General features: G+C 54.0%; 51 protein-coding genes and 1 tRNA gene (1 of these 52 only partly in view). 28 read left to right on the top strand and 24 right to left on the bottom strand.

The window, feature by feature from the left end; genetic code table 11:
* Window positions 1–1061: 1061 nt before the first annotated feature.
* The 4 genes from SWE17_RS04365 to SWE17_RS04350 all read left to right on the top strand — a co-directional run bounded on the left by SWE17_RS04365 (window position 1062) and on the right by SWE17_RS04350 (window position 5324).
* Window positions 1062–2006: a chromate resistance protein ChrB domain-containing protein gene (locus tag SWE17_RS04365; protein ID WP_322991891.1), complete on the top strand. Its 945-nt coding sequence runs from the start codon at window positions 1062–1064 to the stop codon at window positions 2004–2006.
* The gene (gene chrA / locus SWE17_RS04360; protein ID WP_100120383.1) at window positions 2003–3382 is read left to right on the top strand and encodes a chromate efflux transporter; all 1380 of its coding nucleotides are present in this window, start codon (window positions 2003–2005) and stop codon (window positions 3380–3382) included. Before SWE17_RS04365 ends, chrA begins: the two co-directional genes overlap by 4 nt.
* Window positions 3383–3422: 40 nt before the next feature.
* Entirely contained in the window at window positions 3423–4361 is a 939-nt protein-coding gene (locus tag SWE17_RS04355) for an MBL fold metallo-hydrolase (RefSeq protein ID WP_100120384.1), read from the top strand.
* 111 nt (window positions 4362–4472) lie between these two features.
* On the top strand, window positions 4473–5324 hold the full coding sequence (locus SWE17_RS04350) for an energy transducer TonB (protein WP_322991935.1): 852 nt from the start codon (window positions 4473–4475) through the stop codon (window positions 5322–5324).
* Window positions 5325–5579: 255 nt separating this feature from the next.
* Here the strand turns inward: SWE17_RS04350 and SWE17_RS04345 are convergent, their stop codons facing one another.
* Together SWE17_RS04345 and SWE17_RS04340 are read right to left on the bottom strand one after the other, a co-directional pair.
* Window positions 5580–5936 carry a DUF6876 family protein gene (locus SWE17_RS04345; RefSeq protein WP_322991890.1) on the bottom strand — a complete coding sequence of 119 codons (357 nt, stop codon included), beginning with the start codon at window positions 5934–5936 and terminating at the stop codon, window positions 5580–5582.
* Between the two features lies 1 nt (window position 5937).
* A complete protein-coding gene (locus SWE17_RS04340) occupies window positions 5938–6213 on the bottom strand; it encodes a hypothetical protein (protein WP_322991889.1) in 276 nt (91 codons plus the stop codon).
* Window positions 6214–6493: 280 nt separating this feature from the next.
* Between SWE17_RS04340 and SWE17_RS04335 the strand changes: the two genes are divergently transcribed.
* From SWE17_RS04335 to SWE17_RS04325, 3 genes are all read left to right on the top strand, one after another.
* Window positions 6494–6700 (top strand): antitoxin VbhA family protein, encoded by a 207-nt coding sequence (locus SWE17_RS04335; protein ID WP_322991888.1) that lies wholly within the window; start codon window positions 6494–6496, stop codon window positions 6698–6700.
* Entirely contained in the window at window positions 6678–7262 is a 585-nt protein-coding gene (locus tag SWE17_RS04330; protein ID WP_322991887.1) for a Fic/DOC family protein, read from the top strand. The genes SWE17_RS04335 and SWE17_RS04330 overlap by 23 nt, the downstream gene beginning before the upstream one ends.
* 398 nt (window positions 7263–7660) lie before the next feature.
* A complete protein-coding gene (locus SWE17_RS04325; RefSeq protein ID WP_322991886.1) occupies window positions 7661–8236 on the top strand; it encodes a site-specific integrase in 576 nt (191 codons plus the stop codon).
* A 664-nt stretch (window positions 8237–8900) separates the two neighbouring features.
* Here the strand turns inward: SWE17_RS04325 and SWE17_RS04320 are convergent.
* From SWE17_RS04320 to SWE17_RS04290, 7 genes are all read right to left on the bottom strand, one after another.
* Window positions 8901–10211 (bottom strand): IS4 family transposase, encoded by a 1311-nt coding sequence (locus SWE17_RS04320; RefSeq protein WP_193912571.1) that lies wholly within the window; start codon window positions 10209–10211, stop codon window positions 8901–8903.
* Window positions 10212–10349: 138 nt separating this feature from the next.
* Window positions 10350–11648, bottom strand: a complete 1299-nt coding sequence (gene gltA / locus SWE17_RS04315) for a citrate synthase (RefSeq protein ID WP_322991885.1) — start codon at window positions 11646–11648, stop codon at window positions 10350–10352.
* Between the two features lie 23 nt (window positions 11649–11671).
* Window positions 11672–12676, bottom strand: coding sequence for an XdhC family protein (locus SWE17_RS04310; protein WP_322991884.1), 1005 nt, complete (start codon window positions 12674–12676; stop codon window positions 11672–11674).
* 110 nt (window positions 12677–12786) lie between these two features.
* Window positions 12787–14280 (bottom strand): tripartite tricarboxylate transporter permease, encoded by a 1494-nt coding sequence (locus SWE17_RS04305; protein ID WP_322991883.1) that lies wholly within the window; start codon window positions 14278–14280, stop codon window positions 12787–12789.
* Between the two features lie 15 nt (window positions 14281–14295).
* Window positions 14296–14784 (bottom strand): tripartite tricarboxylate transporter TctB family protein, encoded by a 489-nt coding sequence (locus tag SWE17_RS04300; protein WP_322991882.1) that lies wholly within the window; start codon window positions 14782–14784, stop codon window positions 14296–14298.
* Between the two features lie 12 nt (window positions 14785–14796).
* Window positions 14797–15795: a tripartite tricarboxylate transporter substrate binding protein gene (locus tag SWE17_RS04295; protein ID WP_322991881.1), complete on the bottom strand. Its 999-nt coding sequence runs from the start codon at window positions 15793–15795 to the stop codon at window positions 14797–14799.
* A gap of 185 nt (window positions 15796–15980) precedes the next feature.
* Complete coding sequence (locus SWE17_RS04290; RefSeq protein WP_322991880.1) at window positions 15981–16937, bottom strand: AraC family transcriptional regulator; 957 nt, start codon at window positions 16935–16937, stop codon at window positions 15981–15983.
* A 437-nt stretch (window positions 16938–17374) separates the two neighbouring features.
* Here SWE17_RS04290 and SWE17_RS04285 point away from each other — a divergent pair, with 437 nt between their 5' ends.
* From SWE17_RS04285 to SWE17_RS04225, 13 genes are all read left to right on the top strand, one after another.
* Complete coding sequence (locus SWE17_RS04285) at window positions 17375–18526, top strand: zinc-dependent alcohol dehydrogenase (protein ID WP_322991879.1); 1152 nt, start codon at window positions 17375–17377, stop codon at window positions 18524–18526.
* A 13-nt stretch (window positions 18527–18539) separates the two neighbouring features.
* A complete protein-coding gene (locus SWE17_RS04280) occupies window positions 18540–19448 on the top strand; it encodes an FAD binding domain-containing protein (RefSeq protein ID WP_322991878.1) in 909 nt (302 codons plus the stop codon).
* Window positions 19441–21417 (top strand): molybdopterin-dependent oxidoreductase, encoded by a 1977-nt coding sequence (locus SWE17_RS04275; RefSeq protein WP_322991877.1) that lies wholly within the window; start codon window positions 19441–19443, stop codon window positions 21415–21417. Before SWE17_RS04280 ends, SWE17_RS04275 begins: the two co-directional genes overlap by 8 nt.
* Window positions 21414–22445 (top strand): xanthine dehydrogenase family protein molybdopterin-binding subunit, encoded by a 1032-nt coding sequence (locus SWE17_RS04270; RefSeq protein WP_322991876.1) that lies wholly within the window; start codon window positions 21414–21416, stop codon window positions 22443–22445. Before SWE17_RS04275 ends, SWE17_RS04270 begins: the two co-directional genes overlap by 4 nt.
* 85 nt (window positions 22446–22530) lie before the next feature.
* Window positions 22531–23511 carry a tripartite tricarboxylate transporter substrate binding protein gene (locus SWE17_RS04265; protein WP_322991875.1) on the top strand — a complete coding sequence of 327 codons (981 nt, stop codon included), beginning with the start codon at window positions 22531–22533 and terminating at the stop codon, window positions 23509–23511.
* A 15-nt stretch (window positions 23512–23526) separates the two neighbouring features.
* Window positions 23527–25440 (top strand): thiamine pyrophosphate-binding protein, encoded by a 1914-nt coding sequence (locus tag SWE17_RS04260; protein ID WP_322991874.1) that lies wholly within the window; start codon window positions 23527–23529, stop codon window positions 25438–25440.
* Window positions 25441–25463: 23 nt separating this feature from the next.
* Window positions 25464–26927 (top strand): NAD-dependent succinate-semialdehyde dehydrogenase, encoded by a 1464-nt coding sequence (locus SWE17_RS04255; protein WP_322991873.1) that lies wholly within the window; start codon window positions 25464–25466, stop codon window positions 26925–26927.
* Between the two features lie 90 nt (window positions 26928–27017).
* The gene (locus SWE17_RS04250; RefSeq protein WP_322991872.1) at window positions 27018–28733 is read left to right on the top strand and encodes an IlvD/Edd family dehydratase; all 1716 of its coding nucleotides are present in this window, start codon (window positions 27018–27020) and stop codon (window positions 28731–28733) included.
* A gap of 82 nt (window positions 28734–28815) precedes the next feature.
* Window positions 28816–29289: a CBS domain-containing protein gene (locus tag SWE17_RS04245; protein WP_322991871.1), complete on the top strand. Its 474-nt coding sequence runs from the start codon at window positions 28816–28818 to the stop codon at window positions 29287–29289.
* 29 nt (window positions 29290–29318) lie between these two features.
* On the top strand, window positions 29319–30944 hold the full coding sequence (locus tag SWE17_RS04240) for a Re/Si-specific NAD(P)(+) transhydrogenase subunit alpha (protein WP_322991870.1): 1626 nt from the start codon (window positions 29319–29321) through the stop codon (window positions 30942–30944).
* Window positions 30945–30961: 17 nt separating this feature from the next.
* On the top strand, window positions 30962–32380 hold the full coding sequence (gene pntB, locus SWE17_RS04235) for a Re/Si-specific NAD(P)(+) transhydrogenase subunit beta (protein ID WP_322991869.1): 1419 nt from the start codon (window positions 30962–30964) through the stop codon (window positions 32378–32380).
* A gap of 13 nt (window positions 32381–32393) precedes the next feature.
* Window positions 32394–33479, top strand: coding sequence for a Gfo/Idh/MocA family oxidoreductase (locus SWE17_RS04230; RefSeq protein ID WP_322991868.1), 1086 nt, complete (start codon window positions 32394–32396; stop codon window positions 33477–33479).
* A 307-nt stretch (window positions 33480–33786) separates the two neighbouring features.
* Entirely contained in the window at window positions 33787–34212 is a 426-nt protein-coding gene (locus SWE17_RS04225) for a BLUF domain-containing protein (RefSeq protein WP_322991867.1), read from the top strand.
* A gap of 591 nt (window positions 34213–34803) precedes the next feature.
* Here the strand turns inward: SWE17_RS04225 and SWE17_RS04220 are convergent.
* Window positions 34804–35547: a hypothetical protein gene (locus tag SWE17_RS04220; RefSeq protein ID WP_322991866.1), complete on the bottom strand. Its 744-nt coding sequence runs from the start codon at window positions 35545–35547 to the stop codon at window positions 34804–34806.
* Between the two features lie 116 nt (window positions 35548–35663).
* Here SWE17_RS04220 and SWE17_RS04215 point away from each other — a divergent pair, with 116 nt between their 5' ends.
* From SWE17_RS04215 to SWE17_RS04195, 5 genes are all read left to right on the top strand, one after another.
* On the top strand, window positions 35664–36707 hold the full coding sequence (locus SWE17_RS04215) for a hypothetical protein (RefSeq protein WP_322991865.1): 1044 nt from the start codon (window positions 35664–35666) through the stop codon (window positions 36705–36707).
* 75 nt (window positions 36708–36782) lie between these two features.
* A complete protein-coding gene (locus SWE17_RS04210) occupies window positions 36783–37424 on the top strand; it encodes a hypothetical protein (protein WP_322991864.1) in 642 nt (213 codons plus the stop codon).
* Window positions 37425–37577: 153 nt separating this feature from the next.
* A complete protein-coding gene (locus SWE17_RS04205) occupies window positions 37578–38927 on the top strand; it encodes a hypothetical protein (protein WP_100117556.1) in 1350 nt (449 codons plus the stop codon).
* A gap of 301 nt (window positions 38928–39228) precedes the next feature.
* Entirely contained in the window at window positions 39229–39804 is a 576-nt protein-coding gene (locus SWE17_RS04200) for a hypothetical protein (RefSeq protein WP_322991863.1), read from the top strand.
* A gap of 63 nt (window positions 39805–39867) precedes the next feature.
* Window positions 39868–40566: a DUF4145 domain-containing protein gene (locus SWE17_RS04195; RefSeq protein ID WP_322991862.1), complete on the top strand. Its 699-nt coding sequence runs from the start codon at window positions 39868–39870 to the stop codon at window positions 40564–40566.
* Window positions 40567–41034: 468 nt separating this feature from the next.
* Here SWE17_RS04195 and SWE17_RS04190 read toward each other — a convergent pair.
* The 10 genes from SWE17_RS04190 to uvrB form a co-directional block, all read right to left on the bottom strand.
* Window positions 41035–41109, bottom strand: a tRNA-Val gene (locus SWE17_RS04190).
* A 106-nt stretch (window positions 41110–41215) separates the two neighbouring features.
* Window positions 41216–41926: a DNA polymerase III subunit epsilon gene (gene dnaQ / locus SWE17_RS04185; RefSeq protein ID WP_322991861.1), complete on the bottom strand. Its 711-nt coding sequence runs from the start codon at window positions 41924–41926 to the stop codon at window positions 41216–41218.
* A gap of 16 nt (window positions 41927–41942) precedes the next feature.
* Entirely contained in the window at window positions 41943–42281 is a 339-nt protein-coding gene (fdx, locus tag SWE17_RS04180; protein WP_090047093.1) for an ISC system 2Fe-2S type ferredoxin, read from the bottom strand.
* A 34-nt stretch (window positions 42282–42315) separates the two neighbouring features.
* Complete coding sequence (gene hscA, locus SWE17_RS04175; RefSeq protein WP_322991860.1) at window positions 42316–44181, bottom strand: Fe-S protein assembly chaperone HscA; 1866 nt, start codon at window positions 44179–44181, stop codon at window positions 42316–42318.
* Window positions 44182–44197: 16 nt separating this feature from the next.
* Window positions 44198–44713 carry a Fe-S protein assembly co-chaperone HscB gene (gene hscB / locus SWE17_RS04170; protein WP_322991934.1) on the bottom strand — a complete coding sequence of 172 codons (516 nt, stop codon included), beginning with the start codon at window positions 44711–44713 and terminating at the stop codon, window positions 44198–44200.
* 14 nt (window positions 44714–44727) lie between these two features.
* Entirely contained in the window at window positions 44728–45051 is a 324-nt protein-coding gene (gene iscA, locus SWE17_RS04165) for an iron-sulfur cluster assembly protein IscA (RefSeq protein ID WP_019425275.1), read from the bottom strand.
* Between the two features lies 1 nt (window position 45052).
* Window positions 45053–45439: a Fe-S cluster assembly scaffold IscU gene (iscU, locus tag SWE17_RS04160; RefSeq protein WP_062405706.1), complete on the bottom strand. Its 387-nt coding sequence runs from the start codon at window positions 45437–45439 to the stop codon at window positions 45053–45055.
* A 32-nt stretch (window positions 45440–45471) separates the two neighbouring features.
* Complete coding sequence (locus SWE17_RS04155; protein WP_322991859.1) at window positions 45472–46689, bottom strand: IscS subfamily cysteine desulfurase; 1218 nt, start codon at window positions 46687–46689, stop codon at window positions 45472–45474.
* Between the two features lie 20 nt (window positions 46690–46709).
* Window positions 46710–47246, bottom strand: a complete 537-nt coding sequence (gene iscR / locus SWE17_RS04150; RefSeq protein ID WP_100117564.1) for a Fe-S cluster assembly transcriptional regulator IscR — start codon at window positions 47244–47246, stop codon at window positions 46710–46712.
* 121 nt (window positions 47247–47367) lie between these two features.
* Window positions 47368–49476, bottom strand: coding sequence for an excinuclease ABC subunit UvrB (gene uvrB / locus SWE17_RS04145; protein WP_416234965.1), 2109 nt, complete (start codon window positions 49474–49476; stop codon window positions 47368–47370).
* A gap of 138 nt (window positions 49477–49614) precedes the next feature.
* Here uvrB and SWE17_RS04140 point away from each other — a divergent pair, with 138 nt between their 5' ends.
* The 3 genes from SWE17_RS04140 to rsxB all read left to right on the top strand — a co-directional run bounded on the left by SWE17_RS04140 (window position 49615) and on the right by rsxB (window position 53185).
* On the top strand, window positions 49615–50811 hold the full coding sequence (locus SWE17_RS04140; protein ID WP_322991857.1) for an amino acid aminotransferase: 1197 nt from the start codon (window positions 49615–49617) through the stop codon (window positions 50809–50811).
* A gap of 170 nt (window positions 50812–50981) precedes the next feature.
* Window positions 50982–52490: a polyhydroxyalkanoate depolymerase gene (locus tag SWE17_RS04135; RefSeq protein ID WP_322991856.1), complete on the top strand. Its 1509-nt coding sequence runs from the start codon at window positions 50982–50984 to the stop codon at window positions 52488–52490.
* Between the two features lie 5 nt (window positions 52491–52495).
* Window positions 52496–53185, top strand: a complete 690-nt coding sequence (gene rsxB / locus SWE17_RS04130; RefSeq protein WP_322991855.1) for an electron transport complex subunit RsxB — start codon at window positions 52496–52498, stop codon at window positions 53183–53185.
* 78 nt (window positions 53186–53263) lie between these two features.
* Here the strand turns inward: rsxB and SWE17_RS04125 are convergent, their stop codons facing one another.
* The 4 genes in view from SWE17_RS04125 to meaB are tightly spaced (at most 32 nt apart) and all read right to left on the bottom strand, a layout consistent with a single transcriptional unit that may run on beyond the window.
* Window positions 53264–53752: a VOC family protein gene (locus SWE17_RS04125; protein ID WP_322991854.1), complete on the bottom strand. Its 489-nt coding sequence runs from the start codon at window positions 53750–53752 to the stop codon at window positions 53264–53266.
* Window positions 53753–55801 (bottom strand): acetyl/propionyl/methylcrotonyl-CoA carboxylase subunit alpha, encoded by a 2049-nt coding sequence (locus SWE17_RS04120; protein ID WP_322991853.1) that lies wholly within the window; start codon window positions 55799–55801, stop codon window positions 53753–53755. It lies immediately after the preceding gene.
* A 20-nt stretch (window positions 55802–55821) separates the two neighbouring features.
* The gene (locus tag SWE17_RS04115; protein WP_322991852.1) at window positions 55822–57354 is read right to left on the bottom strand and encodes an acyl-CoA carboxylase subunit beta; all 1533 of its coding nucleotides are present in this window, start codon (window positions 57352–57354) and stop codon (window positions 55822–55824) included.
* 32 nt (window positions 57355–57386) lie between these two features.
* Window positions 57387–57671: the final stretch of a methylmalonyl Co-A mutase-associated GTPase MeaB gene (gene meaB / locus SWE17_RS04110; protein ID WP_322991851.1), read on the bottom strand. It continues 729 nt past the right edge of the window; the window shows 285 of its 1014 coding nt (coding positions 730–1014); the start codon falls outside the window, past its right edge; its stop codon occupies window positions 57387–57389.

Here is a 57671-nt window from a genome sequence, read left to right as displayed (position 1 = left end):
GGGGTGCACACTCCTTGATGGCAGAAATCCAGGATTTCACATGTATTTAGCGCCTTTTAATAGATTTCGGCAATTACGAAAAAAAGTCACATGCATATAGTAATTTCAATCATTCAATTGAAAAATCACCTGATCCAAATGGCATCTTGAAGTGGCGCAGCCACCTGATGCCGCAGGCATGCAGCTCCTTGCTTAGATCAAGTCCTGCGCAAACCAGTCAAGTAGACAGGTCTTTTTTGATCTGGATAAGTACTTGATGCGCACATACAAAGCATCAGTCAGGGTCAAGGTCAACGGACGAAGTCAGGTCATTGCCACGGAAATCCGAGCACCTAGTATGCAAGATGCACGATGGCTGCTTTGGGCCATGTACGGTTTTCACAGCATTCAAGTAGGTCCAAATTTGAGCTAAAGAGCCTGAAATTGCAAAGGGCTAAACGATTGGCGGGTCATCCCAAATGGTTCCGTAGTTTGGATATTTACGCCCCTACTTCATCTACCAAACTGAGTAGGCGCGTTGAGTTGACACTTTGACTGAGCCACGCCCATACCGTGCATTCAAGTTGTCTCACGCTTCAATCAGCTTGCGATTGTCAGCTAGCGCTGTCACCAGTGCGTATTCCGGTCATATTGACCAATGCGTATGACAACATGACCACTGAGGCCAGTGCTCTTGGCCCCAAGGCGTAAGCCACACCAAAGCCTGCCACAAAATGGCAAGTATCAGAAAAGTGGCACGGCTGCTTCGCGACATGCAGTCGATTTTACTGATTTCATACGACTCGCTTACTAGGTTTCATACAAACCCTCTCAGCTTGCTTTGACCTAAACGGCCAACCAATTCCATTTCTTATCCGGGTGCTAGGAGATGCTCTTAAAACTAGACACTCGTCTTAGATGGGTAAATGGCTTCTTTAGAGGGCGGATTCAACTGATCGTTGCAAATGACATACCGCAGCCGATGCAAAGCGGATGTTTGTTCATCCAATACAAGTTTATCTATTCCACCTTCAATTTTTTGATGTATATATGTCAAAGTTTGAGGCATATACTTCAATCATATGTGGAGCTCTCTTTTTCTCACCCTGCCAACACAACCAAAGGCAATTCGCCTGCGTATTTGGCGTGCGCTCAAAACTCTGGGGTGCCCTTCATTGCGTGATGGCGTTTATTTGCTGCCTGAGTCTCACGCTGAATTGTTCGATCCGCTAGTTTCTGAGGTACGCGAGAACGGTGGTCAGGCGCATGTGCTGCAACTGTCAACTCATGACGAAGCAATGCGCACCGAAGTGCTAGCCTTGTTTGACCGCAGCAAATCTTATGGTGAATGGCACGGTGAGGCGCAGGCACTGACCGCGTTGCTGCTCGAACTTGACGAAATCGAGGCTAGGCGTCGCTTGCGAGGTGTTACACAAGCACTGCAAGTGTTGCGCCGTATTGATTACTACCCTGGCGCTGCTGCCCAACAGGCACAAGCTGAACTTGATGATTTGCGCCAAACGATCGACACTCAATTTTCGAAGGGTGAGCCGAAGGCGCAGCCAAGTCATGGCATCGCGCGCCTTGACGCTCGCAATTTCAAGGGAAAGCGCTGGGCGACACGTGCTCGCCCTTGGGTAGATCGCCTGGCTTGCGCTTGGCTAATTCGTCGCTTCATTGACCCAGAAGCATCTTTTATTTGGCTTGACGACCCTGCGGGTGCCACACCTCCACCGAGCGGCGTTTTGGGATTTGACTTTGACGGTGCCCGATTCACACATATTGGCTCGCGCGTGAGCTTTGAGGTACTGGCGGCGAGCTTCCGATTGGATGTGGATCAGCGGCTGCAGCGAATTGCCCGTGCTGTTCATTTTCTGGACGTTGGCGGAATTCCCGTTGCAGAAGCAGCTGGACTGGAACTCGTTTTGGCAGGACTGCGGGAGGTCCACACCAACGATGATGCTCTGGCTCAAGCAGCTGCCCTGGTCTTTGATGCGCTGTATGCCGCCCCAGGAATATCTGAATGAACCTCGATCCCGTCACATCAAAAATTCCCACCGAACCCGATATGCCACCCGCGCCGGTGAGCTTCAGCGAGGCCTTCCGTTTTTGGCTCAAGCTTGGCTTTGTCAGCTTTGGTGGCCCAGCCGGGCAGATTGCCATCATGCACACTGAGCTGGTGGAGCGCAGGCGCTGGATCAGCGAGCAGCGTTTTTTGCACGCGCTGAACTACTGCATGCTGCTCCCAGGTCCGGAGGCGCAGCAACTTGCCACCTATATCGGCTGGCTCATGCACCGCACATGGGGCGGTATCGTCGCTGGCGCACTGTTTGTATTGCCCTCGCTTTTCATCCTGATCACACTGAGCTGGATTTATCTGCGCTTTGGCGACGTTCCACTGGTGGCCGGTATCTTCTATGGACTCAAGCCCGCCGTGACTGCGCTGGTACTACACGCCGCTCACCGCATTGGAACAAGGGCGTTGAAAAATCGTTGGATGTGGGCCATAGCTGCCGCTTCGTTCATCGCGATTTTTGCATTTGACACACCGTTTCCAGCCATTGTTCTCGCAGCAGCTTTGGTCGGTTGGTTGGGCTCGCGACGCTGGCCCGAAGTATTTACTCTCGGCGGCGGACATGGATCAAACAAAACCAGTTATGGCCCCGCACTGATCGACGACCATACGCCTACACCTTTGCATGCAAAGTTTTCTCGGGCCAGACTTTTGAAAGTTCTCCTTGTAGGTCTCGGGCTGTGGTTGCTGGCGATGGTGACACTGATCGCGGTCAACGGCCTGGAGGGCACTTTGACGCAAATGGGCTGGTTTTTCACCAAAGCAGCACTGCTGACTTTCGGCGGAGCCTATGCCGTCTTGCCCTACGTCTATCAAGGGGCAGTCGACACCCACCAGTGGCTTAGCGGTCCGCAAATGATCGATGGCCTGGCCCTGGGCGAAACAACGCCGGGCCCGCTGATCATGGTGGTTGCCTTTGTCGGCTTTCTGGGTGGCTGGTTGAAAGAGGTATCAGGCCCGGACGCCCTGTTTCTGGGTGGGGCGTTGGCCGCTACCGTAGTGACTTTTTTTACCTTCCTGCCCTCATTCATCTTCATTTTGGCCGGTGGTCCGGTGGTCGAGGCCACGCACGGCAAGCTGGGATTCACCGCACCCCTGTCAGCGATCACGGCGGCTGTGGTGGGCGTGATCTTGAATCTAGCCATGTTTTTTGCCCACCACGTCCTCTGGCCCCAAGGATTCGAGGGAAGGTTCGATCTGATATCGGCTTTAATTGCCGCTGGTGCTGCAATGGCGCTATTTCGCTTCAAGGTTGGCGTCATGACACTGCTGACAGGTAGTGCTCTGTTTGGTTTGGCGGTCTCCTGGCTGTCCCCCCTGCTGGGCTGAGGGATGCAGGTCGTCGATATTTTGTGATGGAGAGTTGAAGATGTTCATGATGTCGCGCCGGGTTTTGTCTCGGCTGTTGGTGAGTTTTTTTGCAGTCCAGACGATGTGGGCGTCAGCTGTGGAGGTTCGCTTTGAGCCCGTGGCGGACGGCGTTTACGCTTACGTGGGCGATATCGGCGGTCGAACGGTGGCCAACCAGGGCCTGAATGCTAACCTTGGGCTGGTCCTTACATCAGGCGGTGCCGTACTGATTGACAGTGGTTCGACGTTTCAAACCGCTCGTGCCATCCACGAAGCAGTGCGCCGAGTGACACAGCAGCCCGTACGCTGGGTCATCAACACGGGCGGACAGGATCATCGATGGCTGGGCAATGGCTACTTCAAGGCACAAGGGGCTGAGTTGATTGCCCACGCTGCAGCTGTGCCGGACATGGGCTCGCGCGGCGGCGATCAGCTCGCTGCACTTCGCACCTTACTGGGACCTGCTGCAGATGGAACGGAGCTGAGCTTTCCCAGCAGACTGCTGCAGGGGCCTGAAGCGCGATTGGAGCTCGGCGCTACCGTTTTCGAGTTTCGCCATCGCGGGGGTGGCCACACTCCTGGCGACTTGATGGTGTGGCTGCCCCACGTCCAAGTGGCTTTCTCGGGTGACATTGTTTATGTGGACCGTTTGCTGTCAGTTTTGCCTGTGAGCAGCACGCGGGCATGGGTAGAGGCCCTCAACGCTTTGGCTCAATGGAATCCAAAACGCATTGTTCCAGGGCATGGGCGCATCACTGACAGCAAAACAGCCAAGGCACAAAGCTACGATTATTTGCAAGCCATGCGTTCACACATGCAACGCGCTGTGGAGCAAGGTGTAGACATTAGCGAAGCGGTCAAGTCATTCAATGTCAAGCCTTTCATGAACCTGGCAAACGCAGCTGAGTTGCACCCGGGAAACGCCAGCCGCACCTACCTTGAGGTCGAGCGTGAGTAATGTTGTCTCTGTTGTGGAGCATCGTCGAAATTGCACTTTCCGAGTTAGGGATCTCGTGAGGGTGGAAATTTACGAACGGTCTTTTGATCCAGACAGTGTTTTTTGAAAAACATGCTGGCAGTTGATCGCCCGAACGTCTTTGCTGTTTTGTTCAGCTTGGCATTGCATGGCGCAGTCTTGGCGTTGGCCAGCGGTTATCAATTCGGCTACCGTATTGCCGACAAAGAATCACCCCCAAGTCGAATCGTCTTCATGCAGGTGCAGCCACCACCGCAAGATGATGCACCCATGCGGGGCCAGGAACTTTCGCCAGCGATCGATTCACCAAACCCAAAAGACCTTGGAATTGTTCCAATCACTGACTCGACAGACAGGTCACCGCCAGCCAAAGAGCCAGCCACCATGGCAGCGCCTTCAGCGCCTACTGCGGAGGATTGGGCTTTTGCGGGAAGTTACACAAACAAAAACAGCAAAGGCTATCGGTACAACTGGGGCCAACAGGTGCGCAGCATGATGGGTACTGTTGTCGAGGGGCCTGATCAAGGTTACGTTCGTTTCAGAATTGAAATCGCACCCGACGGAACACTGGCCAAGTTGAAAACCATTTGGACGACGTCCGCAGTGGCCGAGCAACTGGCGCGCAAGGCGGTTGAAAACATGCCGCCACTGCCACCCACGCCAACAGGAAAGCCGCTTATCTTTGAGAAAACAATCTCGTTCACGCCGTTCGCTTCAGACGGTCCACCGAGTTACAAAGACGACTGCTTGCCGGATCCGCCTGTTTTTCGCAATCCTTTTGCTTGGGATGGCAAATCACCACAAACGGTGGCCACACCGCCGAAGACTGAAAAGTTAGATCCCCAAGCCATGGAGGATTGCCTCAGACAGTTGCCAAGAGACTCGATTGAGGCTGAGATGGCACGTGACCGACGTGAGATGGAAAGATGGGGATGGAGCAAATGACTCACCACCAAGCCAGCGTATTGGTTGTGTGCCACGGGCAGAGCCGTTTTTTCTCAGCTGTTTAAATTGATTTCACGCTGAGTTTGATCGTATTTAGTTGACCGCTTTTGGCCGACAGCTGCAGTTTCACTTGCGACGATCGATGGCAGCAATCGCTGCATTGCAGTCATCCCCCAAATCTGATCTCATGAGTTCGAGGGGGAGAGTCACACTGCGCTGTGAAAAGTGTCTAGGAATTTAGGAAAATTCCATTCTTCAATATTCACTCGGCAGCATGATCACCCAATGCTCCCCGTCCCAGCAAGCGTAAAGAGTTTGTTCTGCTATGGGGAAGTCAGTGAAGGGTATCTCTTGACGGGCGTGCTCACGACCGTTGCCGTCCTCGTAAACCATGGTGGCTCGGGTACCTTTCACTGTCACGCGAATCAGCACAAACCAATCCGCTGTGCCGATTTCGCTTAGGTGACTGGCCACAGCATCCATCATCCAAAAACACTCGGCCTCTTCAGCAAGATATTTGGTGCCATCTGTCAACAGATGCCTGCGACTGATTCGGTAGTAGCGCTCTGTGCCGGTAAAGTGTGACAGCTGGCTTGCTTCAAAATTTTTCATCTCAAAACTCCGACTTGGCCAAAGCCGCCTGACTGTTAGCCAGCAGGTCGATGCGCAAATTAGGCATGATGTTGCAGACCAGATGGTTGATGGACCAGTTCAATATCTGCGCACGCTCACGGTCTGTTGCAGCCTCTTCCATGCGTTCTAGGTAACGGTCCATCTCGTAGTGAGTACGCTGCAGGTGGTTGATGGTCTCCTGTATTTGTTGCACAGCTTGTTCCCGTGCATGCTTGGCTTCATAAGCTGCCAATTCTGTGGCTTGGATCGATGTCATCGGAGAGTCCTTTTTCGTTTGCATGCCCACAGTTTTGTGTCAGACACGTAGATGGACAACCGATTTAAAGAGTCCCGACAGATTGGACGGATACCGAATAACAAACACCCTGGTGATCTGAAAAGTACTTCGCCAAATTTTTCCAGCAGAATTTCCCAAGATCCACAAGCTACTTTTTGGCTGAACGGATCGGGGCAAGGAGCCCACAGAGCCCAGCGTCCAAGCTGGTGATAAACCAGTGACAAATTGGCTCTAAAAAGCTAAAATATATTCAAATCAAATGGGACTTGCCATGCCTAATTCGGCTCTAAACCAGTCTGCACGCCAGAAAAATGTTGCAAATATGCTGGCTACGCTGCGCATTGAAAAGCTCAGTCCAAGTGAAAGCCTCAAGCCCTCGCTGCAGGCCTATGTAGATGGGCAAAAAACGACTACTGATTTGCTCAACGAAGTTAAGGCCAAATATGTCGCGCTACGACGCGGATGATGTCTATTGCATCCCGGGCACGGCTGTTCTAAAGAACAAAGCTGGAATAACAGATCAAGACCTGCTTGATGAGTATGAAGGTGACTTCACAGCTATTCGCCTTTTGGAGCTCACTCAAGACCCAGTCGGGGGCTCTTTTGACTTAGCGCATCTGTGCAAAATTCATCAGTATCTTTTTCAGGATGTCTACGATTGGGCGGGTCAAGTCAGGAGCGTGGACATCATCAGGGGAGACAGTCGGTTTTGCAACGTGCGCCAAATCCAGTCTTACTCGAACACCGTTTTCAGTTCCCTGGCATCAGAAAAATATTTGCTCAACTTAGAGCCCAAAGTTTTTTCAAGCCGTTTAGCCCACTACTTATCAGAGATCAATGCGATACATCCATTTCGCGAAGGCAATGGGCGAGTGCAACGACTTTTTATTTCACAATTAGCTGAGCACGCAGGCTACTCTTTGAATTTTTCAGCTTTGGATCAAGCTACGCTTTACCCAGTGATGCAGGCATCATTTCTTGGCGACGAACAGCCTCTATCTGAACTGATTTTTAAAATCATTACCTAAGATCTACCAACTCCGCTGCACTGTCAACGCAGTTTGCCCCAAACTTAAAATCCACGCGTAAAACGCCCTACAACGCGTGTTCTCGATGATCCGAATACTCTGAGTGCTGACACAGCCGATCAGCGCTTGTAGGGCTTTTTTGACGCCCTGCCCTGCTGGGCACTGAAAGAGTGCGTGACTGCGGCGGAAATATATGAAAACTGTGCTTTTACAAGATTTCGCTGGTTGAGCGTTGAAAACATTGAAGAAAATTTCAGTGGAAAAGTTATCCACAGCATGTTCAACCACGCCGCTTTTGTCCGCTGAAACCCGCCACTTCGGCAGGACTCAGGTTGTCCAGATAAATATGTGAAAACACAATGCAGTTATTGCAAACACATGATTAAAGGAGAACTTGAATGGCACAGGCAAAGACACTGACGAAGGATGAATTGTCCAGGGTACTGGACTACATCAATACGCGTCGCTTCGCGCAACGTAACCGGGCAATGATGCTGCTGACGCACTTGGCAGGCCTGCGAATCGGAGAGGTGGCTTGCTTGCGTTGGTCAGACGTGACAAACCATGATGGCACCGTCAAAGAAGAAATTCGCTTGCTGCCCGACATGACCAAGGGACGACATGCACGCACTGTATTTATCAACATCCGACTGCGCGAAGAATTACAAGCGTATGCATCACAAGCCAAATGCATTGATCGCAGTTACCCTTTCTTCGCCAGCCAAAAAAGCATAAAGACCGGGTTCAGCGCAAACAGTCTTGCCCAGACATTTGCATTACTTTACGAAGGCGCAGGCCTGGAAGGCGCCAGTAGCCACAGCGGTCGCAGAACGTTTTTGACATCACTGGCCAACAAGGGCACAGCAATCCACATTTTGAAGACTTTGGCCGGTCATCGCAGCATCAGCACCACTGCCGCTTACCTCTACAGCAGTCCCAGCCAGTTAAAAGCGGCTGTTGAGTTAATTGGCTAAAACCTATTTGTCTCACCTGCCAGATCACAATGAACCGAGAAATAGCTCCACAGTAGCGAAACGACGTTCACTCGTTTTAATCAATCAACTGTTACAGGCTTGAATTAGTAAATACAAACGACCGACTGTTTTGCAGCGGTAGCTGCCGGTCGTGTCTCGCGGTCACTTCTGGACTCCAACCCTAAAGCAGTCATCCGTACGCACTAAACCTCACATCTTCACTGACAGGTTTCAGAATACAAACTGACAGTGGTAAAGCACAGCGTCGCAGCAAAGCGGTAAACGCCCGGTTTTGTATGTGCATACCGATCATGCCAACCTATTGCTGACTTATGCAAAATGGAAAAGCAGACGCTAAACGTTGAAGCTGATAAGCGAGCAGAAAGTTGCCCCAGCGAGTCGGTTCGCCGCTGGTTAGCCACGTTCAAAATACGGCTTGAGTCCGGCTTCAATGGCCTGAAGCGCAGATTAAAATTCATTCTATAGGTTGGTGGTCTCTTGGGCCAACGGTAAAGCACAAAAATTTTGCAGGAGAGATTAAGTATTTGCGCCGTGATGAAGGCTTACGAATTTAAAGGCGGCGAGGTGATGAATGAAAATTATGTTTAATTCTTGATCTACTCGACAAATCAAAAAAAACTGCCCCTAGGGCAATGCCAGTCAGTTAAGCCACTGACTGGCATTTTTTTGTTGGGAACTTGCTGCGAGAGCGCTTGACCTCGCGTGGGAATGAGCGATCGGCGCGGCGCGGTGGAAGTACGAAGTGGCGCGCTTGCATCAACAGCCGCTGCAAGAGTTCAGGCAAGGTGCCCGCACGCGCCAGATGCACCGTGTTGATGGCTCCCACGATGGCATGGCGAGCTGTATGAAAGCTGATGCGGGTCGGCGCAACCCCTTCATGCTCTGCCATCAAACGCATCCAACGCCTGAGCAGCGTGTAGGCAAGCAGAACGCCCCAGACCTCCTGCTTGACTAACTCAGGGTGTTTGCTGCGCAACACAGCTTGCCCTTGTTGCAGCGATTGTTTGATCTCTCGAAACCCCAGCTCGATCTCCCAGCGCTGACGGTACAACTGCGCCAGCGGCTTCGCGGCAAACTGCTCAGGATCGAGCATTGAGGTGATAAACCGCCTGATCTTGCCTCCAACGCTCACCTCAATGAGCCGGGCCTGCCAATGACAGGGCATTTCTGGGTGCAGTTGTCTGGCGCGAGGCGATACGGGCATGCGGATCAGCCAGTCGCCTTGGCCCAAAGTCTGCACCACCTCGTGACGCAGATTGTCCTTGGCACGCATGAGCCAATGGCGCTGCTGGCCCGCTTGACTCCATTGCAGCAGGAACGCCGCACTGAAATAGGCACGGTCGAACAAGGTGATGGAGTGATCCAGGCCACGCAGTCCAGCCGCCAGTGTCAGCTCGCCGCAGCTGTAATCCCCCAATCGGGCATCAAGCAGTTCATGGCTGTCAGTGTCCAGCAGGCAGACAGCGCGCACCATGGGCCAAGGCTGGGGACCGTATTGCGTCTGGCCGCTTCCCAGCGCTTGGCGGTTGTCTGCACTGTCTGGGGTTGACCACACCACGCCATCGACCGCCAAGACGCGCAAATCTCCTGTGTGCACCGCATGGGCACGGCCCCAGGCATTGGTGAGCAAGGCAAACAAGTGTTCCATGGGCTGGGCACCTAGCCGCTGGCGAGCCTGCACACTGGCGCTGGGTGCGGGCAGTTCTTTGCCATCGAGCGTCAGCGCCATCTCCTGCACCACCTGCCACAGCGGCATGTGGCGAAACAGTGCCAGGCCAATGACCAGCCACACAGCGTGTTCGGCAGGCAACTTGCGTCTGCGCACGGAGGCTTTGCCTGTGGCAGCCAGCGCTTGCTCTATCCAGGCCGGATCCAGCAACGCGCTCAACTCGGCTATCCCGTTGGCAGGCAGTGCCTCCAGCGTCTCGTTCAGGGTGGTTTGCAGCAGACTCAAAACAAAAAGGGAACATGTTGAACATGTTCCCTTTTTAAACCACGTCAGCTTCGCTTTGGCTTAACTGACTGGCATTGGCCCCTAGGGGCAGTTTTTAGAAGTAGTGAGAATTTTGCTGTAAAAAATAAATAGGTAATTTCAGCGATCAACTTCTCTGCGAGTTGCACCAGTAAAAAGCTGACGAGGGCGACCTATTTTGTACTCAGGATCGCTGATCATTTCGTTCAACTGAGCGATCCAACCAACTGTGCGCGCAAGGGTAAAAATACCAGTAAAAAGATTAACGGGTATGCCGATAGCGCGTTGAACGATGCCTGAGTAAAAATCTACGTTGGGGTATAGCTTGCGGCTAACGAAGTATTCATCTTCCAGAGCAATCTTTTCTAACTCTTTGGCCAGCTTAAATAGGGGATCGTTCTCAAGTCCCATCTCAGCAAGGACTTCGTTGCATGTCTCTTGCATCAATTTGGCACGTGGGTCATAGTTTTTGTAAACACGATGACCGAAACCCATCAGCTTAGTAGTCGAGTTTTTGTCTTTTACTTCGTTCATGAACTCGCCAACTTTGGCAACGCCGCCGTTGGCTTGTATCTCCTCCAGCATTTTCAAGCAGGCCTCATTGGCACCACCGTGGGCTGGACCCCAAAGACATGCTACCCCCGCAGCAATAGCTGCGAATGGGTTTGTTCCAGACGAACCGCACAGGCGAACTGTGGATGTTGATGCGTTTTGCTCGTGCTCAGCATGCAGGATGAATATGCGGTCCATCGCACGTTCAAGTACCGGGTTGACTTTGTAATCCTCGCACGGTGTACCGAACATCATTCGTAGAAAATTACCTGCGTAAGAGAGGTCATTGCGCGGATACATGTAAGGCTGACCCAGTCCATATTTGTAGGCCATTGCTACCAGTGTTGGCATCTTGGCGATCAGTCGGATAGCCGATATGTGACGGTGTTCGGGATTATTGATATCGGTACTGTCATGGTAGAAAGCTGACATTGCGCCAACCAGACCCGTCAGTACAGCCATAGGATGAGCATCCCGTCGAAATCCGCGCAGAAAAAATTGCATCTGCTCATTGACCATGGTGTGTTCATTGACCAATTTGTGGAACTCCTTGCTTTGCTGTCCAACAGGCAATTCTCCGTTCAGCAAAAGAAAGCAAGTGTCCAAAAAGTCTACCTTGCTGGCCAGTTGTTCAATAGGATAGCCACGGTAGAGCAACTCACCCTTGTCACCGTCGATATAGGTGATTGCGGACTGGCAAGAGGCGGTTGACAAAAATCCAGGGTCATAGGTAAACATATCGCTTTTGGAATACAACTTGCGAATATCGATCACATCGGGACCGATGTTGCCTTTGTAAACAGGCAATTCAACGGGAGGTGTTCCGTTGGTGAAAGTCAATGTGGCTTTGTAATCCGCAAGTTTCATTTGCAATCCTTTTTGATAAATATTCAGTGTGTGTTGACGGCAATAGTTGAGCTCAAGGGAAGTGCTGACCCTTGCTTTTTCTGAATTAGCGACACACCATTTTTGACAGCGACAATTTCTGCCGCAATAGAGACAGCGATTTCAGTCGGAGTTTTACCGCCCAAGTCCAGTCCTATCGGTCCATGTAAACGATCGATTTCCGTTTTGGATAAGTCAAACATGGCAAGTCGCTCCTTGCGGACTGTTGTATTTTTTCGTGATCCGAGCGCACCAATGTAAAAAGCTGGAGACTTGAGCGCTTCCAAAAGCACCATATCGTCAAGCTTCGAGTCGTGAGTCAAAGCAACCACTGCACTGTGTGGGTCTAGCTCAAGTTGCAATACCAAGTCATCAGGCATTTCTTTGCTGAAAGTTGCGCCTTTGACATCCCAAGTCAGGTGATACTCTTCCCTTGGATCACAGCAAATCACTTCGAAGTCAAGCGCTAATGCCATCTCCGCTAGGACCCGAGATAACTGGCCGGCCCCGACTATCAGCAATCGCCACCTTGGTCCAAAAAGTGAGCGTAGGCGAGTGCCTGTGAATTCAAACTGTTCGCCGCGTGACGCCGTTTCGATCAGAATTTCACCCGTTTTTAAATCTAAGGTGCGGGCAACAAGACGGTGCTTGGATGTCAGGTCTAAAACCTCGTCAATCCATTTGTTACAAATTAAAGGCTCTTGTACCAAGCGCAAATTACCTCCGCAGGGCAAACCAAAGCGTGCAGCCTCTTCTTTGCTGACACCGTAGTTGATCAACGACGGCTTTAGAACCCGATCACCCTTACGAACGCGCTCTATCAAATCGTCTTCAACGCATCCGCCAGACACTGAACCTACAACCAACCCGTCGCTACGCAAGCACAAAAGAGCGCCGGGTGGTCTAGGCGCTGAGCCCCAGGTTTCAATGACTGTGACCAACCAAACACGATGGCCTTCTTTGAACCATTGGCGTGCCTGAGAAAGAACTTGCAAATCTAAACTGTCCATGGACGTACTTCTTGAGTAAAGACAACACTCGTTGGCCTTAGGGTCTTTTTTTTTTCCACGCATCCTGAGGCAACGCTGAGTTAATCTTTTTGATTGATTCGACAAAATGATCATGCAGTCGAAGGAACTGTATTTTTGTTTCGAGACGACCACAACTGCATGGCGATCATCAGTACCATCAATATGAAAAATCCCATGGCAACCGTGCTGTCAAGAAAGGCTTGATGACTTCCTTCACCCAAAATCAAAGCCGTGCGGTATTGGTTTTCTAAAGTGCCGCCCAGAACCAGTCCCAGCACCACGGGCGCAATAGGTATACGTAGTCGTTGCAACACATAACCTATGAGCCCCATAAAGCCCATAAGGTAAACATCGAACATGGAGTTTCGGATGGCATAAGAGCCCAGTACGCACATCACGATGATCACTACCGCCATCAGGTGGGCGGGAGCGCTCATCACTTTCACAAACCAACGGATGCCCCAGATTTGAACAATAAGGGTGACGATGTAGGAAATGACTATGGCAATGTAGATGGCGTAAATAGCAGGCAGATCTGTTTGAAATAAAGCGGGACCAGGCGCCAAGCCATGCAAAATCATTCCCCCCAAGATGACCGCCGTGGCAGGATCTCCAGGTATACCTAAGCTCAAAAGCGGGATCATGGTCCCTCCAGTGACCGCGTTGTTGGCACTCTCGGGTGCCAATACGCCAGACAACTCGCCTTGGCCGTAAGCTTCTGGCTTTGGGTCAAAACGTTTAGCGTGGTCGTAAGCTAAAAAAGCTGCAATTGGTCCGCCGGTACCAGGGATTGCACCAATAGCAGTACCAATGGCGCTGCAACGCACCATCAAGCCAAAGCGGTTCTTCAACTGTTGCCAACTGGGAAGGCTTGCGCGAACATCAGTGCCGACAGATTTCGCTTCAGTTCGACCAAAGTCCGTGAAAGTTGAAATCACCTGTGGCACTGCAAAAAGACCAATCATCCCGACCAGCAAATTAACGCCTTGCTGTAACTCCACTGTGCCAAAGGTGAGTCTGGCAACTCCGTCGATCGGATCCAGGCCAACAATCACCAACATGAGTCCTAATACGCCTGCCACTAAGCCACGGGCAATAGAACGTTCACCCAAACCGCAGATAGTGGACAAACCAAATAGCACCAAAGCGAAAATCTCAACAGGTCCAAATTTGATAGCCAGACCCGCTAATTGCTCCAATAGCAGCATCATTACAAGCAGGCTGAACATACCGCCGAAAACGGATGCAATCACAGCTCCTCCGAGAGCTACGCTGGCTTGACCCTTCATCGCCATTGGATATCCATCAAAGACGGTCGCTGCTGCTGAGGGTGTTCCAGGTATACCTATAAGAATGGCAGAAACGGACCCGCCCGTCATTCCTCCAATATAAATCCCCATGAGAAGTGCAATCGCCGGAGTGGCGGCCATGCCAAATGTAAATGGCAACAAAAGCGCCAATGCCATGGAGAAGGTTAGCCCAGGTATAGCACCGAAGATCACGCCCACCACACTGCCAACAGCTACCGCCAGCAAGGCTTGCCATGTCATGGCCATCTGAAGACCAGTTGTTATCGCATCCATTATTTGTCTCCTGAATTAAACCAACCACCACCAAGAACCGCCCGGCAATGGAACGCGCAGAAGCACAACAAATACCAGCCAACACACGAGCGTTATGCCGGACGACAACAACGCTATAAAAGACCAGCGGCGGATTTTCAACAAACCTGCAAGAGTCAGTGCCAGAACTATGGGGGTTGAGACTAAGAAGCCGATCTTTTCCATGAGAAATGCGTAAAGCATGAGCAGCCCAAAAGTACCTAACACAATCCGCAATTCATGCTGAACAGATGCAGATTCTTTTTTGGTCTCCGATTGGGCTGTTGCGTTACTGGCGGGTCTCGAAAAATCCGACAATGTGATGAGCAGTCCCAAAAGCAAAAGTGCGCACCCCAGCATGATTGGAAAGGCCTGCGGCCCCGGTTCCCCTGGTGTGTTGGAAGAGGGGATGTATTTATAGGACAGCCACAGCCAAACTACTGCAAGGACGCTTAGCAGCAGCCCCAAAAAACGTTGAGATTGCATGTTCAACCTTTGTTATTTTTTAAGGCCAAGCTCAGTCATCAATTTGGCGTATTCGGCATCGTCTTCGGCCACCACTTTTCCAAATGCAGCGGATGGTAAGTATTCAGGTTCAAAGCCGAGTTTGGCGCTTTGGATCTTGAACTCTGTGCTTTCCACAGTGACTTGTATGGCATTTTGAAGTCGTGCAATGACCTCTTTCGGGGTGCCCGCTGGCACTGCGATGCCGCGCCACATGACCATGTTTACATCAAAGCCTTGTTCTTTGGCTGTCGGCACATGGGGCACCAGTGGCACTCGCTTGTCAGACGTCACAGCAACGATGTGAATTTTGTCAGCCATCGCGGTGAATTGCGACGGCCATTGCAGCGCTGCATCGACGCGCCCACCGAGTAACTCAACAGGAGCGCTGCCTGTTCCATACGGGACATAGATCACTTCAATGCCCATTTTTTTGAATAATGAGGCTGATGCCAGGTGCGTGAAAGAACCCCGGCCAGAGATACCCACTTTGAGCTTTTGTTTTTTGCCAGCAGCAGCGACATCAGCGAGTGTTTTCCAACCCGAATCACTCCGAACAGCCAAGGCGGGAACTTCCATGCCAGCCTGTGCCACTGGGTCAAAGCTGCGGTAGTCGAAGGGTATGTTGCCACCGTGAAAAGTCGTATTGATGGAGTTGGAATTCCAAACAATGTTGTAGCCATTGGGCGGCGAGGATTTGACAAAAGAATAGCCAGCAGCGCCACCACCACCGGTGCGGCTGACCGCTGCCACAGGCACCTTCAGCTGTTTGGACATGCCGTCGGCCAACACCTGTGCGATCGTTGCACTGGAGCCTCCAAAAAGAACTGTCATCTCAACGGCTTGCTTGGGAAAATCATTTGCCAGAGTTGAGCTCCATGGCGATACAGACACGACCGCTATGGCCGCGAACTGAAGGCTGCGAATGCGCAGCGCGGAAGTTATTTTTTGAATCACTTTTGTCTCCTGCTTGTTTGTTGAAGATGGGCACACAGCGTTTTCGCTAGGATAGACATCGTCCGATTGCGCCGAAGATCATTTGAACTTTGAACACATCGTGGACGCAAGCAGGGGCACGCTGAAACTTTGTAGCGTGCAAGAATTTCGCAGAATTATCCAACTCGGTCAGCACCCTAGTGTGCTGACAAAGCCTATGCGCTATGTTTAGAGCAGTAAGCTCAGGATGCTTTGAGTAGCGATCGGCGGTAGGCAGTCGGCGACACGTTGAAGCGCTGTTTAAAGCGCCGAGTGAAGTAGGCTTCATCGGTAAAACCAACGCGGTGGGCGATGGTGCTGACGCGTTCTGAGGTGTGCGCTAGGAGATCACGCGCTCGCTCCATACGGCGTCCTGTCAACCAGTCAACAAATGCCAGTCCAGTGTGCTTTTTGAGCAGTTGAGACAAGTAGTTAGGTGAGAGGTAGGCCGCATCTGAAACCTCGGTCAGGCCGATTTCTTGGTCGAGGTTTTCATCAATGAATTTAAAAATTCGGCGCAGTGCGTCTGTGTGACCTTGCAGGTAGATGCGTTGATCGGCCAGCGATTGAAGCTGCGGCGCAAACTTTTCAGTGGTCATGCCAATCAACTCAAGCAAAGCTCCCCGTGCGCGTTCCAGGGTGCCAAGGGTTCGCTTGCTGTTGGCTGATTGCAAACGTTCAATAACATTTTCGATGTAAACAAATTCTTCAGCGTCAAAGATAAAGTCAAACCAGCCTTGGTAAATGAAGGGTGTAAGTTCTGGGTACTGGATGATCGAGGCTTCTTCCATCTCAAGCGGTGACAGCACGAAGTCTTGCCGCAAAAATTGACTTGAAAAATTGATCAATTGGTAACGGCTGCCAGGCTCAACCATGGCCAGATGGACTCTGTAGGGCAAAACAAAGATCAGTGAATGCGGTTTAGATTCGCAGCGTCTTCCGCCCAGCAAGTGGGGCGCATTGCCAGCTTGGTTGACAAATATTTGAAAAAACTCGTGCCTGTGTGGCTTCGTGACGGGCGCCCGAGCAGATTGATCGCGAATGTCAAAGTCCAAACGCACTGATCTCTCACTCATGGAGTAGGTGTGTATGTCTTCTGATATCGCCCCATCGATTTCCAAACTGCTTTGTTTGGCTTTGATGTTGGTGGTTTTGATCATTGTGTGGGCCTGTATGAGTGTTACGAAATTATGCGCTGCAGCTTTTTTGGAAAGAATTTTTCACAAATTTATAACCATTGAAGCCATCAACATTTACCTATCGTTAACCCTATGTTGAACAAGCGATTCAACTGAAACAAGCAGACCTAGCTCTTACGGCTTCTTTCGGAAATGGCCTTTAAAAGCGATTGATAAAAGTGACCCCATCTCGGGTTTACACAGAAGTTTGAGGGTTCAGGAGACCCAAAAGTCACTTCAACAATGATTAGGTTTGGACAATTCAAAGATTAACTTGTACGCGTCCAAGAACCCTTGATTAGCCTCTTGCGGGAAGCCACAAGTGTGCGTTCAATAGATCCCATCGAGCCAGCGAGCGAACATAAATCGGCGCATCTAGAACTCGATCACGAACTTAACCTTCAACCGTTGGAGACACTATGAACACACACACAGACGCCGCCTTCTTGGGCCAGCGAAGCTTCAATATCCCTGAAACCATGAAAGCTTGGGTCCTCGGCGATCCCGATCAACTCACGTTTGTCGACAAGCCCGTTCCAACGCCAGGCGCAGCAGAAGTCTTGGTCCGCATTGACGCCATCGCAGTTTGCGCAACCGATTTGGAAATTATCCACAAGGGGCCACCTGCACAGATTCACGGTGGTTTGCCTTTCAATAAAAACTTCACCCCTGGCCACGAGTACATGGGCACAGTGGTCAAGTTGGGTCATGGTGTTGACGAGTACAAAGTCGGTGACCGTGTCACCGTGGAGGTGCACGCCGGTTGCGGCCGTTGCGAGCGTTGCCGCGAAGGCATGTACACCTCATGCTTGAACTACGGTAAAAATTACGGTGACGTCGACAAGGGTCACCGCGCCAACGGCTTCACTACAGACGGCGGCTTTACGCAGTACGCCATTAACAACGTCAACACACTGGCTCACGTGCCAGAAGACATGAGCGACGAGGAGGCCACCTTGATCGTGACCGCTGGTACTGCCATGTATGGCCTAGATGTCATCGGCGGGTTGGTGGCTGGTCAGTCGGTGGTTGTCATGGGTCCTGGCCCCATTGGCCTCATGGGTGTGGGTGTGGCCAAGGCGCTGGGTGCCAGTGAGGTCATCTTGACCGGCACGCGCGATAACCGCTTGGAGATGGGTCGTAAATTAGGTGCCGATCACACCATCAACGTCACCAAAGAGGATGCTGTTGCCAAGGTGCGTGAGTACACCAATGGTGGTGCGCATTATGTGCTGGAGTGCTCGGGTGCTCCTAATGCGGTGAACGATGCCTCGGCCATGCTTCGCCGCGGTGGCCGCATTTGCTTGGCTGCATTCCCTGGTCAGCCTGTTCCAGTTGATGTAGCAGCTTTGGTGCGCAACAACATTTACATGTTCGGTATCCGTGGCGAAGGCAAAAGCGCCACACACCGTGCTGCTACCTTGATGGCACAAAAGCGCTTCAATGCCAAGTTGATTCACACCCATACTTTCCCGCTTGAAGAGTTGCCCGAGGCGCTCCGTCACGCACGTGAACGTATTGACGACGCAATCAAGGTGGTTGTGAAGATCGGCCATCCCGAAGGCTGCTAAAGAAAGACCGACCGTGCTGACATTTGACCAATACCTGATGCCAAAGTCGCTAAACGAGGCTTTTGATATGTTGCACAGCATTCCGGCTGCGCGCTTGATGGCGGGTGCCACTGATCTTTTGCCATGGGCCCGCGAGGGCCGGGCGGGTGACGTGCACTTGCCCGCTGTCGTCGACCTTAGCCGCATTTCGGCGCTGAGTGGCGTATCGCAAACAGGCGGTCGTATCTCGATGGGTGCCACCACACCAATCTCGGCGATGCAACACCATCCGGTTTTGCAGCAACAAGCGCCTGTGCTGGGTGACTGTGCCCTTTGGTTTGCTGATGATCAAATACGAGAGCAAGCCACGGTCGGTGGTAACTTGGTCAATGCATCACCGGCGGGGGACACGCAGCCTGCATTGTTGGCGCTCAACACCCACGTTACTCTGGTAAGACGTGAGGAGGATCGACTGGTTGAGCGTTCAGTACCACTGTCTGAGTTCATTCTAGGTCCAAGCCGGACGGTGCTTCAGCCCCATGAAATATTGATGCGGATCGAGTTTGATGCATTACCCCAACATGGTGTGTCATTCGAAAAAGTGGGGCACCGCCGCTCACTGGCAATCTCCACCGTTTGCTTGGCAACCGTGGTGCGGCTAGATGCTCAGCAACGGATTGAAGATCTGCGCATCGCGATTGGCGCAGTTGGCCCGGTGCCCGAACGGTTGAGTGACATTGAAGACCTCTTGACTGGTCATAAACCTACACCAGCCGCGTTGCGCGATGCCGCATCAAAGGTGGCCGATCGGGTTCGCTCACGAAGCCGAAAAAGCTATCGGCGTGAGGTGCTGAGCAATTTTGTAGAGCGCTCGTTGACGACCGCGCTGGCTCATGCGGGGCTTGATGTACCCCGTCTACCCAAGGAAACCCAATATGTCTGACACCCTGCTTTCGGGCGGAACTCTGGCGCAAGGCTGCCATCCTTCCGTTGAAATCAATGCAATCGTTAACGGCAGACGCGTACAGCGAAGTGTGCCCAATCACTACCGCGTCATTGATTTTGTACGCGAAGAACTTAAACTGACCGGCAACAAAGAAGGTTGTGGTGCTGGTGAGTGCGGCACATGCTCCGTGTTTGTTGACGGCAAACTCATTAAAAGTTGCCTGTCTCCCGTACAAAAAATTGATGGGTGCTCAGTTGAGACCATCGACGATATGGATCGGGATGCTGGCATGTCGGTGCTACAACAGGCGTTCAATAAATGCGGTGCTAGCCAGTGTGGATATTGCATTCCTGGAATGGTGATGGCTGCAACCTCAACATTGCGCCGCAATCCCAGTGCCGACCGAGACGAGATCAAAGAAGGACTTGGCGGCAACATCTGCAGGTGTACTGGCTATCAAAAAATTCTGGATGCGGTTGAGCTGGCACGTGACGTGCAAAACGGTGTCTCGCCGCACAGTGCGCTGAATGAAGATGTTGCTACAGACACCTTTATTGGGCAGAGAACACGCCGCCTCGACTCGCCAGCCAAAGTCACCGGTGCAATCAAATACGCGGCTGACCTGTTCATGCCGAACATGCTCCATATGCAGGTTTTGCGCAGCCCCCATCCGCATGCACGCATTGTGCGAATCGATAGCCAAGCTGCGCGTAATATTCCTGGCGTGGAGTGTGTTTTGACCTGCGACGACGTGCCAGGGGTTGACAACTTTGGTGTGTTCATCGAAGACCAGCCGACTCTAGCCCGTGGCGTGGTGCGTTATGTGGGCGAGGCAGTGGTCGCCGTGGCTGCTGAGACGCTTGATATTGCACGTGCCGCTGTCGCTGCGATCCACGTGGAATATGAAGAACTGCCCAGTTTGTTTAATCCCCAACAAGCGATGCAAGACGGTGCAGTAAAAATACACGATTTTGCAGCTAACAACATCTGCAAGCACACGCGCATACGCAAGGGTGACGTGGATGCCGCATTAGCAAGTGCCGATGTGATCGTTGAGCAAACCTATGACACACCGTCGATTGAGCATGCTTACCTGGAACCTGAGGCGGGTCTGGCGTATGTGGAAGCCGATGGCTGTGTAACTGTTCAGTCGCCCAGTCAAAACATTACGCACCATCGTCATATGTTGGCCCGTATTTTGGGCCGACCCATCAACAAAGTCCGCATGATTATGAGTACTGTGGGAGGTGGTTTTGGCGGCAAGGAAGACATGATTTACCAAGGCATTTTGGCCTTGGCTGCAATCAAAACACGCCGGCCGGTGCGCTATGTCTTCACACGCGAGGAAAGCATCAAGGTCAGTGCCAAGCGGCATCCATTCAATATCCGTTACACCATGGGACTGAAACGAGATGGTCGCATCGTAGCCACCAAGATGGTGATGGTCAGTGATGGCGGGGCCTATGCGTTGTCGACCCCAGGTGTGATGAACAAGTCAGCTATTTTGGGTCCAGGACCCTATGAAATTCCAAACGTATGGGTGGACTCGATTGGTGTGTACACCAACAATACGCCCAGTGGGGCGTTCCGAGCCTTCGGAGCCTTTCAGTCAGAGTTTGCGACTGAGTGCCATTTGGACTTGTGCGCGCAACGTCTGGGCATGGACCCTGTGGCTTTGCGCCGCATTAACCTGATGCGCGACGGTGCCACTACGCACACACGCCAAAAACTGGACCGTGTGATGGCTGTCGAATGCCTTGAAGCTGCCATCAAAGCTGCTGGCTGGGAACAGGGTGTGCCGTATCGGCAAGGCCAAGGCTTGTCACAGCGCAAAGACTTCAATTACGAAGGCACACGCTCTTTTTATCTGATTGGTGGGCGAACTCAACCCAGCACCCCGAAAGTCCAGGTACCCACTGGCGTGCAGTCTGCACCGGTGCTGAGCAACTCAGGAGACAAGGTATGAAACACAGAGGCAGAGGCGTGGCGTGTGGCTGGTATGGCATTGCGCGCACGGCAGCGATGGACCGCGCTGCGGTATGGGTGGAACTCGACGATGGCGGCACCGTCAAAATCGCTACTGGTGTGACCGAGATCGGTGAAGGGGTGTTGACCGGTTTGTGCCAGATCGCAGCGCAAGAAATGGGCGTTCGCCCCGAAGACATTGTGTTGGGCGACAACGACACGGCGCGTGTGCCTGAAGCGGCCCACGCGGGCGCTACTCGAATGACCTACATGATTGGTAACGCGGTGGCCCTGGGTTGCCGCGAGGCTTTTGGTCGGTTCCGTGTGGCGATGGGCGCTTTTTGGGGCGTCAGCGCAGAAAGTGTGCATGCATTCTCGGGCCAAGTTTGGGTGGAAGGCTCGTCTAGCAAGCGGATGAGCATGGAACACGCGGTGCATGTTTTGAAAAAGGAACGCGGCATTGTCATCGTTGGCAGCGGCTTGTTCACCTCAGCCCACACGGCCTTGCATCCTGATACCGGTGAGGCGACTCCTTGGCAGAGCTACGTCTTTGGCGCACAGGTAGCCGAGGTCGAAGTTGATGACGATACGGGCGAAGTTCAGGTATTGGGCGTTTGGGCTGCACATGACATTGGACGAGTGATTAACCCGCAACAGGTCGAGGGTCAGATTGAAGGCTCGGTGATCATGGGCATGGGTCATGCGTTGATGGAGGAATATGTACAACAAAACGGTGTTACTACCACACCAGGTTTTGCCAAGTACATCCTACCTACAGCCTTAGACATTCCGCATGTGACATCGGTTCTTTTGACAGAACCCGATCCAAAAACTCCTTTGGGTGTTAAGGGAATCGGTGAGCCTGCGATCACACCAACTGCGGCGGCAATCATCAATGCTATTTATGACGCCGTTGGTGTGCGAATGACGCACTTGCCGGCAACACCCGAACGTGTGATGGATGCCTTGGTTGCCAAGCGTATGGTCTTACAAGCTGCTTTGCCCCTTGTAGACGAAACCACAGCCTAAGAATTTGACTTCTATTTTGTGATTTTTTCGTATCAACGTTGAGTGGTGAGGTCACGCCACATTTTTTGACCCATTGGAGAAAAAAATGAAAACTGAATCTTATTTAATTTCTCGCCGCAGCCTCGTTGTTGGTATGACCACAGCAGCAAGTTCTGTCATAAGTCAGTCTGTTTTTGCGCAAAGTTTTCCGAGCAAACCCGTCGAGTTGGTGGTGCTTTTTCCGGCGGGTTCATCTGCAGACATCACCGCGCGTGCTTTGTCTGAACAAATGGCCAAAAGGCTTGGCCAGCAGATTCTCGTCGTCAACAAGCCTGGAGGTGGCGGTTCTATTGGCTACCGATATGCACAGCAAAAACCGGCTGATGGCTACACACTGGTATTCAACTCCACGTCTATCAGCACTGGTTTTCATTCGGGGTTACTGCCTTTTGATTACCGTGCCTTTGACGCGATTGCTCGTGTCACCGTTGAAAACCCCGTCATAGCCGTGAAGGCAAATGCACGATGGCAAGACCTCAAGTCGATGATGGTTGATGCGAAAAAAAGACCGGGCTTATTGTCAGTGGGTAACTCGGGCATTGGCAGTCACACACACATTTCTTCTGTAGCTTTTTTTAACGAACAAAAAGCCGATGTCATGCATGTGCCATTTGGAGCTTCGCAAGTGGTGCCAAGTTTACTGGGTGGACAAATTGATGCTGTCGTATCTGTGCCATCTGCATTGACGGCGCATGTTCGTGCGAACACTTTGCGTATTGTGGGTGTGTTGGCAGAGAAACGTGAGCCCGCTTTTCCCAACGTACCTACTTCGTCCGAACTAGGCATGGCTTTTAACGGCGAAATGTGGCGTGGAATTGCCTCACCCAAGGGCACGCCAAAAGCCGTAGTGACGCGCATTGAAAAGGCGCTTCAAGAGTCAATTGATTCCCCAGAATTCAAAGCACAGGGCGAAAAGATGGGTTTTATCCCTGCTTTTATGCCTTCAATTGAATTCGGCCAGTTGATTGCAAAAGACGACGTCATGCTCGCGCATTTGATGACACAAACCGGTCTCAAATTGAATTAAAGAAAGTTTTTATTCATGAACAAAACAGTTGATTTACCGACCATCATGATGTTGGGTACGCAGGGTGAAAAAGCCCGGGCCCAGGCCATTGTCCGTTGTGGTGGATTGCAGCAAGCTTTGGACTCAGGAGAGCTGCCCAATCAGTTGAATCTCACACTTTCTGAGGCATTGGTGTTGGGACTGCTTAAGCAAGGCGTGTGCAAATATTTGGCTATTTTTGGCCACGGCTCAACTGATTTAGGTGAAGTGCTTCGTGTTTACACCGAAGCCGGTGTGACCCAAGTTTTTAACTTCCGAAACGAAGTGGAAATGGCCCATGCAGGAACAGCTTTGGCTTGGGCGTGGCGTGAACCTTGCGCGGTGGTGACGTCAATAGGACCGGGTGCATTACAGGCTATGTCCGGTTCATTGGCTGCTGCATGCAATGGAGTGGGGCTTTACCATATCTATGGTGATGAGACGACCTGGGGTGAAGGCTACAACATGCAGCAGATCCCCAAGCCACAACAACAGTTGTATGGCCAGATGACAGCGCTAATGGGTCAGTCGTATGTGTTGCACACACCCGAAGCTTTGCGTGATGCTTTGCGTCGTGGCACACAGTGCGTGCACCACCCGGTCAAAGCCGGGCCTTTTTTCCTGCTGTTGCCCATCAACACCCAACCGCAAGTCATTCATGACTTGCAGTTGAAATCCTTACCAGAGGCGCTGCAAGCACCGCGTACAGCCGTGGCCGACAAGGGCCTGCTCAAGCAGGCCGCGCAAGAGCTGCGCCAGCATGCACGCATCGTCATTAAGGTCGGAGGTGGTGGCCGCGCCTTTGCTGGTCAGCTGCGTGAATTGGCCGAGCGTTGCGGCGCGGCCGTGGTGGTGTCCCCTGGTTCTACGGGCGTCTTGCCGGACTCACACCCCCAATACATGCATGTGGGCGGTAGCAAAGGCTCCATCAGTGGCAACCATGCCATGTCCCATGCCACGTTGCTTTTGGCGATAGGTACCCGTGCCGTGTGTCAAAGCGACTGCTCGGGCGTCGGTTACCCGTTGGTTGAGCAGGTGATCAACATCAATGGCGATTTGGCCGACTTGGCGCACTACAACCGCACGCTGGCACTGCAGGGAGATATCGGTGCTGTGGTGGCCCAGTTGGTAGCGGCCTTAGAGGATGTGCCCGATGAACAGAGCAAAGCGCGCGCAGCGTGGTTGGATAGTTGCAATATAAGCAAGTCAGCATGGAAAGCTTTCTTGCGCGACCGCCAGAGCACACCGCCTTTGCTAGACGAGGTTTGGCAGCGCCCGGTGCTGACGCAGCCAGCGGCAATCAAAATTGTCTGTGACTTCGCCCGTGAAGTTAAAGCGATCAAGTTTTTTGACGCAGGCGATGTGCAGGCCAATGGTTTTCAAACCGTCGAGGACGATTCTCCCTGGCAGACATACACCGAATCGGGTGCCTCATACATGGGCTTTGCCACCTGCGCCGTCACAGCCGCGGGCATGGCCAGCACCCTGCAGTACCCGATCGCTTTCACGGGCGACGGCTCTTTCATGATGAACCCGCAGTCCTTGATCAGTGCCGTTGAGCATGGTGCACGGGGCACGATTGTGGTTTTTGATAATCGGCGAATGGCGGCCATTTCTAGTTTGCAGCACGCGCAATATGGACAAGACTTCCGCACCAACGATGGCATAGCCGTGGACTACGTACAAATGGCCTCTAGCGTCAAGGGTGTGTTGGCTGTGTGGGGTGGCGAAGACTCTGCCAGTTTGCAGCATGCGCTCCAGCTTGCTCACGCGCATGACGGCTTGGCCTTGATCCATGTGCCGGTTTATGCAGGTGAGCGGCCAGAGGGTGGTTTGGGTGCCTATGGATCCTGGAATGTTGGCAATTGGTGTGACGACGTGCAGCGGCGTTACCTCGCTACGTTAGTTTGAAACGATCGAAGTTGAAAGAACTCATGATGAAACGTGAAGATTTAGGTTTGTACAGTGCCTACGGCTTGTTTATCAATGGACAGTGGCAAGCAGCTACCGGTGGTGCTTTGCGTGAGGTTATCGACCCAACCAACGAAGAAGTTATTGGCCATATTCCCGTCGCAGTACGAGCTGACCTGGATTTGGCGGTGGATGCTGCACATGACGCATTTCGTTCTTGGAGAAACACTTCGCCTTGGGATCGTGCAAGCCTGATGCATCGCACAGCTAGCTTGATACGTGAGCGCGCTGATGAAAATGCGCGTCTGATGTCATCCGAGACTGGTAAGCCATTTGCTCAGGCTCGTGGTGAATTGAACGATGCTGCAGACCAATTTGATTGGTATGCAGGTGAAACGCAGCGCATTTACGGGCAGACCTTTCAAGCGCGTATGCCCGAAGTGCGCATGCAAGTTCGGTTTGAGCCAGTCGGCGTGGTGGCTGCTTTCTCTGCTTGGAACTTTCCTGCGTTGTTGCCAGCACGAAAAATTGCTGCTGCTTTAGGAGCGGGCTGTACGGTGGTTGTTAAGCCTGCTAGTGAGGCTGCGGGAAGTTGCATGGCGCTAGTGCAAGCTATTCATGATGCAGGTTTTCCTCCCGGCGTGGTCAACTTGGTCACGGGCGACTCAGGCTTCATTTCAGAAGTTCTAGCTAGCTCGCCCAAAGTGGCCAAAATTACCTTAACTGGTTCTTCCTCAGTCGGTCGGAAAATGCTTCATTTGGCCGCTGAGGGTATCAAGCGAGTATCGATGGAGCTTGGTGGACACGCCCCCGTTTTGGTTTTCGAAGACGCGGACATTGACCTTGCAGCGGAGCAATGTGCGCGTTTTAAATATCGCAATTGTGGACAAGTGTGTGCGTCGCCTTCACGTTTTTTTGTTCATGAGAGTGGTTATGCTCGATTTACCGAGCGATTTGCAGAGGTCGCACGCTCTTTAAAGGTGGGGCCAGGCTTCGCAGCTGATACTGATGTCGGGCCCTTGGCTAACAGGCGTGGCCTAGTGCACGCACAGTCGTTGATTGCTAACGCCCTTGACTGCGGTGCGCGTTTGGCCGCTGGTGGACAGCGTCCTCAAGGTTTGGGTTCGAAGGGCTATTACTTAGCGCCTACTGTGTTGGCTGACGTCCCGCAAATAGCGCGGATCATGCAGGACGAACCTTTTGCCCCAGTTGCACCCATTGCATCTTTTTCCAGCTTTGATGAAGCCATCGCACTGGCCAATGCCACACCCTATGGTTTGGCATCGTATTTGTTTACGCGTTCATTGAAAACGGCCACATTAGCCAGCGAGGCGATTGAGGCTGGCATGGTTGGGATCAACGAGTTGGCCATCGCCAGCGCAGAAATGCCTTTTGGTGGCACCAAAGACAGTGGAATGGGGCGCGAGGGTGGAGCGTTGGGTATACGCGACTATCTGGAAGCCAAGTACATCAAAACTCGTTTGTAAAAAGACAGTTTCGGATTTGAATCCGCTAACGGTTTTACATAAATTTTTGAACCCAAATTGCATGTTTACCAAGTCCTTTAGGATCCAAAAATGACAGATATTTCTGAACACGGTATTGCCCGTGGCCTCACTAACTATGGTGATCGGGCATTTGCACTTTATTTGCGCCGTAGTTTTATAAAGTCCATGGGCTATTCGACAGCAATGCTTGAGCGTCCGGTCGTGGGTATAGCTTCCAGTGGATCAGGTTTCAACAACTGCCACCGAGCCATGCCTGAGTTGGTCGAAGCAGTTAAAAGAGGAGTGCTCGCCGCCGGGGGATTGCCAATTGAATTTCCGACAATTTCTTTGGGTGAGGTTTTTCTCAATCCAACCAGTTTGATGTTTCGAAATTTGATGAGCATGGATGTCGAAGAAATGGTACGTGCTCAACCGATGGATTCCGTTGTCCTAATCGGTGGTTGCGACAAAACAGTTCCAGCTCAACTGATGGGCGCTGCTGCTGCCGATGTGCCTGCGATCCAGCTTGTTACAGGGCCCATGATGACTGGCAGACACGAGGGCGAGCGCTTGGGTGCTTGTACTGATTGCCGTCGATTTTGGGGCAGCTATCGTGCAGGAAAAATAGATCGTAAGACGATCGATATTGTTGAAGGTCGGCTCGCTACTACTGCCGGAACTTGCGCTGTTATGGGTACCGCCAGCACCATGGCCTGCATTGCTGAAGCGCTCGGAATGTCGCTTCCGGGTACAGCCGCAATTCCTGCTGTTCATGCCGATCGGTTGAGAGCAGCAGAGGCTAGTGGTGAAATGGCAGTGCGATTGATTCACAACCCCATAAAGCCAAGTCAAATCATTACACCTAAGTCGGTGCACAACGCATTGCGCGTATTGTTGGCTTTAGGTGGCAGCACCAACGCGATCATTCACCTCACTGCCATTGCTGGTCGACTGAACATTCCTGTTTCACTTGAGTTGCTCAACATACTCAGTGACAGTACGCCTGTGCTTGTCGATTTAAAGCCGACGGGCGGTATGTACATGGAGGATTTTTATGCTGCAGGAGGTATGAGCGCCTTATTGCGAGAGTTAAAGCCATTGTTGCATTTGGACACACTCACTGTCACGGGTGAAACCTTGGGTGAGCGCTTGGCTGCTGAGAAAGGTGAATGGGCCGATCACCAGGTAGTCCGTAAAGCGTCCAATCCAATTGAACCTGTTGGTGGTTTGGTAGCGCTTTTTGGTTCTTTAGCACCAGGCGGCGCAATCTTGAAGCGCTCTGCAGCCGATAAAACTTTGTTTGAAAAAGAAGCGCGTGCAGTGGTTTTCACCTCTTTACAAGACTTGTCTGAGCGGGTGGACGATCCAGACCTTGACATCACAGCCGACGACATCATGGTTTTGCAAAATGCGGGACCAACAAGCGGTTCCGGTATGCCAGAAGCAGGTTACTTACCGATTCCAAAGAAGTTGGCCGTAGCAGGTGTGAAGGACATGGTGCGCATCTCAGACGCTCGTATGAGCGGTACGGCATTTGGAACCATTGTTTTGCATGTAACGCCAGAAGCTGCTGCCGGTGGGCCGCTCGCCTTGGTGCGCAATGGTGATCGGATACGACTTTCTGTGAAGGAGCGTCGTATTGATCTTCTGGTTGATGAGGCAGAACTGGCCCTCAGGCGCGAGCAGTTACCTGCCAGACCTGTTTTGGCTCAGCGTGGCTACGCAAAGCTTTACCAAGACCATGTCATGCAAGCAAATGCGGGATGTGACTTTGATTTCTTGCGAGCAGCGGACAAATCGAAGTGAAATAACTTACCCGAATATTTATTTTAGAAATCTCTAATCACTCTTAACAGTGATGGTCATCTGTTGAAAAAAGGAGTTGGCAATGAAAGTAATCGACATTCTCAAATCGAAGGAACGGAGTCCATTGACCGTCAATCCGGATACCTTGCTTTCCGAATGTGTCATCACAATGGCGGATGAAGACATAGGATCTTTGGTTGTTAGGGAAGACAACACGGTGGTTGGGCTGTTAACTTTTCGTGAGGTAATTCTTGTACTTGCCCAGCGACAAAGAGAATTGCGTTCTGGACCAACGCCACCAGTCGCAGACCTCAAAGTCAGTGATGTGATGAATCCCACGCCAATTTGTACAACACCTGATGTCGAGTTGAACGACCTTAGAGCTCTCATGATTAGCCACCATCAGCGTTACATCCCAGTTATCGACAACAGCAAGTTGATTGGTGTCTTGTCTTTTCATGATGTTGCTCGTAGCGTGTTTGCAGAGCAAGAGAGTGAAAACAAGATGCTCAAACACTACATTGGTGACTGGCCTCTTTATCGGTCATATTTTTAAATATTTAGAAAAAATACGGATATTGGCAGATGACATTTTCTCAAATTGAAACTTCAAAAGTTGAAGGCAAGCTTGCTAAACCCCAGCGCATCGGCGTACCCAAAGAGATTTTCCCCGGTGAAAAGCGGGTGGCCACGGTTCCCGATGCGGTGACCAAGCTGATCAAGCTCGGCTTTGCCGTGGTGGTCGAGCAGGGCGCAGGGGAGCTTGCCGACCTGTCTGATGCGTCTTTTGTGGAAGCCGGTGCGACCATTGCCCCCAACGCAGCAGCCCTGTGGAGTGGCAGCGACATCGTCTTCAAGGTGCGTGCCCCCACCGCCGACGAAGTGGCGCTGATGCACGAAGGCCAGACCCTGATTGGCTTTTTGTGGCCTGCTCAAAACCCTGATTTGATGCAGCAGCTGGCCGCCAAGAAGGTCACCGCGCTGTCGATTGACGCCTTGCCCCGCACATTGAGCCGCGCCCAGAAAATGGATGCGCTGACCTCGATGGCCGGTGTCAGTGGTTACCGTGCGGTGGTGGAGTCTGCCAACGCCTTTGGCCGTTTCTTCAATGGTCAGATCACGGCCGCAGGCAAAGTGCCTCCCGCCAAAGTGTTCATTGCTGGAGCCGGTGTGGCCGGTTTGGCCGCCATTGGCGCGGCCGCGAGCTTGGGCGCCATCGTGCGTGCCAACGACACCCGCGCCGAAGTGGCCGATCAGGTCGTGTCGCTGGGCGGTGAATTCGTCAAGGTGGATTACGAAGAAGAAGGCTCGGGCGGCGGCGGTTACGCCAAGGTCATGAGCGAAGGCTTCCAAGCCGCGCAGCGCGAGATGTACGCCAAGCAGGCCAAAGAGTGCGACATCATCATCACCACCGCGCTGATCCCCGGCAAACCCGCGCCCAAGCTGATCACCGCCGAGATGGTGCAAAGCATGAAGCCTGGCAGCGTGATCGTGGACATGGCCGCCGAGCAAGGCGGCAACTGCGAATTGACAGAACCCGGCAAAGCCGTGGTCAAGCACGGTGTGACCATCGTCGGTTACACCGACCTGGCTTCGCGCATGGCGCGTCAGTCGTCCACCCTGTACGGCACGAACCTGTTCCGCTTGACCGAAGAGCTGTGCAAGACTAAAGACGGCGTGATCAACGTCAACATGGAAGACGACGCGATTCGGGGCCTGACGGTCATCAAGAACGGTGAAATCACCTGGCCCGCCCCGCCTTTGGTAGTGGCCCCCAAGCCCGCCCCCAAGCCTGCTGCCGCGCCTGCCGCCAAAAAAGGCCATGGCCATGGCGAGCCCTCGGGCCCTATGCCGGTGGGCCAGTTGCTGATCGTTTCGGCGGTGGCTGCTGTGCTGCTGGTGCTGGTGGGTGCCTATGCGCCTGCGGCTTTCCTGTCGCACTTCACGGTGTTTGTGTTGGCCTGCTTTGTGGGTTACATGGTGGTCTGGAACGTCAAGCCCGCTTTGCACACCCCGCTCATGAGCGTGACCAACGCGATCAGTTCCATCATCGCCATTGGTGCGCTGGTGCAGATCTCGCCTTTGGCTGCAGCTGGGCGACCCAACACGCTGATCGCCATCTTGGCCGCTTTGGCGCTGGTGCTGACGGCCATCAACATGTTTGGCGGCTTTGCTGTCACCCAGCGCATGCTGGCCATGTTCAGAAAATAAGAAGAAGGAGAACCTGAATGTCTGCAAGTCTTGCAACGGTCGCCTACATCGGCGCGACCATTCTTTTTATCTTGAGCCTGGGTGGTTTGTCCAACCAGGAAACCGCACGGCGCGGCAACCTTTACGGCATGATCGGTATGAGCCTGGCCATGCTGGCCACCATCTTTGGCCCACAAGTCACGGCCGAAGGCATTCCCATGATCGTGGGCTCCGTGCTGGTGGGCGCACTCATTGGTTTGTACGCTGCACGCAAAGTGCAGATGACACAAATGCCCGAACTCGTGGCGCTGATGCACAGCATGGTCGGCATGGCCGCGGCGTTGGTGGGTTACGCCACGTATGTGGACCCAGAAGCGTCCAAGAACTTGGACAGCGCTGCGCACGCCATCCACGCGGGTGAAATCTACATCGGCATCTTCATCGGCGCGGTGACCTTCTCAGGTTCGGTGGCCGCGTTTGGTAAGTTGTCCGGCCGCATCGGCGGCAGCCCCTTGTTGCTGCCCGCCCGCCACTGGCTGAATCTGGTGGGTTTGATCGCGGTCATTTACTTTGGCCGTGAGTTCATGAACGCCCACACGGTGCAAGACGGCATGGTGCCCTTGTTCATCATGACTGCCATCGCTTTGCTGTTTGGCATCCACATGGTCATGGCCATTGGTGGCGCCGACATGCCGGTGGTGGTATCCATGCTCAACAGCTATTCCGGCTGGGCCGCAGCGGCCACGGGCTTCATGCTCTCCAACGACTTGCTGATCGTGATCGGTGCTTTGGTGGGCTCCAGCGGCGCGATTTTGTCGTACATCATGTGCAACGCCATGAACCGCAGCTTCATCAGCGTGATCGCCGGGGGCTTTGGCACCACGGCAGCAGCGCCCAAGCCCACGGGTGAAGCGGCCGAGCCGCAAGGTGAAGTAAGCCCCATCTTGGCTGCCGAGACCGCCGAGATGTTGCGCGAGGCCAAGAACGTGATCATCGTGCCGGGCTACGGCATGGCCGTGGCGCAAGCCCAGCACACGGTGTTTGAAATCACCAAGACACTGCGCGACAAAGGCGTGAATGTGCGCTTTGGCATCCACCCTGTGGCGGGGCGCATGCCAGGCCACATGAACGTCTTGCTGGCCGAGGCCAAAGTGCCTTACGACATCGTGTTTGAGATGGACGAACTCAACGACGACTTCCCGGACACCGACGTGGCCATCGTGATCGGTGCCAACGACATCGTGAACCCCGCTGCACAAGACGACCCGACCAGCCCGATTGCCGGCATGCCGGTGCTCGAAGTCTGGAAAGCCCGCACCAGCATTGTGATGAAGCGCTCCATGGCCAGCGGCTACGCGGGCGTGGACAACCCGCTGTTTTACAAAGACAACAACCGCATGTTGTTTGGCGATGCGAAGAAGATGCTGGACGAGGTGTTGAACTCTCTGCGAAGCTGAAGCGATCTTCCCCTTGAGTTGCTCAACCGAAGCACTTTTTACTTTTAAAGAATCTAATTTTATTTTCACAACTGGAGAAAAACTGATGTCATATGCACCTATCAACGTTGCCTGCCTCGGAATGGGCTGGTGGTCCGACGTTCTGGCCGATGCCATGAAGCGTTCGGATAAGTTTGTCATTCGAACCTGCTACACACGTTCAGAAGAAAAGCGCTTAGCGTTTGCGGCAAAGTACGGCTGCGATACAGCCAGCAGTTACGAAGCTATCCTTTCAGACCCTTCAATCGATGCCATCATCAATACAACGCCAAACAACGTTCACTTGGAAACCACCCGTCAAGCCGCTGAAGCGGGTAAGCATGTGTTTCTTGATAAACCGATTGCGAACACCCTGGCCGAGGGACGCGCCATCACCGAAGCATGTCGCAAAGCAGGGGTTGTTTTGGCTCTTGGTTACCAACGCCGAAGAGAAAGCCAGTTTCGATGGATCAAGAAGCAGATCGATGCAGGTGTGTTTGGCAAACTGGTCAACGCAGAGGCCAATATAAGCCGAGACAGATTGGGGAAGATAGATTTGACTTCATGGCGTTATCAAGCAGAGGGCATGCCAGGGGGCGTAATGCTGCAAATTGGCGTGCACTATGTTGACGTGCTTGAATATCTTATGGGTCCAATTGTGGCAGTTAGCGGGCAAGCGGCGCAATTGGTTTTGCCAGGTGATAATCCCGATGTTGCGTCTTTGTTGTTACAACATGAGAACGGTGCGCTTTCGACTGTTAATGCGAGTTACGCCTCGGCAACCGAAAATTATGTGATGAATATTTACGGCAAAGAGGCAAGTGCTTATTACGACCTACAAGGCGGCTTACGCTTCATCAAGCGTGGTAGTGACAAGTCCGATGTGATTCCCTTCACTAAAAACGATACTTTTGTTGATGAGCTTGATGAGTTCGCGGCGGCAGTCCGTGGTCATGGAACCCCAGAAACAGGTGGGGAATATGCCACTCGTTCACTGGGTGTTATTCGCGCCGGTATAATTTCAGCACGTGAGGGTCGCCGTGTCCAACTTTCAGAGGTGCTTGCTGACCCTAATGCTTAGTTTGACTTATGTTGCTTGATTAGGGCAATATTAGTTTTGTCATGATGGGCTATAATGTGGGCATTTTTAATTCAATAAGCAACTTCGTATATCTCGCGGAGTATTGAGAATTTTAATGTTTTCTAGTAGTCATTTATTTCGATGAGTTAGAGCTATGCACATCTATTTTGCCAAGATGATCTTTTTGCTTGACAGGTGTGCGTATGGGTGTTTTTTACAAGAAAAGCCAACCTCTGACTTTTATTGCTGCAAACGTGCATTGCCGAATTCAACAATTTAGATTTGGAAAAATGAAAAAATGTATTACATGATTTACGTCAGTCAAGCAGAAAATCCTATGGACACCTCTGAACTGGAGGAGTTACTGCTTAAGAGTCGAAACTGGAATAGCTCAAAGTCCCTCACAGGTTTATTGATTTATCGGTACTCAAGCGAAGGGAAAAGTGGTCATTTTATTCAGATGCTGGAGGGAGATAAAAGTGAAGTTGAGTTTATTTATGATAAAATAAGAAGGGATAAACGACATCATACTGTGTTAGTACTTGGTGCAGGTACGATAGAAAATCGTATGTTTAGCGAGTGGGCAATGGGTTTCAAAAATATCAATGATGAAACGCTATCAGATCTACCTGGGCATGCACGTTTAGGTGAAGAAACTTTCAATCCAGCTAAATTTCAGCAGTCAAATGTTGAGGGGTTGAAACTTTTAAAATTTTTCCATAGTGCGTCTTGATTTACAAATTTAACTTTTAGCTGCGAGTAGGTTTGACGAGAATTGAAACACTTCACCTTTGAAGATAAACTTTCCTCCAAATAGAAAATCGCTTGAATTCTCAACTTCAACCTTCCAGTGACAGGCCTGGTGGATTTTTCAGGAATCGATCTCGGCCTTTGCCTTCCAGTAATCTAAAGGTTGCACTGTGGGGACAGGTTTGCCGTGGTGGCGATGGCATACTGGTATAGGTAAATTCCGTGGTCAGGACCCTCAGTACAGCTGATACTGAGCATGAAGACTCTCCCTAACGTGTGCTAAAACTAGGCAATTGCGAATTAACAGACCAGAATTCAATGACAGCAATGGATTGGTAGCAACATGAACCATGTCACAAGCAATCCTTCCCCTATTCATTCAAGTCGTCTTTTCAGTTCTGACCGCTGTGGGCTTTAGACCGGTCACTGGATGCATTGCATAGCGAACGACCGGTTATGCATCACCCACAGCATGGGGATGTCCGCTACCAGCCTAAAGCGGCCGGCAGAGAAACCACTCTGGGTAATCGCTCTTGACCGAAAGGCAACCTCAATATTTCAAGTTGCGCTTAGTTTAGTACCTTGGAAAAACACCCTCGCAAGCGTTTGCCACCAAGCCCTGCCCCTTCCTGACCATCTCGCTGACAGTTTGACCCATGGTGATGTGCTTCGCTGTTTGCTCGTTAGGCGTGTCTCCAGATCTGGTCATAGCCTTGGGATTTAAGCGCATCTGCTCACCAATTCGCCACAACTTGGTACTTGGGGCGTTGCGCTTAACGGTGTCATGTACCTCAAGCACATCAAGGTGTAGCTTAATGGCCTCAGGTGTTATGCGGCTTTTGTAGATAGACCACGCCCTGGGTGCTGAGGAAAGCATTCCACTTTGAGCTTGAAGCAGTCTCATCTGCTGAACCAGAAAACTGACCTCATCGCCCACCAGTTCCGTAGGTGGTTCGTCATCGACATCTAGCGTAATCCGGCAACTGGATGTTTTGCGCTGAGCCACAATCAAGCGCACTTTGAATGTGGCCATGCTACGCCCAAAGTTTTGGCAACCGCGTTCGTGCCACCACTCACGTAGCGTGAAATGCTCCAGACATCCAAAGAGCTTGAAAGTGTTCGCCGCACCTTGTGATCCAAAAAGTCCCGTGCGGCAGTTGTGGATGTATTGCTTGGACAACTTCAGACATCGGAACCAAGCTTCCAGATAGCCGCCATAGATGAACGGTTCGCTCCCATCGGCGGAAACAGCGCCCGTATCCATCGTCTGCATAAATGGCTTTCCGCCATTAGCAGATATCTGAGTTTCCAACTTCATTTTTTCGAACCCCTCGAAAAAAGGAACTAACTCCCTGGCCCAAAACCTAACCTCAGCTTGTCGCACCAATCCTGGTCGACGGAACCCATGGTTATGAAATTTAACAGGAGTTTGAAATGAACTTAGAAAACACAAACATCACCCCGCCCGCAGCAAATGGGGCACCCGTCGACACCCCGGCAACCACCACACCAGTGGATGAGTTTTCCTTTGGCCTGTTGATGAACCGCGCCTTAGGTGGCTCAGACAAGCGCCGGCCCAGTGACAAAAGCGCCAACGAAGTGCAGGTGGACATGATCCTGGGTCAGGCCCAGAACCTGGCCAAGATGAACAATCAGTACGTTGAGACCTATGTGGTGCGCGGCACAAAAGAGTTGTACGCACTGCTGGGTGCCATCTACAGCTATGCGCTGCAAATCAATGAATCCGTTTTGAAAGATCACATCCTGCAGCGCATGCGCGATCGGCTGGAAAGCGAGCACGACATCAAGACCCAGATCAACACACCTTGGATCACCACGGTGTTGCGCTTTATCCTGCCTACCGATCGCCAAACAGCCTACAACTACTCGAAGGTTCTGCAGGTGGCGTACGAGGAAAACTTGGACGCCACTGAATTGCCTGGTTACATCAAGGACCGGGGTGGCATTGCCAAGATCACAGCCACCAAGGAGGACGCAGGCACAGCCAAGGCTGTGAAGGAACACAAGGAGGCCAAGACCAAACTGCTGCGCAAAATCTTACTGGCCAATGCCAAGGTTGCAGACACCGTGGTTCAGGTGGAGGACAAGTTCGTGCTCAACACCGTGGGCGAAGGCAAAAAGGAAGGCACCTTTGAATTCGCAGTATGCGTGAACCCCATGGGACACGAGCGCCGTGTGGTTCGCTTTATCCGGCTCAATGAAGCAATGGAAACCCAGATCCTCGCCATGGTGGCTGAAGCCAGCCTTTCTGACGACTTGAAAAGCATGGAAGACAAACTGGATGTGCTGCGCGAGAAATGGGGCATCACCTCCGGTTGGGGCATGCAACCGGGTGACAAGGGTTATCAGCCTGCGGGACTGCCTGCCCTCAACTCAACTGTGCAGCCAGAAGCCATGATCAATGCGCCTATGAATGCAAACGTCGCTGGCGTGACGGTTAAAGAAGCCATGTTTTAACTGCAAGCCTGATCCCCAGCCGATCAGGGTCTGGGGATCAATCCGCCCAACTTGAAATAAAACCAGGAGAACCCAATGAGCGAATTTTTAGGACCCCGTGGCAAAGCCACTGTGATCTTGATGAAGGCCCACTTTGACACCGAGCTTCCCAAGTTGAAAGATCTGAAAAGGATCTTGTCGATTCCAGACGGCAGGTACTACAAGAGCAGAGGCAACTTCTCCAACAGCATTCATCGGCTAACAGACCTGCTGGGCATTGTTGCCCGAATAGAAAAGACAGGAAAGAAGCAATCAGATTTTCGCAGCTCAGATTTTTTGATTACTGTGGCCGAAGTTCATTCCAACCTGTTTATGAAACTTCAGTACGACGCTGAAGTCATTGAAGGCTTCAATCTGACTGAGCAGAATTTTGATCAATTGGCCAATCTCATCGATCATTTTTATGAAATCCATTCAATGATTCAGTCGGTTCAATACATGTCCCGAACCCTTGAGGATCAAAGGGACACTGCTGTTGAAAAGGGGTTCACAGATATGACCCTTTTGCAGCCTGATGTGACATCGTTGAACAACTTACTTGAAGGCTACGGTGATGCGCAACTGGCCATCATCGAAAAAGCCATTCTTGATTGGTACGAGTCAAACCGATGGAAGGTCGCCTCACCTTTCAAGAAAGCATCTTCCGCCGAACCTGAAGATGAGACTGAAACTGTGTGATTTTTGTCCTGCAAATAGCAGTCGAATTTGCAGGACTAGTCCCAAAGCGATTGATCGTCTAAAAGCCACAGATCAACCGGAGCCCTGCCGCTTTTAGGTTGACTGGCCAGCTGCTCAGAAAACAAACTTCATGAATACAGCAGAGAAATTGACATGCCACGCGCCATTGAACCCGACTCACACGAACGGCACAGGTCTGTGCCCATCAAGGAAACCATCACGCGAATTCCAGGCTACCCACGCAAACTGGTGATTTTCAAAATTCCGGCTTCCAGCTACTGGTGGGTCAGGTATTACGCCGAGAGCCACATCTTCAAACGCACCACTAAGACCGAAATCAAGCGTGATGCATTGGAAGCGGCCAAGCGCTTTTACGACGACATAACCATACGCATTCGTGGTGGGAACTTTGAAGGCTTGCCAATCGAAGTCAACGCAGCAGAGGTTGTGACTTTCGCCAAGGCCACCAAGATGCTGATGGACAGTGAACTGGCCAAACTGAACCGCAGCCAGTTATCAAAGATTAGTTACGACAACATGCAACTGCGCTACGACAAACACATACTGCCCTTTTTCGGTCAAACGGATGTGCTCAGCATCAACTACAAGATGCTGGATGAGTTTTTGCAGAAGCTGTCCAACCAAGTGCCTAAGCTCAGTGTTTCAACACTGGGTGCTTACATGGGTCTCACGCGCAAAGTTTTGCAACACGCCGCCCGGCACAGTTTCATCCAACACATCCCAGAGTTTCCCAAGGTGGGCATTGAGGACAAGCCCCGAGGCTGGTTCAACGTGGGCGAATACAAAGAAATTACCAAGGTGGCCAAAAAACTGGCTGGCAAGAAAGTCGAGTGGCGAGCACATTCAGAAGAAACCAAGGGTTCCTACTTTTGCGAGCCTGGTGGCAAGTTGGGACCTGCTGATCGCTTGATCAAGCGTATAGAGATGACCAAGGACTTGGCAGACCTGATCGTGTTCATGGTCAACAGCTACATCCGCCCTACTGACATCCGCAACATGCAGCACAAGCATGTGGAGATCATTCGACGGGAATGGACTTACTTGCGCCTCAGCCTGCCACCCAGCAAGGGGCACACTTTTCCCATCACCACCATGCCATGGGCTGTGAAAGTTTATGAACGCATAAGGCGTCGTCAGGTGCTTGAACTTGGTCGTGACATCCACCCCGAGGACTATGTATTCATGCCCGAAGCGGCATCACGCGACAACGCAATGAAACTGCTGGCAAGGCAGTTTGAAATTGTGCTGGAAGTCACAGGCTTGAAGCTGAGTACTGCTGGCGAAACCCGTACCTTGTACAGCCTGCGTCACAGCAGCATCATGTTCCGATTGATGTTCGGTCGAACGGTGGACACATTGACCCTGGCTCGCAATGCACGAACCAGCCCAGAAATGATTGACCGCTTCTACGCTGCACCACTGCAGGGTGAAATGAACGTGGGTGAACTACAGAGCAAGCGGCGGCCACGGCCTTGGGAATAACGGATCAGAGTTGACGACTGCTAGGCAGCGATTGCTGTCCTAGCAGTACGGAAGACGGTCGTTGATAGGCAATCGGCGTGATTGACGGCAAGATGGGCAGAGTGCGGTGCCGTGGTGGCTTGTAGTCGGTGTCGTTTGCTGTTGCGCTCCATGTGCCCGAGTCCATGCCGGCAAGCGTAATTTCAGTCCTGTAGCCCGCGCAACCGGGCGGGCTTGTTTGCCAAAAGAAAATGGTGACGATAAAATTGTCCCGCAGCCTAAGTGGCGTGCCAATCAAAACCGGTAACTTACAAGGATTTTTATGTATGCAAATCGCGATTTGCCGATCACGGCATCCCTTTCTGACAACGCTCACGCAACCGCCGAAGAGCTCAGATTTCTGCTAAAAGCAGCAAACCTGAGCCAACGTTCCGCAGCCAAGTATCTCAACGTTGATGAACGCACAATGAGAAGCTGGTGTGCTGGCGATGGCAGGCCGCCCGCACCTGTTCTGAGGGCTTTGGAGTTTCGCGCCGCATACCCCGCCAGTCTCATGCGCATGATTGAATCCAATGAACGGACGATCAGCGCCATTCAGGAAGGACGAATTTCTGGAGTTGTTGATGGCAGTGGTGCTGAATCCAATAGGGACCTCATGGGAGAACTCGAAATGCTCAAAAGGCGGAATGAAGAGCACCGAGCGCTGTTGCGGCTGGACCAAGCCTTTCACCGTCGGCAAGAAGCCATGCTTGGTATGAACGAGCAATGGTTGCCGCGCGGCAGTGGCTTACCGACTGAGGATTCACTCGACGAGTTTGACGCTGCGGACAAGGAATTTCGTGCTGCCCAGGCGGAGTGTGACCGTATTGCCAAAGAGATTCGCGCTGGGAAGCGTTGAGCCTTGCTTGATATCAATGTGCACCTGAACTTACTCAGGTGCGGCAAATGAATTGGAGTAGTTATGACGGATTTCAACTGGATTTGCCCACATTGCGAACATGCGGTCACTATTTCGGATAGCCGACACTCATCTGATGCTCACACTCTTCGAATTGAAAATGCGGTGGGGCGTCGAACACTACTTTCCAAGTTTATTGTCTGTCCGAACCCTCAGTGCGAAAAGTTCACTCTCACAGCGTCTTTACACACTAGCATTTCAGAGGCGCATTCTGGACGAGAAAAAATCGTCAGGAAAACGGAGAGTTGGGACTTGGTGCCAAGCTCGTCCGCCAAGACCTTCCCAAGCTATATCCCCCAGGTCATCTTGGATGATTACAAGGAATCCTGTCTGATCAGGAAGCTGAGTCCTAAAGCCTCTGCCACTCTATCTCGCAGGTGTCTTCAGGGAATCATCCGTGATTTCTGGGAGGTCAAACCTGGTCGCCTTGTAGATGAAATTGATGCCATCAGAGATAAGGTGGACTCAATCACGTGGGATGCGATTACTGCTGTTCGTCAGCTAGGCAACATCGGCGCACACATGGAAAAAGACATCAACGTGATCATTGATGTTGACCCCGACGAAGCTGATCACCTGATCGGTCTGGTTGAGACTTTGCTGCGCGAGTGGTATGTGGCGCGCGAAGAGCGTCGTGCTCGAATGGAGGCAGTCATGGCAGCTGCCGCCGCTAAGAAAGCACCGCCCACATCGCAGGTGTAGCTAACCTGAAGTGCCACCCCGGTCTACGCTATCCCTTAGGCTCAGCGGCGGTCCAAGACCCAGCCGTTAAATGGCTCCCAGCCTTTAGCGACTTCTTGCGCGCAAAGCCTGCGTAATGCAGTGCTCTTTTGCAGCTGGCACCCGTGCGGCGCTCAAAAAAGCCCTACAGCGCGTTTTTTCTTGGGTTCGCTGGGCCAAGTAGCTGGACTCATTTCAAAACAAACGTAGCGTTTTTTTCAAGCTGAGCACAGCGTTAGCTGCGTCTGCGCAGAGGCAAAAAGCAAGGCCGCATTGACACCATGCTGGCGTCACTGAGAACAGATTGAATTAGGCTTGTTTGACTGTTCCGAAATCTATGAAAAGACATCGAAAAATCTATGAGAAGTAGTAAACCCGGACCATACTACTTTGAACATAAGAAAAAACACTTAGAGTTTCCTCTAAGTGCTTGATTTCATTGGGAATTTTTGGTGGGCGATGCAAGTTTCGAACTTGCGACCCCTGCAGTGTGAATGCAGTGCTCTACCCCTGAGCTAATCGCCCTACGCCGTTTGGCGAAGAGCGCAATTATGACACGAAAATCAGGCCCAATTTGGCATGAACCGTTGAAAAATCGCTGCTCATAGGGACCTTCTCCAGACAAAGCGATTCAAGCGCGCTGAGCTTGTCGCCACACGGTTTTCCCACCGCTCGATTTGTCAAGCTGGATCAAAACCTCGTCATGAGCGGCGAGTTCTTGGGCATTGGCAGGCAAGACCGGCAGGACGTAGGTGCTCAAATCCACCTGGACCATGACCGACTGCGTGTCCGCAGGTGCGTCGCCCGCATCAATCAACAAGGCTTCCTGGCCTCGCGTCATGTTGATGTAGACATCGGCCAGCAATTCGGCGTCGAGCAAAGCGCCGTGCAAGGTGCGGCCGGAGTTGTCCACTTCCAGCCGATCGCACAAGGCATCGAGGCTGTTGCGCTTGCCGGGGAACATCTCTTTGGCCATGACCAAGGTGTCGATCACGCCACTGACATAAGCCTTCAAAGGCTTTTTGCCGACGCGCTCGAGTTCCTTGTTCAAAAAGCCGATGTCAAAAGCGGCGTTGTGGATGATCAGTTCCGCATCGGCCAGGTAATCCAGAATTTCATCGGTCAACTGCTCAAACTTGGGCTTGTCTCGCAAGAATTCGTTGCTGATGCCGTGCACCTTGAGCGCGTCTTCGTGGCTGTCGCGTTCGGGGTTGAAGTAGAAATGAAGGTTGTTACCCGTGAGCTTGCGGGCAAAAAGCTCGACGCAGCCCAGCTCGATGATGCGGTCGCCGCCTTCGGCCGAGAGGCCCGTGGTTTCAGTGTCCAGAACGATTTGGCGCATGCTTGCTCGCTTTCGCTCAGTGCAGTTCTTTGGCGTGGTTGATGGTGTAGCGCGGGATCTCGATGACCAGATCACTTTTGGCGACAAAAGCCTGGCAGCTCAGGCGAGAGTTGGGCTCCAGACCCCAAGCGCGGTCCAGCAGGTCTTCTTCGGTTTCTTCCATCTCATTGAGGGTTTTGAAGCCTTCGCGCACCACCACATGGCAGGTGGTGCAAGCCGCGCTCATGTCGCAGGCGTGCTCGATGTTGATGTGGTTGTCCAGCAAAGCCTCGCAGATGCTGGTGCCAGCGGGCGCGGTGATTTCTGCGCCTTGTGGGCAGTACTCAGGGTGGGGCAGGATTTTGATGACGGGCATAAGAGTCTTCTGAATTCAGGGCCAGTGCGTGCGATTACATGGATTGGATGTTTTGACCGGCCAGCGCTTTCTGGATGCTGTGGTTCATGCGTTCGGCGGCAAAGGCTTCGGTGCCCTTGGCCAGTGCTTGGGTGCAGTCTTCCAGGGCTTTGGCATCTTGCTCGCTGTGTACCGACGCTTGCAGCGTGGCCATGAGCGCATCAATGGCGCGGCGTTCGTCGGGTTGAAGCAAATGGCCATCGGCTTGCAAGGCGCTGCGGGTGGCCAGCAGCATGCGGTCGGCATCCACCCGTGCTTCGACCAAGGCGCGCGCCTTCATGTCGGCTTGCGCCGTGGTGAAGCTTTCTTGCAGCATGGTGGCGATCTGGTCGTCGCTCAGGCCATACGAGGGCTTGACGTCGATGCGGGCTTCCACGCCGCTGATTTGTTCTTTGGCACCCACATTCAGCAGACCGTCTGCATCGACCGTGAAGGTCACGCGGATGCGGGCCGCGCCTGCGGCCATGGGCGGGATGCCACGCAGCTCAAAGCGGGCCAAGCTGCGGCAGTCTTGCACCAGGTCGCGCTCGCCCTGCACCACATGCAGCGCCAGCGCGGTTTGTCCGTCTTGGTAGGTGGTGAAGTCCTGCGCCATGGCGGTGGGGATGGTCTGGTTGCGCGGGACGATGCGCTCGACCAAGCCGCCCATGGTCTCGATGCCCAGCGACAGCGGAATCACATCGAGCAACAGCAACTCGCCTGCGGCGTTGTTGCCCGCCAGCTGGTTGGCTTGAATGGCTGCACCCAAGGCCACGACTTCGTCGGGGTTGAGGTTGTTGAGGGGGGCTTGTCCAAAAAAGTCGGCCACGGCTAGCTGGATTTGCGGCATGCGGGTGGAGCCGCCTACCATGACCACGCCTTGCACATCGTCTTTGGCCAATTGCGCATCGCGCAGGGCTTTGCGCACGGCGGTGATACAGCGGGCCGTGAGGGCCTGGGTGGCCTGCTCGAAATCGGCGCGGCTGAGCTGCACCGACAAAGCGCCAGTGGACAAAGCCACATCCAAGCTGGCGGCGTCTGCGCTGGTCAAGGTTTCTTTGGCCGCACGGGCTGCCGCCTTGAGCCGGGTCTTGTCTTCGGCCGTAACGGCTTGCAAGTCGGGTTGTTGGGCTAGCGCGAAGTCGGCCAAGGCTTGGTCGTAATCGTCGCCGCCCAGGGCTGAATCGCCACCGGTGGACAATACCTCGAACACGCCTTGCGTCAGGCGCAGGATGGAAATATCGAAAGTGCCGCCACCCAGATCAAACACGGCATAAACGCCTTCGCTCGCGTTGTCGAGGCCGTAGGCAATCGCCGCAGCCGTTGGTTCGTTGATCAGGCGCAGCACATTCAAGCCCGCCAATTGCGCGGCGTCTTTGGTGGCCTGGCGTTGGGCATCGTCAAAGTAAGCAGGCACTGTGATGACGGCGCCGTAGAGGTCGTCGTTAAAGGTGTCCTCAGCGCGGTAACGCAGGGTGGCCAAAATTTCGGCGCTCACCTCCACGGGCGACTTGGGGCCTTGCACCGTTTGGATGCTGAGCATGCCTTGATCACTGGCGGTGAACTCGTAAGGCAATTTGCTGCGGTCGGCGATGTCGTTCAAGCCACGGCCCATGAAGCGCTTGACCGAGGCGATGGTGTTGACCGGATCGGAAGCGGCAGACGCCACAGCGTCAAAACCAATTTGGCGGCCTTGCCCAGGCATGAAGCGCACAACAGAAGGCAGGATCACCCGGCCCTCGTCATCGGGCAGGCATTCGGCCACGCCGCTGCGCACCGAAGCCACCAGCGAGTGTGTGGTGCCCAGGTCAATGCCCACCGCGATGCGGCGTTGGTGCGGGTCGGGCGACTGGCCCGGTTCGGAAATCTGCAGTAAGGCCATGGTCAATCGGGAAAATTCAGGTCAATCGGTCGAGTTTAGCGTTCACTTCTTGCGTGAACCGCTCGATGAACATCAGCGCCCTCACCTGCCCCACAGCCTGCAGAGGGTCTTGCACCTCGTCGAGCAAGCGGGCCAGTTCTTGCTGCACTCGGCGCTGCTCGGCGGTTACTTCATCCGCCAACGCTTCCAGTCCTGCTGCGGATTCGGTGTCGTCGAGGTTTTCACGCCATTCCATTTGCTGCATGAGGAAGGCAGCAGGCATGGCGGTGTTGTTTTCGGCTTGGACAGGTGCGCCTTGCAGCTCGCACAAATAGGCAGCCCGTTTGAGTGGGTCTTTCAGCCGCTGGTACGCCTCGTTGATGCGCACCGACCACTGCAAGGCCACGCGTTGGGCGGCAGCGCCTTCGACGGCAAAGCGGTCGGGGTGGGCTTCGCGCTGCAGGGCTTTCCAACGGGTGTCGAGTTGTGCGCGGTCTTGCTCGAAGCGCGCAGGCACATCAAACAGCTCAAAGTCGTTGGCTTGGAGAGAGATCACGCACTCAAAACTCAAACGCGGAACGACTCACCGCAACCGCAGCGGTCACGCTCGTTGGGGTTGTTGAAGCGGAAGCCCTCGTTCAGGCCTTCGCGCACGAAGTCGAGTTCGGTACCGTCGATGTAGGCCAGGCTTTTAGGGTCCACCAGCACCTTGACGCCGTGACCTTCAAAGACCACGTCTTCCGGGGCGATCTCGTCCACGTACTCGAGCTTGTAAGCCAAGCCCGAACAACCCGTGGTCTTGACGCCCAGGCGCACACCGACACCCGAGCCACGCTTGGCCAGGTACCGGGTCACATGCCGCGCAGCGGCGGCAGACAGTGAGATGGCCATGTCAGTTCAGGTGTTTCTTTTTGTAGTCGTCCACTGCGGCCTTGATGGCGTCTTCGGCCAAGATGGAGCAGTGGATCTTGACGGGCGGCAGCGCCAGCTCTTCGGCGATTTGGCTGTTCTTCAGAGCAGCTGCTTCGTCGAGTGTCTTGCCCTTGACCCACTCTGTCACGAGCGAGCTGGAGGCGATGGCCGAGCCGCAGCCGTAGGTTTTGAAGCGTGCGTCTTCGATCACGCCGGTGGTCGGGTTGACCTTGATCTGCAACTTCATCACGTCGCCGCAAGCTGGCGCACCGACCATGCCGGTGCCCACGCTGTCGTCGCCCTTGTCAAAAGAGCCCACGTTGCGGGGGTTTTCGTAGTGGTCAACCACTTTTTCAGAATAAGCCATGGTGTTTTCTCCGTATTCAGGTCAATGTGAACTCAGTGGGCAGCCCACTGGATGGTGCTCAGATCGATGCCATCCTTGTGCATTTCCCACAGGGGGCTGAGATCGCGCAGCTTGGCCACGTTCTCGCGGATGGTCTGGATCGCGTAGTCGATGTCTTCTTCGGTGGTCCAGCGGCCAATCGTCATGCGCAGGCTGCTGTGGGCCAATTCGTCGCTGCGGCCCAGGGCGCGCAGCACATAGCTGGGCTCCAGGCTGGCCGAGGTGCAGGCCGAGCCGGACGATACCGCCAAGCCCTTGATGCCCATGATGAGCGACTCGCCTTCGACGAAGTTGAAGCTCATGTTGATGTTGTGCGGCACGCGCTGGGTGGCGTGGCCGTTCAAAAACACCTGCTCCATGTCGCTCAGGCCGTTGATCAGTCGGTCGTGCAAGGCACGCGCTTTGGCGTTGTCCTGGGCCATTTCCAGCTTGGCGATGCGGAACGCTTCGCCCATGCCGACGCACTGGTGGGTGGGCAAAGTGCCCGAGCGCATGCCGCGCTCGTGACCGCCGCCGTGCATTTGCGCTTCCAAGCGAATACGGGGCTTGCGGCGCACATACAAAGCGCCAATGCCTTTGGGGCCGTAGGTTTTGTGCGAGGCCAAGCTCATCAAATCGATGGGCAGTTGGGTCATGTCGATCTCGACCTTGCCCGTGGCTTGCGCGGCATCGACGTGGAAGACGATGCCTTTTTCGCGGCACAGGTTGCCAATGGCGGTCACGTCCTGGATCACGCCGATTTCGTTATTCACGAACATCACGCTGATCAGGACGGTGTCGGGGCGGATGGCGGCTTTGAGCGCATCCATGTTCAGCAAGCCATCGGCCTGCACGTCGAGGTAAGTGACTTCAAAACCCTGACGCTCCAGCTCACGCATAGTGTCCAGCACGGCTTTGTGTTCGGTCTTCACGGTGATCAGGTGCTTACCGCGTGACTTGTAGAAGTTCGCTGCGCCCTTGATGGCCAGGTTGTTGGATTCGGTGGCACCGCTGGTCCAGACGATTTCGCGGGGGTCGGCACCGATCAGGTCAGCCACTTGCTCGCGGGCTGTTTCAACGGCGGCTTCGGCTTCCCAGCCCCAGGCGTGGCTGCGGGATGCGGGGTTGCCAAAGTGCTCACGCAACCAAGGCACGATGGCGTCCACCACACGGGGATCGCAAGGGTTGGTGGCGCCGTAATCAAGATAGATGGGGAAATGAGGTGTGGTCATGGTCTGTTCTTCTTCAGGAATCAGGATTTGGCGAACATATTGCCCAGGTCGAACACCGAGTTGGGCACATTCACGCGGATCGGTTGGCTGATCGGCATGGGGGCGATGGCCCGCTTGATGCTGGGTTTGTTTTCAACGACCAGGCCTTTGGCCAATTGGTCGTCCACCAACTTTTGCAGGGAAACGGAATCGAGGAACTCGACCATTTTGGAATTCAATGAAGCCCAAAGGTCGTGTGTCATGCAACGGCCTTCACCGCCGTTGCAGTTTTCCTTGCCGCCGCAGTGGGTGGCATCGATGGGCTCGTCCACCGACAAAATGATGTCGGCCACCGTGATTTCAGTCGATTTGCGGCCCAAGGTGTAACCGCCGCCAGGCCCGCGGGTGGACTCGACCAGGTTGTGGCGGCGAAGCTTGCCAAACAACTGCTCTAAATAAGACAGTGAAATCTGTTGGCGCTGGCTGATGGCGGCCAAGGTCACAGGGCCCGCATCTTGGCGCAAGGCCAGATCGATCATGGCTGTGACGGCGAAACGGCCTTTGGTGGTTAAACGCATGGCAGACTCCTGAAGTGAGGGGGTTGCTGGGTCAGGGGAACAAGGAGTTCCCGACTAAGCAAGTCAAGTATAAAGCAAACCCGATTAAAACACTCGGGTTAAAGGGGCATTGGCTTCATTCTCAGGCCCGGATCAGGGGCACGATGTTGTCCCCACCCGTAGCGCCAAAGGCCTGCTCTTTCAAAATGGTCAACTGGTCGCGTACCTGAGCGGCTTTCTCGAACTCCAGGTTGCGCGCGTGCTCCATCATTTGCTTTTCCAGCTGTTTGATGGCCCGAGCGATGTCTTTCTCGCTCATGTCTTCCACCTTGGCCCGCTGCATCGCGGCTTGTTCCAAGCGTTCGGCCTCTTTGCCCGACTTCTCGCTGTAAACGCCGTCGATCAGGTCTTTCACTTTTTTGACAATGCTCTTGGGCGTGATGCCCATGGCCTCGTTGTGCGCCACCTGCTTGATACGTCGGCGCTCGGTCTCGCCCATGGCTTTTTTCATCGACTCGGTCACACGGTCGGCATACAAAATGGCGCGGCCATTCAGATTTCGGGCCGCTCGGCCGATGGTCTGGATCAAACTCCGTTCGGAGCGTAAGAAACCCTCTTTGTCCGCATCCAAAATGGCCACCAGCGACACCTCTGGAATGTCCAAGCCCTCGCGCAGCAAGTTGATGCCCACCAGCACGTCAAACGCCCCCAGGCGCAAGTCACGCAAAATTTCCACCCGCTCCACCGTGTCCACATCGCTGTGCAGGTAGCGCACCTTCACACCGTTGTCGCTCAGGTAATCGGTGAGCTGCTCCGCCATGCGCTTGGTCAGCGTGGTGATCAGCACGCGCTCGTGCTTGTCCACCCGGATTCGGATTTCCTGCAGCACGTCGTCCACTTGGTGGGTAGCAGGCCGCACTTCCACCTCAGGATCAACCAAGCCCGTCGGCCTGACCACCTGTTCCACCACTTTGCCCGCATGCGTTTTTTCGTAGTCGGCGGGCGTGGCCGAAACAAAGATGCACTGGCGCATGCGTTTCTCAAACTCCTCAAACTTGAGGGGGCGGTTGTCCAAGGCACTGGGCAGTCGAAAGCCGTATTCCACCAAGGTGGTCTTGCGGGCCCGGTCGCCGTTGTACATGGCGTTGAGCTGGCCAATCATTTGGTGACTCTCGTCCAAGAACATGATGGCATCGGGTGGCATGTAGTCGGTGAGCGTGCTGGGTGCATCGCCCGGGGCGGCACCAGACAAGTGTCGGGTGTAGTTTTCAATGCCCTTGCAGTGCCCCACTTCGGACAGCATTTCCAGGTCAAACCGGGTGCGCTGCTCCAATCGCTGGGCTTCCACCAACTTGCCCATCCCCACCAACTCCTTCAGGCGCTGGGCCAATTCGACCTTGATGGTTTCCACCGCCGCCAGTACCTTGTCGCGCGGCGTCACATAGTGGCTAGAAGGGTAAACAGTGAAGCGCGGAATCTTTTGGCGAATGCGCCCTGTGAGCGGATCAAACAGCTGCAAGCTCTCGATCTCGTCGTCGAACAGCTCGATGCGGATGGCCAGCTCAGAATGTTCGGCCGGGAACACGTCAATGGTGTCGCCGCGAACACGGAATTTACCTCGGCTGAATTCCATGTCGTTGCGCTGGTACTGCATGCGGATCAGCTGCGCGATCACATCGCGTTGGCCCAGCTTATCGCCCGTGCGCAGCGTCATGATCATGCGGTGGTAACTCTCAGGCTCACCAATGCCGTAAATGGCAGATACCGTGGCCACGATCACCACATCACGCCGCTCCATGATGCTTTTGGTACACGACAGTCGCATCTGCTCGATGTGCTCATTGATCGCGCTGTCTTTTTCAATGAACAAATCGCGCTGGGGCACATAGGCCTCAGGCTGGTAGTAGTCGTAATAGCTGACGAAGTACTCGACCGCGTTTTTAGGGAAAAACTCACGGAACTCACTGTAGAGCTGCGCCGCCAATGTTTTGTTGGGCGCGAACACAATGGCCGGACGGCCCACCTGAGCGATCACATTGGCCATGGTGAAAGTCTTACCCGAGCCCGTCACGCCCAGCAAAGTCTGGAACACCTCGCCGTCGTTCACCCCCTCGACCAACTGTTCAATCGCCACAGGCTGGTCTCCCGCAGGCGGGTACGGCTGGTAAAGCTCGAAAGGCGAACCAGGGTAGCTGATGAATTGGCCCGCAGCGTAGGGGTCAGCGTCAGGCACAACTTCAAGAACTGGGATTTCAGACACGGTGGACTTCTTTTGTAAGGGACTGTGGGCCAAACCAGGCAACAGGGGCCGTTAAAATAAGGGACAACCCGAAAGCCTAACCGAGGAACGGGTTTCCTGCCACCCATGAACACAATCCAAGGACTTTCCATGTCTCTGTTTTCCGCCGTCGAAATGGCCCCCCGTGACCCGATCCTGGGCCTGAATGAACAATTCAACGCCGACACCAACCCCAACAAGGTGAACCTGGGCGTGGGCGTGTACTTCGACGACAACGGCAAGCTGCCCCTGCTGCAGTGCGTTCAAGCGGCTGAAAAAACCATGATGGCCACCCCTTCGGCCCGTGGTTATCTGCCGATCGACGGTATCGTGGCCTATGACAACGCGGTCAAAGCACTGGTCTTTGGCGCTGACTCTGACGTGGTCAAGTCTGGGCGTGTCTCCACCGTGCAGGCCATCGGCGGCACGGGTGGCCTGAAGATCGGCGCCGACTTTTTGAAGAAAATCAGCCCCAATGCCAAAGTCCTGATCTCTGACCCCAGCTGGGAAAACCACCGTGCCATTTTTGTTAACGCCGGTTTTGAAGTCGGCGCCTACGCCTACTACGACGCGGAAAAGCGTGGTGTGAACTTCGACGGCATGCTGGCCAGCCTGAACGCGGCAGCGCCCGGCACCATCGTTGTACTGCATGCTTGCTGCCACAACCCCACCGGCTACGACATCACCGACGCCCAATGGCAACAGGTCATCGCTGTCGTGAAAGCCAAGGGCCTCACGGCCTTCCTCGACATGGCCTACCAAGGCTTTGGACACGGCATCGCCGAAGACGGCGCGGTGATTGGCCAATTTGTGGCAGCGGGCCTGAACATCTTCGTCTCGACATCTTTCTCGAAGAGCTTCAGCCTCTATGGCGAGCGCGTAGGCGCCCTGTCGGTTGTGGCCAATGACAAAGAAGAGGCTTCGCGCGTGCTGAGCCAGCTCAAAATTGCGATCCGCACCAACTACTCCAATCCACCCATCCATGGTGGTGCCGTGGTAGCTGCCGTGTTGAACAACCCCGAGCTGCGCGCTCAGTGGGAAAGCGAATTGGCCGAAATGCGTGTGCGCATCAAGGCCATGCGCCAAAAATTGGTGGACAGCCTCAAGGCTGCGGGTGTGAAGCAAGACATGAGCTTCATCACGACGCAGATCGGCATGTTCAGCTACTCGGGCCTCACCAAAGACCAAATGGTGCGTCTGCGCAGCGAGTTTGGCGTGTACGGCACCGACACTGGCCGCATGTGCGTGGCTGCGCTCAACAGCAAAAACATCGACTATGTTTGCGCCGCGATCGCCAAAGTCATCTGAAATTGACGCCAATCAAGGCTGACACCCGGCTTGCAACCGCCCCCGACGGGGCGGTTTCTTTTTGGACGGTCGGGAAAGTGACTGCCAATTAGGGGAGCCACTCAAAAAATACCGTGCGGTCTCCTGTAGTATTGCTGCACCGCACCATTTTGTTGCAAGGGAAATGCCAAATGCTTTATCAGATTTTTGAAACTCAACGCTCGATCATGGAGCCTTTTTCCGATCTGGCACAAGCAGCAGCGAAACTCTTCAGCAACCCCCTGAACCCCATGTCCCAGACGCCATTGGCGCAACGCACATCAGCGGGTTACGCCCTGATGCACCGCTTGGGCAAGGACTACGAAAAGCCAGAATTCGGCATCAAGACCGTCAAGGTCAACCAGACCGACGTGGCCATTCACGAACGCATCGAGATCGACAAGCCTTTTTGCGAACTGCGCCGCTTCAAACGCTTCTCGGACGATCCAGCCACGCTGACACAACTCAAGGCCCAACCTGCCGTGCTGATCGTGGCCCCCTTGTCCGGTCACTACGCCACTTTGTTGCGCGACACGGTCAAAACCATGCTGCAAGACCACAAGGTCTACATCACCGATTGGAAGAACGCCCGTTTGGTCCCCCTGGAAGAGGGTGAATTCCATTTGGATGACTACATCAACTACGTGCAAGAGTTCATCCGTCACCTGCAATCGATCTATGGCAACTGCCACATCGTGAGCGTGTGCCAGCCTACCGTGCCCGTCATGGCTGCCGTTTCGCTCATGGCCAGCCGTGGTGAGAAGACACCGCTGACCATGACCATGATGGGTGGCCCGATCGACGCTCGCAAATCACCCACCTCGGTGAACAACCTGGCCACCAACAAAAGCTTTGAGTGGTTTGAGAACAACGTCATCTACCGCGTGCCAGCCAACTTCCCAGGCGCGGGTCGTCGTGTGTACCCCGGTTTCTTGCAGTACACCGGTTTCGTGGCCATGAACCCCGATCGTCATGCCAAGAGCCATTACGACTACTTCAAAGACTTGATCAAGGGTGACGACGCCAGCACAGAAGCGCACCGCAAGTTTTATGACGAGTACAACGCCGTGCTCGACATGGATGCCGATTACTACTTGGAAACCATCGCGACCGTGTTCCAGGACTTCAAACTGGTCAACGGCACTTGGGACGTCAAGGGCGTGGACGGCAAAGTAGAACGCGTTCGCCCACAAGACATCCAAGGCACCGCCCTGATGACGGTGGAAGGCGAGCTGGACGACATCTCAGGCTCCGGTCAGACCCGCGCTGCGCAAGACATGTGCACAGGCGTTGCCGCCCAGGACCGTTTGCACTTGGAAGTGCCAGGCGCAGGTCACTACGGCATTTTCAGTGGCAGCCGCTGGCGCAAGGTGGTGTACCCGCAAGTGGTCGAGTTCATCAAAAGCCACGTCGCGCCTGCAACAGCAAAGTCCGCCCCGATCAAAGCCAAAGCTGCCGCCAAACCGGTTGCCGTCAAGCCAGAGACCATTGCCACCAAAGCCGTGACCAAACCGGCCGTCAAACCCGCTGCCAAAGCGGCGGTTAAGGCACCTGCAAAAGCAGCGGCAAAAGCAGCGACCAAGACGACTGCCAAACCAGTGGCCAAGGCCAGTGCCCCGGCAGTCAAAACCACATGGGTTGCGCCCAAGAAAAAAGCCTGAGGTCCATGCCAAACCTCAAAGAAACAGCGCCTGAAACCCAGGCGCTTTTTCAATGTCTGAACGACGCGCTGCCGCAAACGCAGTGCACTCGCTGCGGCTACCCCGACTGCGCCAGCTATGCCCTGGCCATGGCACAGGGCGAGGCCGCGATCAACCAATGCCCACCCGGCGGAAAAGCAGGCATTGAGCGGCTGGCACAACTCACCGGACTGCCGGTTGTACCCCTGAACCCGGACCATGGGACAGAGGGCCCAAGACAAATCGCCATCATCGACGAGGCTTGGTGCATCGGCTGCACGCTGTGCATCAAAGCGTGCCCGACCGATGCCATCTTGGGCGCCAACAAGCTCATGCACACCGTGATCGAGCCCTGGTGCACAGGCTGCGAGCTGTGCATCCCGGTTTGCCCGGTGGATTGCATCCAATTGGAAAACGTGACGGGTGCGCAAACCGGTTGGGCCGCATGGTCAACCGAGCAAGCGCTCACCGCACGCCATCGCTACCAATCACGCCAGCAGCGCCTTGTGCGCGAAGAACAAGAGCACCAAAAGCAATTGCAAACCAAGGCCGAGCACAAACTGGCGGACTTGGCCACACACACCAAGGGCACAGACATGCCACCCGAAGTGGACCGCAAGCGCGCCATCATCGAAGCGGCACTGGCCAAAGCAAAAGCCCGACAAACCGGGGTCTGACGGGCTTTGGAAAGACCGTGTCAGGGCTAAAGCTCTGACCTGAAAACGCTGCAACTCAGCCCTTCAGGGCCACACAACTCAGTGCGCGTTGCTGGCCAAAGCCGCAAAGGCCTTGACCACTTCCACCGGGGCCTGCACCAACTCGATCAACACGCCCTCGCCCCCAATCGGGAATTCTTCGTTCGCCTTGGGGTGCAAAAACGTGATATCAAAACCGGCCGCGCCCTTGCGGATGCCGCCGGGTGCAAAGCGCACACCTTGCGAAGTCAGCCATTCCACCGCCACCGGCAAGTCGTCAATCCACAAGCCAATGTGGTTGAGCGGCGTGGTGTGCACGGCGGGTTTTTTATCAGGGTCCAGCGGCTGCATGAGATCGACCTCGACTTTGAACGGGCCAGTGCCAATCGCACAGATATCCTCGTCCACGTTCTCGCGTTCGCTTTTGAAGGTGCCAGTCACCTCCAGACCAAACATGTCGACCCAGAGTTTTTGCAAGCGGCCCTTGTCAGGCCCGCCGATGGCGATCTGCTGGACGCCCAGCACTTTGAAGGGGCGCTGGATGGTCATTTATTCGAACTCCACGATCATCTGGTCCACGGTGAGTGATTCGCCTTTGGATGCGACCACTTTCTTGACCACGCCATCTGCGGCGGCAAAGAGCACGTTTTCCATCTTCATGGCTTCAATCACGGCCACACGCTCACCGGCTTGCACCTTCTGGCCCACGGACACCGCCACATCGACCAGCAAACCGGGCATGGGCGACAAGACAAAGCGACTCAGGTCTGGTGGGGCCTTGTAGGGCATGAGTTTGTGCAGCTCAGCCATGCGCGGCGACATCACCAGTGCTTCGATCCGAGTACCGTTGTGTTGCACTTGCAAAGCCAGCGGGTTCTTCAGGGTGCCACGCTCGACTTGCGCTGTGAAGGGCTTGCCGTTGCAGGTGCCTTCAATCCGAATGTCGTTCAGACGCGAATTGCTGGCGATGGCGTAGGTTTTGCCATTCACCGTGATCTGCGCTTCGCCGTGCTTGCCCGTGAACTCGGCCACATGAACAGGTACATATCGGTTCTGGCCTGATTTGCCCAGCTCCACCACTGCATAGTCTTGCCCCACTTGCACGTCATAGCCCGGCAACTGGCCACTCAAACCTGCGGCACGCTCGCGCGACTTGCGGCGCACGAATGCTGCCAAGGCCGCTAAGAAATCGTGGTCATCGTGCGGCACGTCTTCGGCGCGGAAGCCTTGGCTGTACTGCTCGGCAATGAAGCCGGTGTTGAAGTCACCCGACACAAAACGGGGGTGCGCCAACAAAGCGGCCTGGAATGGGATGTTCGAGCTGATGCCGCGAATGACAAAACCATTCAAGGCTTCGCGCATTTTGGCAATCGCCTCATTGCGGTCTTTGCCGTGCACGATCAGTTTGGCGATCATCGAGTCGTAGAACATCGGAATCTCGCCGCCGTCTTGCACGCCCGTGTCCACACGCACACCCTGCAGGTCAGTCGTATTGCCTTGGAACATGGTTTGCTTGGGTGTCTGAAAACGCACCAAACGACCTGTCGAGGGCAAGAAGTTGCGGAAGGGGTCTTCGGCGTTGATGCGGCACTCGATGGACCAACCATCGCGTTTGACATCGGCTTGGCCAAAGGCCAGCTTCTCGCCAGCGGCGACGCGGATCATCTGCTCGACCAAATCCAGACCGGTGATGGCCTCGGTCACCGGATGCTCCACCTGCAAACGTGTGTTCATCTCAAGGAAGTAGAAGCTTTGGTCTTTGCCGACCACAAACTCCACCGTACCAGCCGATTGGTATTTCACGGCCTTGGCCAGCTGCACCGCTTGCTCGCCCATGGCTTTGCGGGTGGCTTCGCTGATGAAAGGTGACGGTGCCTCTTCGATCACTTTTTGGTGGCGGCGCTGGATCGAGCACTCGCGCTCGTTCAAATACACCACATTGCCATGGCTGTCGCCCAGCACCTGGATTTCGATGTGACGGGGCTCTTCAACGAACTTCTCGATGAACACGCGGTCGTCACCAAAGCTGTTGCGCGCTTCGTTGCGGCAAGAGGTGAAGCCTTCAAACGCCTCTTTGTCGTTGAACGCCACACGAAGGCCTTTGCCGCCGCCGCCCGCAGATGCCTTGATCATCACGGGGTAACCGATGCCTTTGGCGATTTCAACCGCTTTTTCTGCGGTCTCGATGGCATCGTTCACGCCCGGAATGCAGTTCACGCCCGCAGCGCCAGCCAACTTCTTCGATTCGATCTTGTCGCCCATGGCGGCAATCGAAAAGTGACGCGGTCCTATGAAGGCAATGCCTTCGTCTTCGCAGCGCTTGGAGAACTCGGCGTTCTCGCTCAAGAAGCCGTAGCCGGGGTGAATGGCTTGAGCGCCTGTGGCCTTAGCAGCCGCGATGATTTTGTCAGCGACCAAATACGACTCGCGCGAGGGCGCTGGACCAATCAAAACAGCCTCGTCGGCCAATTGGACATGGCGGGCTTCTTTGTCGGCTTCAGAATAAACGGCCACGGTTTTGATGCCCATCTTGTGAGCGGTGGCGATGACGCGGCAAGCGATTTCGCCACGGTTTGCAATCAGAATTTTTGTAAACATGTTCTTCTTCTCCTAGCGGCTTAGAGCGGAATGTTGCCGTGCTTGCGCCATGGGTTTTCGATCTTCTTGTCTTTCAACATCACCAGCGAGCGGCAGATGCGCTTGCGTGTTTCGTGCGGCTGAATGACGTCGTCGATGAAGCCGCGTGCCCCAGCCACAAAGGGGTTGGCAAAACGGGCTTTGTATTCGGCTTCTTTGGCGGCCAGTTTTTCGGGGTCGCCCTTGTCTTCGCGGAAGATGATTTCCACCGCGCCTTTGGCACCCATCACCGCGATTTCGGCGTTGGGCCAGGCAAAGTTCACGTCGCCGCGCAGGTGTTTAGATGCCATCACGTCATAGGCGCCGCCATAAGCCTTGCGGGTGATGACGGTGATTTTGGGCACCGTGCACTCCGCATACGCATACAACAACTTCGCGCCGTGCTTGATGATGCCGCCGTACTCTTGCGAGGTGCCAGGCATGAAACCGGGCACGTCCACAAAGGTGATCACGGGGATGTTGAAGGCATCGCAGAAGCGCACAAAGCGGGCGGCCTTGATGGAGCTCTTGATGTCCAAGCAACCCGCCAAAACCAAGGGCTGGTTGGCCACGATGCCCACAGTTTGACCTTCCATGCGGGCGAAACCAATCAGGATGTTCTTGGCGTAGTCGGGCTGCAGTTCAAAGAAGTCGCCATCGTCCACCGTTTTGACGATCAACTCCTTCATGTCATAGGCTTTGTTGGGGTTCTCGGGCACCAAGGTGTCGAGGCTCATGTCCAAACGGCCAGCGGGGTCGCCGCTGGCACGTACAGGCGCTTTTTCGCGGTTGTTGAGCGGCAGGTAATTGTAAAGACGGCGCAACATCAAAAGCGCCTCCACATCGTTCTCAAAAGCCATGTCGGCCACACCACTCTTGGTGGTGTGCGTCAATGCGCCGCCCAACTCTTCGGCCGTGACTTCTTCGTGGGTCACGGTTTTGACCACTTCAGGGCCCGTGACGAACATGTAAGAGGTGTCCTTGACCATGAAGATGAAGTCGGTCAGGGCTGGCGAGTACACCGCGCCACCGGCCGATGGGCCCATGATCATGCTGATCTGCGGCACCACACCACTGGCCATCACGTTGCGCTGGAACACGTCGGCATAACCACCGAGCGAGGCCACACCCTCTTGAATACGCGCACCGCCCGAATCGTTCAGGCCAATCACGGGAGCGCCGACTTTCATGGCTTGGTCCATGATTTTGCAAATCTTCTCGGCGTGTGTTTCGGACAAAGCGCCGCCGTACACGGTGAAGTCTTGGCTGAACACGAACACCAAGCGGCCGTTGATCATGCCGTAGCCGGTGACCACGCCGTCGCCGGGGATCTTGTTGCCTTCCATGCCAAAGTCGGTGCAGCGGTGCTCGACAAACATGTCCCACTCTTCAAAGGTGCCTTCGTCCAGCAAGACTTCGATGCGCTCGCGGGCCGTGAGCTTGCCTTTGGCGTGCTGCGCATCAATGCGCTTTTGCCCGCCACCCAAGCGGGCCGCAGCGCGCTTTTGTTCCAGTTGTTCAAGGATGTCTTGCATGGTGGTTCTCTTTTCTCCAGAAAAAATTCAAATTACGCCTGCACCTGGTAAGCGCTGAGCAGTTGACGGGCAGCCGTCGAAGCAGCCAGTTGGCCGCCTGCGACTTGTTGACTGAGCTGTGGCAGCAGCGATTGCACATGCGGCTGCGCCCGGAAATGGTGTTTGAGCCCCGCGTCGATGCGCTCCCACATCCACGACAGGGCTTGCTGTTGACGGCGCAAGGCCAATCGGCCATTGGCCGTTTGCAGACTTTGGAACTCGCTGACCGCCGCCCAAAAACCGTCCACGCCCTGGCCCAGCAAAGCGCTGAGCTGCAC

Source organism: Limnohabitans sp. (genome assembly GCF_034680285.1).
In the GTDB taxonomy this organism is placed as follows: domain Bacteria; phylum Pseudomonadota; class Gammaproteobacteria; order Burkholderiales; family Burkholderiaceae_C; genus Limnohabitans_A.
The sequence above is the reverse complement of the archived record's forward strand: the minus strand, read 5'-3'. Positions and strand labels throughout refer to the sequence as shown.

Bases quoted from the DNA above. Each gene is read 5' to 3' on its own strand.
- SWE17_RS04265 (WP_322991875.1), top strand. From the start codon at position 22,531: ATGAAAACTGAATCTTATTTAATTTCTCGCCGCAGCCTCGTTGTTGGT.
- SWE17_RS04290 (WP_322991880.1), bottom strand. From the start codon at position 16,937: ATGATCAAAACCACCAACATCAAAGCCAAACAAAGCAGTTTGGAAATC.
- SWE17_RS04250 (WP_322991872.1), top strand. From the start codon at position 27,018: ATGACAGATATTTCTGAACACGGTATTGCCCGTGGCCTCACTAACTAT.
- gltA (WP_322991885.1), bottom strand. From the start codon at position 11,648: ATGAAACTTGCGGATTACAAAGCCACATTGACTTTCACCAACGGAACA.
- SWE17_RS04115 (WP_322991852.1), bottom strand. From the start codon at position 57,354: ATGCAAGACATCCTTGAACAACTGGAACAAAAGCGCGCTGCGGCCCGC.
- SWE17_RS04365 (WP_322991891.1), top strand. From the start codon at position 1,062: ATGTGGAGCTCTCTTTTTCTCACCCTGCCAACACAACCAAAGGCAATT.
- iscU (WP_062405706.1), bottom strand. From the start codon at position 45,439: ATGGCTTATTCTGAAAAAGTGGTTGACCACTACGAAAACCCCCGCAAC.
- SWE17_RS04205 (WP_100117556.1), top strand. From the start codon at position 37,578: ATGCCACGCGCCATTGAACCCGACTCACACGAACGGCACAGGTCTGTG.
- SWE17_RS04325 (WP_322991886.1), top strand. From the start codon at position 7,661: ATGGCACAGGCAAAGACACTGACGAAGGATGAATTGTCCAGGGTACTG.
- chrA (WP_100120383.1), top strand. From the start codon at position 2,003: ATGAACCTCGATCCCGTCACATCAAAAATTCCCACCGAACCCGATATG.
- rsxB (WP_322991855.1), top strand. From the start codon at position 52,496: ATGCCAAACCTCAAAGAAACAGCGCCTGAAACCCAGGCGCTTTTTCAA.
- SWE17_RS04195 (WP_322991862.1), top strand. From the start codon at position 39,868: ATGACGGATTTCAACTGGATTTGCCCACATTGCGAACATGCGGTCACT.
- pntB (WP_322991869.1), top strand. From the start codon at position 30,962: ATGTCTGCAAGTCTTGCAACGGTCGCCTACATCGGCGCGACCATTCTT.
- SWE17_RS04310 (WP_322991884.1), bottom strand. From the start codon at position 12,676: ATGGACAGTTTAGATTTGCAAGTTCTTTCTCAGGCACGCCAATGGTTC.
- SWE17_RS04305 (WP_322991883.1), bottom strand. From the start codon at position 14,280: ATGGATGCGATAACAACTGGTCTTCAGATGGCCATGACATGGCAAGCC.
- iscR (WP_100117564.1), bottom strand. From the start codon at position 47,246: ATGCGTTTAACCACCAAAGGCCGTTTCGCCGTCACAGCCATGATCGAT.
- SWE17_RS04330 (WP_322991887.1), top strand. From the start codon at position 6,678: ATGTCGCGCTACGACGCGGATGATGTCTATTGCATCCCGGGCACGGCT.
- SWE17_RS04355 (WP_100120384.1), top strand. From the start codon at position 3,423: ATGTTCATGATGTCGCGCCGGGTTTTGTCTCGGCTGTTGGTGAGTTTT.
- dnaQ (WP_322991861.1), bottom strand. From the start codon at position 41,926: ATGCGCCAAATCGTTCTGGACACTGAAACCACGGGCCTCTCGGCCGAA.
- SWE17_RS04245 (WP_322991871.1), top strand. From the start codon at position 28,816: ATGAAAGTAATCGACATTCTCAAATCGAAGGAACGGAGTCCATTGACC.
- SWE17_RS04225 (WP_322991867.1), top strand. From the start codon at position 33,787: ATGATTTACGTCAGTCAAGCAGAAAATCCTATGGACACCTCTGAACTG.
- SWE17_RS04200 (WP_322991863.1), top strand. From the start codon at position 39,229: ATGTATGCAAATCGCGATTTGCCGATCACGGCATCCCTTTCTGACAAC.
- fdx (WP_090047093.1), bottom strand. From the start codon at position 42,281: ATGCCCGTCATCAAAATCCTGCCCCACCCTGAGTACTGCCCACAAGGC.
- SWE17_RS04255 (WP_322991873.1), top strand. From the start codon at position 25,464: ATGATGAAACGTGAAGATTTAGGTTTGTACAGTGCCTACGGCTTGTTT.
- SWE17_RS04350 (WP_322991935.1), top strand. From the start codon at position 4,473: ATGCTGGCAGTTGATCGCCCGAACGTCTTTGCTGTTTTGTTCAGCTTG.
- SWE17_RS04155 (WP_322991859.1), bottom strand. From the start codon at position 46,689: ATGACCACACCTCATTTCCCCATCTATCTTGATTACGGCGCCACCAAC.
- SWE17_RS04300 (WP_322991882.1), bottom strand. From the start codon at position 14,784: ATGCAATCTCAACGTTTTTTGGGGCTGCTGCTAAGCGTCCTTGCAGTA.
- SWE17_RS04240 (WP_322991870.1), top strand. From the start codon at position 29,319: ATGACATTTTCTCAAATTGAAACTTCAAAAGTTGAAGGCAAGCTTGCT.
- SWE17_RS04220 (WP_322991866.1), bottom strand. From the start codon at position 35,547: ATGAAGTTGGAAACTCAGATATCTGCTAATGGCGGAAAGCCATTTATG.
- iscA (WP_019425275.1), bottom strand. From the start codon at position 45,051: ATGGCCATCTCACTGTCTGCCGCCGCTGCGCGGCATGTGACCCGGTAC.
- SWE17_RS04340 (WP_322991889.1), bottom strand. From the start codon at position 6,213: ATGACATCGATCCAAGCCACAGAATTGGCAGCTTATGAAGCCAAGCAT.
- SWE17_RS04140 (WP_322991857.1), top strand. From the start codon at position 49,615: ATGTCTCTGTTTTCCGCCGTCGAAATGGCCCCCCGTGACCCGATCCTG.
- SWE17_RS04345 (WP_322991890.1), bottom strand. From the start codon at position 5,936: ATGAAAAATTTTGAAGCAAGCCAGCTGTCACACTTTACCGGCACAGAG.
- hscA (WP_322991860.1), bottom strand. From the start codon at position 44,181: ATGGCCTTACTGCAGATTTCCGAACCGGGCCAGTCGCCCGACCCGCAC.
- SWE17_RS04285 (WP_322991879.1), top strand. From the start codon at position 17,375: ATGAACACACACACAGACGCCGCCTTCTTGGGCCAGCGAAGCTTCAAT.
- SWE17_RS04125 (WP_322991854.1), bottom strand. From the start codon at position 53,752: ATGACCATCCAGCGCCCCTTCAAAGTGCTGGGCGTCCAGCAGATCGCC.
- SWE17_RS04120 (WP_322991853.1), bottom strand. From the start codon at position 55,801: ATGTTTACAAAAATTCTGATTGCAAACCGTGGCGAAATCGCTTGCCGC.
- SWE17_RS04270 (WP_322991876.1), top strand. From the start codon at position 21,414: ATGAAACACAGAGGCAGAGGCGTGGCGTGTGGCTGGTATGGCATTGCG.
- SWE17_RS04335 (WP_322991888.1), top strand. From the start codon at position 6,494: ATGGGACTTGCCATGCCTAATTCGGCTCTAAACCAGTCTGCACGCCAG.
- SWE17_RS04260 (WP_322991874.1), top strand. From the start codon at position 23,527: ATGAACAAAACAGTTGATTTACCGACCATCATGATGTTGGGTACGCAG.
- SWE17_RS04135 (WP_322991856.1), top strand. From the start codon at position 50,982: ATGCTTTATCAGATTTTTGAAACTCAACGCTCGATCATGGAGCCTTTT.
- SWE17_RS04215 (WP_322991865.1), top strand. From the start codon at position 35,664: ATGAACTTAGAAAACACAAACATCACCCCGCCCGCAGCAAATGGGGCA.
- SWE17_RS04275 (WP_322991877.1), top strand. From the start codon at position 19,441: ATGTCTGACACCCTGCTTTCGGGCGGAACTCTGGCGCAAGGCTGCCAT.
- SWE17_RS04210 (WP_322991864.1), top strand. From the start codon at position 36,783: ATGAGCGAATTTTTAGGACCCCGTGGCAAAGCCACTGTGATCTTGATG.